The sequence below is a fragment of the Pseudomonas sp. FG86 genome (assembly GCF_057808775.1).
Genome location: NZ_JBMDIS010000009.1, coordinates 1 through 54,974, shown reverse-complemented (window position 1 = coordinate 54,974; position 54,974 = coordinate 1). Strand labels below are relative to the sequence as shown.

The following is a 54,974-nucleotide window of genomic DNA, read 5'->3' as shown; positions in this document are numbered from 1 at the left end:
GAGCCCAAGGTCAGCCTGTGGACGGCCCTCGACGAGTTCTGCAGTTGGTGGAAAGCCCAGGACCCTGGCTTGAAGTAAGCTCATAACCAGCAACACATCGGGAACCGAATTCCGGGTTCCGGGTCGATCAGTGCAGCGGGACTGCGGTTTATACTCCCGTCGCTCGGCGTTCCAGGTAGCTCCCTCACCGATTCAAGGTTGATTCATGCGTAACGATGCTAATGACGATTTTGACAATGTTCCCAGCCTGCGGGCCGACATCGGGGATGACGATGATTTCGTGCCGACTGCCGCCACGTCCGTGCGCTCGCGCAGTACCCCCGTGGTCAAGGTCAAGAGCGCCAGCACCGGGCCATTGTGGGCGCTGGTCGGTGCGCTGCTGATCGCCTTTGCCGGCCTGGCCTGGTGGAGCTTCCAGCAGATTTCCCTGATGGGCCAGCAATTGGTCGCCACCCAGGAAAGCTTTGCGCGCATCAGTGAAGAAGCGGCGGGGCGCCTGCAGGATATTTCCGGCAAGGTGGTGGCCAGCGAGGCCAGCGTGAACAACGGCAGCGAAGCGCTGAAACTGCAGATCAAGCAGTTGGAAACCCAGTTGCTGGAGCAGAGCAAGCAGCAAGTGGGCGTGGCCGGCCAGGCCACCGAGTTGGACAAGCGCCTGGCGCAAATGACCGCCAGCACCACCGACCTGTCGACCGCCAACGCCAAGCTGCAAGGCCAGGTGCAGGCCCTGACCGATGCCGTGGCGACCCTCAAAGCGGCGCAGGTCGATGCCGGCAAGCGTGATACCGAGATCAGGGAGCTGGCCGCCGACGTGGCGGCCTTGAAGAAGCAGGGCAACCCAAGCGCCGCCGTCGCCCGGCTGGAACAGGACGTCATGGTCCTCAAGAGCGCCCAGGACAACCAGTCAGCCAATAGCGATGCGCCGACCAACAAAGAGTTCGACGTGTTCCGCATCCAGACCACCCGCAATATCACGACCTTACAGAGCCAGGTGCAAAACCTGAATCAGCGCCTCAATGCGCCGGCGGCTGTCACGCCACTCATCCAGTAACACTCGCTCCTGAGTGTGCCTGTGGCGAGGGCTTGCGTGTGGCGAGCGGGCTTGCCCCGCGTTGGGCTGCGCAGCAGCCCCACTCCCGAAGACCGCGTTATTTCAGGTACACCGCGGTGGTCGGTTTTGGGGCTGCTGCGCAGCCCAACGCGGGGCAAGCCCGCTCGCCACGGTTACAGTGTTTCTCCTTAACTGACAGGCATTAGGACAAGCCCGCTCCCCATAGCCAACTCAGTGGTGTGAATGTCACCATCCGGTGACATTTCCCATCCCCTTCGTTACTTGCCCTCGTCCCGCCCTTGTTTAGACTCGGGCCCATCCCATAAAAAATAAAAAGGGCTACCCATGACCACGCAACCACTGCCTGCCAGCAGTTGGCTGAACGCACCTGCCCATCACGCCTGGCTCGCCAACGAAGGCCAGCGCCTGCTGTCATTCGCCAAGGCCGCCCGCTTGCCTGAAGGCTTTGGCAACCTGGACGATCAAGGCCAGTTGCCAGCCAATGCCCAGGCCGAAACCATGAACACCGCTCGCATGACCCACAGCTTCGCCATGGCCCACGCCATGGGCGTACCGGGCTATGCCGAGCTGGTCGCACATGGGGTCGCCGCGCTCAGTGGCCCGCTGCGCGATAGCGAACATGGTGGCTGGTTCGCCGCCCCTCGCGCCTTGGATGGCAACACCGGTAAGGCCGCGTACCTGCACGCCTTTGTCGCCCTGGCCGCGAGCTCGGCGGTGGCGGTGGGTGCACCCGGTGCGCAAACCTTGCTGAACGATGCCGTCTCTATCATCGACCAGTTCTTCTGGAGCGAGGAGGAGGGCGTGATGCTCGAATCCTTTGCCCGGGACTGGAGCAGCGTCGAAGCCTATCGCGGCGCCAACAGCAACATGCACGCCACCGAAGCGTTTCTCGCCCTGGCTGATGTCACCGCCGATACCCGCTGGCTGGACCGTGCTTTGCGTATCGTCGAGCGTGTGATCCAGATCCATGCCGCCGGCAACCAATTCATGGTGATCGAGCATTTCGACGCCCAGTGGCAACCCTTGCTCGACTACAACGAAGACAACCCCGCTGACGGATTCCGCCCCTACGGCATCACCCCTGGCCACGGTTTCGAATGGGCTCGCCTGGTGCTGCACCTGGAAGCTGCACGCCTGCAAGCCGGCCTGGCCACGCCGGGCTGGCTGTTGACCGCCGCCAAAGGCCTGTTCGCCAGTGCCTGCGAGTCTGCATGGGCGGTGGATGGTGCCCCCGGCATCGTCTACACCCTGGATTGGAACCACCGCCCGGTAGTGCGCGAGCGCCTGCACTGGACCCACGCCGAAGCCAGCGCCGCCGCCCAGGCTTTGCTCAAGCGTACCGGCGAGTTGCAGTATGAAACCTGGTACCGGTGCTTCTGGGAGTTTTGTGACACCCATTTTATTGATCGAGCCCATGGCAGTTGGCACCACGAACTCAGCCCGCATAACCAGCCCAGCAGTCGGATATGGGGTGGCAAACCGGACCTGTATCACGCCTGGCAAGCGGTAGTGCTGCCTGCACTGCCCTTGTCCCCAAGCATGGCCAGCGCCTTGGCAGAGGGGTGCTATGTCACCAGATGGTGACATTTGTGCATCCCTTTGTTACCTGCGCTTGCAACATCCCTGTTTAAACTCCGTGCAGCGCAAGCTCCAGACTTGCATGCATAACAACAAAAAAAAGGTACTCAGATGAACGCGATTAATCGCCTCGCCATCGCTATTTCCGTCGCCTCGTTGTTTCCCCTCAGTGCTTTTGCCGCCGACTCGAAAGGGACGGTTGAAGTTGTGCATTGGTGGACCTCCGGTGGTGAGAAAGCGGCCGTAGATGTCCTGAAGGCCCAAGTTGAGAAAGATGGTTTCACCTGGAAAGACGGCGCCGTTGCCGGTGGCGGTGGCGCCACAGCCATGACTGTGCTGAAAAGCCGCGCGGTGGCTGGCAACCCACCAGGTGTTGCCCAGATCAAAGGCCCGGACATCCAGGAATGGGCGTCTACTGGCCTGCTCGATACCGACGTGCTCAAAGACGTCGCGAAAGAAGAAAAGTGGGACTCCCTGCTCGACAAGAAAGTCTCCGATACCGTGAAGTTCGACGGTGACTACGTCGCCGTACCGGTCAACATCCACCGCGTGAACTGGCTGTGGATCAACCCGGCCGTCTTCAAGAAAGCCGGTATCACCAAGAACCCGACCACCCTCGAAGAATTCTACGCAGCCGGCGACAAGCTCAAGGAAGCGGGCTTCATCCCGCTCGCCCACGGTGGCCAGCCTTGGCAGGACAGCACCGTGTTCGAAGCCGTCGTCTTGTCGGTGATGGGGGCCGATGGCTACAAGAAAGCCCTGGTCGACCTGGATAACGGCGCGCTGACCGGTCCGCAGATGGTCAAGGCCCTGACCGAGCTGAAGAAAGTCGCGACCTATATGGACGTCGACGGCAAAGGCCAGGACTGGAACCTCGAGGCCGGCAAGGTCATCAACGGCAAGGCCGGTATGCAGATCATGGGTGACTGGGCCAAGTCCGAATGGACCGCTGCCAAGAAAGTCGCCGGCAAGGATTACGAGTGCGTAGCCTTCCCAGGCACCGACAAGGCCTTCACCTACAACATCGACTCCCTGGCGGTGTTCAAGCAGAAAGACAAAGGCACTGCCGCTGGCCAGCAGGACATCGCCAAGGTCGTGCTGGGTGAAAACTTCCAGAAGGTGTTCAGCATCAACAAGGGGTCGATCCCGGTTCGTACCGACATGCTCAATGAAATGGACAAGCTCGGCTTCGACTCCTGCGCCCAGACCGCGGCCAAGGACTTCCTGGCCGACGCCAAGACCGGCGGCCTGCAGCCAAGCATGGCGCACAACATGGCCACCACCCTGGCCGTGCAAGGTGCGTTCTTTGATGTCGTGACCAACTACATCAACGACCCGAAAGCCGACCCGGCCGACACCGCCAAGAAACTCGGCGCTGCGATCAAGTCTGCCAAGTAACGGTTGACCTTGTGAGGGGGGCCCCTGACCCCTCACAAGGCCTGTTCCTGTAGTCCTTTTTTCCTGTATTGGATTTCCCCATGAGTTCTGTTGCTGTGTTCAGCAAAGCCTCGCCGTTCGATGCACTGCAGCGCTGGCTCCCCAAACTGGTGCTGGCGCCCAGCATGTTCATCGTGTTGGTGGGCTTCTACGGCTACATCCTGTGGACGTTTGTACTGTCGTTCACGACGTCTACGTTCCTGCCGAGCTACAAATGGGCGGGCCTTGCGCAATACGAGCGGTTGTTCGACAACGATCGCTGGTGGGTCGCGAGCAAGAACCTGGCCCTTTTCGGCGGGATGTTTATCGGTATCACCTTGGTGATTGGCGTGACACTGGCGATTTTCCTCGACCAGAAAATTCGTCGCGAAGGCTTTATCCGCACCATTTACCTGTACCCGATGGCGCTCTCGATGATCGTCACCGGTACGGCGTGGAAATGGCTGCTCAACCCAGGCATGGGCCTGGACAAACTCCTGCGTGACTGGGGCTGGGAAGGCTTCCGTCTCGACTGGCTGATCGACCCGGATCGCGTGGTCTACTGCCTGGTGATCGCCGCGGTGTGGCAAGCCTCCGGTTTTATCATGGCGATGTTCCTGGCCGGCCTGCGTGGCGTGGACCAGTCGATCATCCGTGCCGCGCAGATCGATGGCGCGAGCATGCCGCGCATCTACTGGAGCGTGGTGCTGCCAAGCCTGCGTCCGGTGTTCTTCAGTGCGGTGATGATCCTGGCACACATTGCAATCAAGAGTTTCGACCTGGTGGCAGCGATGACTGCTGGCGGCCCGGGTTACTCCTCCGACCTGCCAGCGATGTTCATGTACTCGTTCACCTTCAGTCGTGGCCAGATGGGCATGGGCTCGGCCAGTGCAATCCTGATGCTCGGTGCGATCCTCGCGATCATCGTGCCGTACCTGTATTCCGAGCTGAGGACCAAGCGTCATGACTAGTCTCGCCTCCAAACCTGCCATCAGCCTGAGTCGCATCGCGATCTATGCGGTGCTGATCCTCGCGGTACTGCTGTACCTGGTACCGCTGGTGGTGATGCTGCTCACCAGCTTCAAGACCCCGGAAGACATCAGTACCGGCAACCTGCTGAGCTGGCCAACCGTGGTCACCGGCATCGGCTGGGTCAAGGCCTGGGCCACCGTCGACGGTTACTTCTGGAACTCGATCAAGATCACCGTGCCGGCCGTGTTGATTTCTACCGCCATCGGCGCGTTGAACGGCTATGTGCTGTCGTTTTGGCGCTTCCGTGGTTCACAGTTGTTCTTCGGTTTGCTGTTGTTCGGCTGCTTCCTGCCGTTCCAGACCGTTCTGCTGCCGGCCTCGTTCACCCTCGGCAAGATGGGGCTGGCCAGCACCACCACCGGCCTGGTGTTTGTGCACGTGGTCTACGGCCTGGCGTTCACCACGCTGTTTTTCCGTAACTACTACGTCAGCATTCCCGATGCGCTGATAAAGGCGGCGCGACTGGACGGTGCAGGATTCTTCACCATCTTCCGTCTGATCATCCTGCCGATGTCGACCCCGATCATCATGGTCTGCCTGATCTGGCAGTTCACCCAGATCTGGAACGACTTCCTGTTCGGCGTGGTGTTCTCCAGCGGCGACTCCCAGCCCATCACGGTGGCGCTGAACAACCTGGTCAACACCAGCACCGGGGCCAAGGAATATAACGTGGATATGGCGGCGGCGATGATCGCCGGGCTGCCGACCCTGCTGGTCTATGTGATCGCAGGCAAGTATTTCGTGCGCGGCCTCACGGCCGGCGCGGTCAAGGGGTAATCATGGCTACGCTTGAACTTCGCAATGTAAACAAGACCTATGGCGCCGGCCTGCCCGACACCTTGAAGAACATCGAACTGTCGATCAAGGAAGGCGAATTCCTGATCCTGGTCGGTCCCTCGGGCTGTGGTAAATCCACGCTGATGAACTGCATCGCGGGCCTGGAGACCATCACCGGCGGCGCAATCATGATCGGTGACCAGGATGTCAGCGGCATGAGCCCCAAGGATCGCGACATCGCCATGGTGTTCCAGTCCTACGCGCTGTACCCGACCATGAGCGTGCGCGAGAACATCGAGTTCGGCCTGAAGATTCGCAAGATGGCCCAGTCTGACATCGACGCCGAAGTGGCCCGTGTGGCCAAGCTGCTGCAGATCGAGCACCTGCTCAACCGCAAGCCGGGCCAATTGTCCGGCGGCCAGCAACAGCGGGTGGCCATGGGCCGTGCCCTGGCGCGTCGCCCGAAGATCTACCTGTTCGACGAACCGCTGTCCAACCTCGACGCCAAGCTACGCGTCGAGATGCGCACCGAAATGAAGCTGATGCACCAGCGCCTGAAAACCACCACGGTCTACGTCACCCACGATCAGATCGAAGCGATGACACTGGGCGATAAAGTGGCGGTGATGAAGGACGGCATCATCCAACAATTTGGCACGCCGAAAGAAATTTACAACGACCCTGCTAACCTATTTGTGGCAAGCTTTATCGGTTCACCACCGATGAACTTCGTTCCTATGCGCCTAAAACGCAAGGACGGGGGGCTGGTGGCGCTGCTCGACAGCGGCCAGGCGCGTTGCGAATTGCCGCTGGGTATGAACGACGCCGGTCTGGAAGACCGTGATGTGATTCTGGGCCTGCGCCCGGAGCAGATCGTGTTGGCGGCGGGTGAGGGCAATGGTTCATCGAGCATTCGTGCCGAGGTTCAGGTCACCGAGCCGACCGGGCCGGACACACTGGTGTTTGTGCAGCTCAATGACACCAAGGTCTGCTGCCGTTTGGCGCCTGATGTGGCGCCGCAGGTGGGCGAGACCCTGACCCTGCAATTCGATCCATCCAAGGTATTGCTGTTCGACGCCAACACTGGCGAGCGCCTCGGCACTGCTTCTTCATTGCCCGCACAGGGGCATGCGGACAATGTGGCCCAATTCAAAGGTCGCTGAAGTAGATAAGTTGTTGTTTTAGATGAAAAAAAGTAACCCGCGTTAGATAAAAACAGTTTAATAACAATAAAGACGAGGATGTAGGGATGAAAAAGCAACACAACAACACTCGGCTGATCTGCCAACTGTCAGCAGCAGCAGCCCTTGTACTGTCCGCCAATGCGATGGCGGCCGATGCATTCAGCGCCGATTCCAAGTGGATGACCGGCGATTGGGGCGGTGAGCGTACCAAGCTGATCGAGCAAGGTATCGACATCAAGGCTGACTACGTAGGGGAAATGGGCGCCAACCTGCACGGCGGCTATAACGACGACAAAACCGGCCGTTACTCCGACCAGTTCGGTCTGGGCGTAGCGCTGGACCTGCAAAAGCTGTGGGGCTGGGATAACACCCAGGCCAAGATCCAGCTGACTAACCGTAATGGCCAGAACATCTCCAACGACCGCATTGGCGACCCGCGTGCCGGCACGCTGAGTTCGTCGATGGAAGTCTACGGTCGCGGCCACATGGTGCGTCTGACCCAGTTCTGGATCCAGCACCAGATGTTCGACAACAAGTTGGACGTGAAGCTGGGTTACTTCGGTGAAGGCGAAGACTTCAACACCTTCCCATGCGACTTCCAGAACCTGTCGTTCTGCGGCTCGCAAGTGGGTAACTATGTAAATACCTGGTACAACTGGCCGGTTGCCCAGGCCGCGATCCGCGTGAAGTACAACATCACGCCTGAGTTGTATGCGCAAATCGGTGCCTACAACCAGAACCCATCGCAACTGGAGCACGGCAACGGCTTCAAGCTCAGCGGCAGCGGCACCAAAGGTACCGTGATTCCGGTGGAATTGGTCTGGTCGCCGAAGGTTAACAACCTGCCGGGCGAATACCGTGTGGGTTACTACAAGAGCGCCGCTGATGCTGCCGACGTACGTGAAGACGTCAACGGCAACGACGCTGCTACCACTGGCGCCGCCTTCCGTACCCGCAGCAGCAAGAAAGGCTACTGGTTCGTTGCCCAACAGCAACTCACCACCCATAACGGCGACGCTTCCCGTGGCTTGAACATCGCAGCCAACGCGACCTTCCACGACAAGGAAACCAACCTCGTCGATAACTACCAGTCGTTGATGCTGGTGTACAAAGGCCCATTTGACGCGCGTCCAAAAGATGACGTCGGCATTGGCGCTGCGCGTCTGCACGTCAACAATGACGTGAAGAAAAACGCCGAACTGCTTAACGTCGCCAATGGTGTGAGTGATTACGACAATCCGCTGTACACGCCTATTCGCGAAACCGAGTACAACTTCGAAATCAACTACGGCTTCCACGTCACCAACTGGCTGACCGTGCGTCCCAACCTGCAATACGTTGTCCAACCGGGCGGCGTGGATAAAGTCGACAACGCGCTGGTGGCTGGCCTGAAAATTCAGTCTACGTTCTAACGCTGTTGCGATAAGCTCCTTCTCTCTGTGCGCATTTTGCGGGTAGCCATGGCTATCCGCTTTTTTTTGGGTGGCACTGTGACGATATTCAGGACCGTGGCACATGCATGAGCATCCGTTGCAACGCTTTTTCAAATCCCTGCGCGAGCGTCCGGTGTTTGCCTGGGAACGCTTCCAGATGCGCGATGTGTTGGTGATCGACCATCCCCTGTGTCAGGCGGTGTTCAGTCGTCAGGGCGCGCAATTGCTGCATTTCCAACCCCGCGGCCAGAAACCCTGGCTGTGGTGCGCGGCCAAGTGGCCGCAAGTCGGCGCCATCCGTGGTGGTGTGCCCGTGTGCTGGCCGTGGTATGGACGCCACCCGAGCGAGAACGCCTGGCCCTCCCATGGCTGGGCGCGGCTGATCGACTGGAAGCTGCTCGACAGCGCCAGCGACGACGACGGCGTACGCCTGCATTGGCAGTTGCAGCTGTGCGACTGGCAGGTCGACCTGCACGCGCACCTGGGCGAGGCCCTGGAACTGCGCCTCAGCACCGAGCACCAGGACGAACTGCCGTGCCAACTGAGCCATGCGTTGCATGCCTATTGGCGTATCGGCAACGTCGGTGAGATAGCGCTGTCTGGACTCGATGGGGCCCAAGGCTATGACCAGCTCAATCGCCAGGTTTGCCAGCAGGAAGGTGAGCTACGGGTCGATGGCGGGTGCCAGCGGGTGTTCCAGCATGAGGGCGAATTGCACCTCAAGGATCACGCCTGGCAGCGCGAGTTGTGCATCGACACTGGTGACAGCGCCGACACCGTCGTATGGCATCCCGGCAGCCGGCCGCTATTGGGCGTCAGTTTCAACGAGGCGTCGGGGTTTGTCTGTGTGGAGTCGGCGATGGCCGGGGCGAGCCTGGCGCCGGGGGAGAGGGCGCATTTGAGTTTGCAGGCCAGGGCTGGCGTTTAGCGGTGTTGCGGGTGGCCTTATCGGGGGCAAGCCCCCTCCCACATTCGACTGCATTCCCCTGTTGAAACCCGGTCAATTGTGGGAGGGGGCTTGCCCCCGATAAGGCCAGTACAGCCAACACAAAGGCAGGCCTAGTTGAACTCATCCCCCACCGGATACCGGCTGTCGTTCAAGCTCTCTTTGATCTTGCGCAAATGCGGCTGGAAATCCACGCCACGGCGCAAGGTCATGCCGGTCGCCAGCACATCCAGTACCGTCAGTTGGATGATCCGCGAGGTCATCGGCATATAGATGTCGGTGTCTTCCGGCAGCGGAATGTTCAGGCTTACCGTACTGGCCTTGGCCAGCGGCGAGTTTTCGGCGGTCACACCCAGCACCGACGCGCCATTTCCCCGGGCGATGCGCGCTACTTCCACCAATTCGCGGGTGCGCCCGGTGTAGGAGATGATCACAAACAGCTCGCCCGTATGCGCCACTGAAGCGATCATGCGCTGCATCAGCACGTCGGCGTGGGCGGTCACCGCCAGGTTGAAGCGGAAGAACTTGTGCAGCGCATCCATGGCCACCGGCGCCGACGCGCCGAGGCCGAAGAAGTGGATCTGCCGGGCCTGGATCAGCAAATCCACGGCCTTGCTGATCAAGGCCGGGTCCAGGGCCTGGCAGGCGGCGTCCAGCGAGGCAATCGCGCTGCCAAAGATCTTCTGTGTATAGGCCTCAGGGTTATCATCGGCCTCCACGGCGCGGCTGACGTACGCTGCGCCACTGGCCAGGCTTTGCGCCAACTGCAATTTAAGTTCAGGGTAACCGCTGACGCCGAACGAACGGCAGAAACGGTTGACCGTCGGTTCACTGACCGAGGCGGCTTGGGCGAGGGCTGCGATCGAGAAGCGGGTCGCCTGCTGCGGGTTGAGCAGGATGACCTCGGCGACTTTTTTCTCAGCCTTGTTCAGTTCTTCGAGGCGGTTCCGGATCTGTTCCAGAAGATTTCGCACGCGGTCCATTCAGTCTTTCCTTCGGGCGACGATGCAAATAAAGGGCGGCAACTCACCGACGAGTAGCCCTTTGCGGTGGCCTATCCTACTGAGGGTAGCTGAACACCACCACTCGGAATGCGTATTTCGGGAAAATGTTGTGGTTATTACTACATTTTTCCTTGAGTGATGCCTTGAAAAAAGGTATTTGTAGCTTAACTTGATAAAAGAACAAACATCATGCCTTCGATAACCGTAGAACCCTGCACCTTTGCCCTGTTTGGCGCCTTGGGTGATCTGGCGCTGCGCAAGTTATTTCCTGCCCTCTATCAACTCGATGGCGCCGGGCTGCTGCACGACAACACGCGCATCCTGGCCCTGGCCCGTGAAGCCGGTTCCGAGCAACAGCACCTGGCCCATATCGAAAAAGAACTGCGCAAGTACGTCGGCAAGGAACTGGACGAGAGCGTCGCCCAGCGTTTCCTCGCGCGGTTGACCTATGTTCACGTCGACTTCATGAAAGCCGACGATTACGTGGCCCTGGCTGAAATCGCCGGCACCGAGCAACGCCTGATTGCCTACTTTGCCACGCCGGCTGCGGTGTACGGCGCGATTTGCGAGAACCTGTCCAAGGTCGGCCTGGCGGAAAATACCCGGGTGGTGCTGGAAAAACCCATCGGTTCGGACCTGGAATCCTCGCGTAAGGTCAACGACGCCGTGGCGCAGTTTTTCCCGGAAAACCGCACCTACCGTATCGATCACTACCTGGGCAAGGAAACTGTCCAGAACCTGATCGCCCTGCGTTTCGCCAACAGCCTGTTCGAAACCCAGTGGAACCAGAACTACATTTCCCACGTGGAAATCACCGTGGCCGAGCAGGTCGGGATCGAAGGCCGTTGGGGTTACTTCGACAAGGCCGGCCAACTGCGCGACATGATCCAGAACCACCTGTTGCAGCTGCTGTGCCTGATTGCCATGGACCCGCCCGCCGACCTGTCCGCCGACAGTATCCGCGACGAGAAGGTCAAGGTGCTCAAGGCGTTGGCACCGATCAGCCCGGATGGCCTGACTACCCAGGTGGTCCGCGGCCAGTACATCGCTGGCTACAGCGCTGGCAAGCCGGTGCCGGGTTACCTGGAAGAAGAGAACTCCAACACCCAGAGCGACACCGAGACCTTCGTTGCCCTGCGCGCCGATATCCGTAACTGGCGGTGGGCCGGGGTGCCGTTCTACCTGCGTACCGGCAAGCGCATGCCGCAAAAGCTGTCGCAGATCGTGATCCACTTCAAGGAACCGTCCCACTATATCTTCGCCCCTGAGCAGCGCCTGCAGATCAGCAACAAGCTGATCATTCGCCTGCAACCGGACGAGGGTATCTCCTTGCGGGTGATGACCAAGGAGCAGGGCCTGGACAAGGGCATGCAACTGCGCAGCGGTCCGCTGCAACTGAATTTTTCCGACACTTACCGCAGCGCCCGTATCCCGGATGCCTACGAGCGGTTGTTACTGGAAGTGATGCGCGGCAATCAGAACCTGTTTGTTCGCAAAGATGAAATCGAAGCCGCGTGGAAGTGGTGTGACCAGTTGATCGCCGGGTGGAAGAAGTCCGGCGATGCGCCCAAGCCGTACGCGGCGGGGTCCTGGGGGCCGATGAGCTCGATTGCACTGATCACGCGGGATGGGAGGTCATGGTATGGCGATATCTGAATTGAAACTGCCTCAGGGCGTCACTGCCCATGAGTACCGTACGCCCGCGCTGCTGGCGGACGGCCTGGCCAATGACGTGGCCGAACAACTGCGCGCGGCCATCAGTGCCCGTGGCGAAGCGACCCTGGTGGTGTCCGGTGGCCGTAGCCCCGTGGCGTTTTTCCAGAACCTGGCCAAGCAGGGCCTGGACTGGTCCAAGGTCACCATCACCCTGGCCGACGAGCGTTGGGTGCCGGTGGAACATGCCGACAGCAATGCCGGTTTGTTGAAGCAGTACCTGTTGCAAGGCCCGGCAGCCAAGGCCAAGTTCCTCAGCTTGTACAGCGCCGCCGCCAACCTTGAAGACGCTGCCCGGCAGGCCGATCGCCTGCTGGCCGAACTGCCAGCCATTGATGTGCTGGTATTGGGCATGGGTGATGACGGCCACACCGCATCGCTGTTTCCCAACAGCCCGAACCTGAGCGAAGCCCTGCAGGCCGACGGTACCCGCCGTTGCTGGCCGATGCTGGCGCCGACCGTGCCGCACCAGCGCCTGACCATGAGTCGCGCGCTGCTGGCCACGGCCAACTACACCGTGCTGTCGATCTCCGGCAGTTCGAAATTGACCACCTTGAGCGCCGCGCTGGCCAGTGACGACGTTGCTGCCATGCCGATTCGCGCGTTTTTGCAACCTACTTTAGAGATTTACTGGTGCCCATGAGCCAAGGATCAGCCGCTATGAAAAGCCCTCAACCGACCGTGTCCATGGCGGATAAAGTTGCCCTGATCGACAGCCTCTGCGCCAAGGCGCGGATCCTGCCCGTGATTACCATTGCCCGTGAACAGGACATCCTGCCCCTGGCCGATGCCCTGGCCGCCGGTGGTTTGACCGCATTGGAAGTGACCCTGCGTTCGGAGTTCGGCCTCAAGGCCATCCAGGTCCTGCGCGAGCAGCGCCCTGAGCTGTGCACCGGCGCCGGCACCGTACTCGACCGCCACATGCTTGAAGCGGCCGAAGTGGCAGGCTCGCAGTTTATCGTCACCCCTGGCATTACCCGCGACCTGCTGGAAGCCTCGGTGCACAGCCCGATTCCGCTGCTGCCCGGCATCAGCAATGCCTCGGGCATCATGGAAGGCTATGGCCTGGGCTATCGTCGCTTCAAGCTGTTCCCGGCCGAAGTCAGTGGCGGTGTAGCGGCCATCAAGGCCCTGGGCGGCCCGTTCGGCGAAGTGAAATTCTGCCCGACCGGCGGGGTTGGCCCGGCCAACATCAAGAACTACATGGCGTTGAAAAACGTGATGTGCGTGGGCGGTAGCTGGATGCTTGACCCGGAGTGGGTCAAGAACGGCGACTGGGCGCGTATCCAGGAAGTCACCGCCGAGGCGCTGGCGCTGCTGGACTGATCTGATTTACCGAATCGTTGTTGCTGTGCTTGACGGCATTTTTGCGGTGCACTTGGTCGGTGTACCGCTTTTTTTTGCCTGCAAAAAACTGAGCCCTCTCCCACGTTTAATCGCTGCGTAGCTCGGTAATGGCGTTGACCAGCACATCGATGTCCGCCGCTGAGGTGAGCAACCCTGGCGTCACCCGAATGCAGGTACCGAACGACGCTCCGACACGCGTAGTGGTAAACAGGTTGAAGTCCTTGAGCAACCGGTCCGCCATTACCTGCTGATCCCGGCCAACAAACTTGAATGCCGTAATCCCGCAATACAGCCGTGGATCGTCCGGCGTCAGTACCTCGATGCCCGGCAACGGCCGTACCCGGCTCACCCACAAATCCCTCAGGTAATTGACCCGGGCGCCCTTGGCTTTCGCGCCGCCCATTGCGCGATGCTCTTCAAACACCAGGGGCAAGGTCATCAGTGCCGGAAAGTTTGGCGTGCTGTACGACGTACGTGCACGAACGTCGGTGGCGGGGTAGTGGAACTCGCCCATGTCCGGATCTATGTCAGCCAGGCGTTCGGGGGCGATATAGAGAAACCCCAGGGTCAGCGGCGCGCCGATCCATTTGTGCAGGTTGAAGCCGGCGAACTGAATGCCCAGCTCGGCGAGGTTGAACTCGATCTGGCCCAGTGCATGAGCGCCGTCGAGGATCACGTCGATGTCATGCTCACGTGCAGCCCTGGCGATGGCCTCGACAGGCATCACCAGGCCGGTGCGATGGGTCACGTGGGTCAGCGCCATCAGCTTGAGGCGCGGGTAGCGCTCGAACGCATCACGATAGGTCTGCACCAAGCTGTCGAAACTGGCCGGATGAGCGTGGGACATTTCGATCACCTCCACCCCTCTGTAGCCGGCCAGCCAGCGCATGGCGCCTTTCACTGTGTCGTACTCCAGATCGCTGATCAGCACCTGATCGCCCGGTTGCAGGCGGTTGTAGTTGCGGATCAACGACTGCAACGCTTCGGTGGCATTGCGGGTGAATGTGACGGCTTCGGGGGCGGCATCGATCAGCTCGGCCAGTTGGCGGCGGATCGTCTCGTTCTCGCCCTGCTCGAAACGCTGGCGCACATGCACCGCGTTACTGCGGTTGATAAACGCCACGTGCTCCAGGTACTGCGCTTGCACCGCGTGGCTCATGCGCCCGAAGTAGCCGTTTTCCAGGTTGATCGGGCCTGGCTCCAGGGCATAGCGCTGGGCGATGGCCAGCCAGTGGGTTTCGTTATCTGCATTCCATGGCATGGCATAGGTTCCTAATGACGAGGGGCGGGTTTGCCGTGTTTGGCGCGCAGCGGTTCCAGCAGTTCGGACAAGCCGTTGTGGTCGATCTCCTGCATCAGGGCCAGCAGGCCGCCGAGTTCGCCGTGGGGGAAACCTTCACGGGCAAACCAGTTCAGGTAAGGGCCAGGCAGGTCCGCGATGATGCGTCCCTTGTACTTGCCGAAGGGCATTTCGCGGGTGATCAGCAGTTCGAGTTTTTCGGGATTCATGAAGGCTCAGGCGTTTGCGTCGAGACCTTGGAAAATACAGGCATTCTGCATGAAGGCCAAATGACAGATCATGCAAATAACGTACATACAGATGGTTCAAATATTTTTAAGTTGTTGAAAATAAACATAAAAGCATTTTTTAAAAAACTGGCACGGGCGCTGCAATCATTAAGGCAACCCTTCTTCACCTGCCTAAGGAATTGAAAAATGACCGACATCAACAAAGAATCCATCTCCGTACTCAACGACCTGATCGAGACCAGCATCGACGGCCAGAAAGGCTTCAAGGAATGCGCTGAAGATATCAAGCACCCAGAACTCAAGGCTCTGTTTGCCAAGCGCTCCGCTGACTGCGCCACTGCCGCCGCCGAACTGAAAACCGCCGTGCGTGCCCTGGGCGGTGACCCAGAAGATTCCGGCAGCGTTGCCGGTGCCCTGCACCGTGGCTGGGTCGACGTGAAGTCGATGGTGACCGGTAAAGATGAAGAGGCTGTGCTGAACGAAGCCGAGCGCGGTGAAGACCACGCATTGAAGGCTTACAAAGAAGCCATCGAGAAGATCAACAAGCACAACTTGCTGGGCATTCGTGACTTGGTTGAACGTCAGTTCCACGGCGTGCAACGTAACCACGACCAGGTGAAAGCCCTGCGTAACCAGGCTCGCGCTCAGTCGTAAGCCCTGCGCTGTAACAATTGTGGGAGGGGGCTTGCCCCCGATAGCGGAAGATCAGTCGATATTTCAATGACTGATCCTCCACTATCGGGGGCAAGCCCTCTCCCACATTTGCATTGTGCTGACTCTGAAATGGCTATCAGCCGATGCTGATCGGCGGCAGTTCGGTCAAGGTGACTACCTGCTGCTTGCGCGGTGCGAGGATTTCGGCTTCGCCATCCACCACCAGCTCATCACGCTGGTTGAACACACGGGTGGCAATGCGTACGCGGAACTTAGGCAGCTTCTCGAGGATTTCCAGACGCACGGTCAGGGTATCGCCGATTTTCACCGGCTTCTGGAAGGTCATCTGCTGGCCGATATAGATCGTGCCCGGCCCAGGCAGCTCGCAGGCCACCGCCGCACTGATCAGCGCTCCGCTGAACATGCCGTGAGCGATACGCTCCTTGAACATGGTCGCCTTGGCGTATTCGGCATCCAGGTGCACCGGGTTGTGGTCGCCCGACATCGCGGCGAACAGTTGGATGTCGCGCTCTTCGACGGTCTTGCTGTAGCTGGCGGTCTGGCCAACTTCGAGGGCTTCGTACGGGGTGTTGGTTACCTGGGTCATCTAAAGGTGCATCCTGTGGCTAATCGATAATTTAAACGGATGATTTTAAAGGAAAAATTATTCGCAGCGGGCTGGCCTGCGCAAACTCAAGGCCTGGTCGAGCCACGTCAGCACATCCGCTGTGACTTCGTCGCGATTGGTTTCGTTGAACACTTCGTGACGCGCCTGTGGGTAGATAGTCAGTTGCAGGTTCCGGCAGCCGGCCTCGCGCAATGCGTTGGCCAGGCTTTTGAGACGCTTGCCTTCACTCACCGGATCACATTCGCCGCCCATCACCAGGATCGGCAGGCCGGGATCGATCTGCGCGAGATTGGACGCTTTGCTGATTTGCTGCAAGCCACCCAGCAGGTCGATCCACAGCTGGTTGGTGCAGCGGAAACCACAGAGTGGGTCATGGATGTACTTGTCGACCTCAACCGGGTCGCGACTGAGCCAGTCGAAACCGGTGCGATTGGGTTTGAACGCCTTGTTGAACGATCCGAATGACAGGAATTCAATCAATGTACTGCGCCCGCGCGGGCCCTGGCGCAGGCGTTCGGCGCGGGCGATGATTCGCGCTGCGCGATACAGCGCCACCGGCTGGAAATTCGAACCGCTGAGGATCGCACCGTCCAGGCTGGCGCTGTGGTGCAGCAGGTAGGCCTGGGCGATGTAGCTGCCCATGCTGTGCCCCAGCAAAATGATCGGAAGGCCCGGCTGCTGCTGGCCGATATGCTGATTGAGACTGGCCAGGTCACCCACCACCTTGTTCCAGCCGTCCTGCTCGGCGAACAACCCTAGCGTACCTTCGTCAGCGGTGCGGCCATGGCCGCGCTGGTCCAGCGCATACAGGCCGTAGCCGGCGCCGCACAAGGCCTGGGCCAGGCGCGCGTAGCGACCACTGTGCTCGGCCATGCCATGGGACAGCATCACCAGGGCCTTGGGCGTGCCGTCGGGCAGCCACTGGTTGACGTACAGGCGGCTGCGGTCATTCGCGGTCAGCCAGAAGGTGGTGTGGTTCATGGCGGTTCCTTTGCTCAGGGTCGTTGCAGTGTATAGCTCATCCCGAGGGTTGCGGCTGATCTGTGCAAGCCCTTGTAGGAAGATTCACGCAATTAATGAAGCTCAGTTCTGTATTTGCCTGTTTGGCCATTACTGCTAACGTCCCCAAAGCTCCGCTTTCTATAGCAGCACGCTTTTTATAGCTGCAGCGGCCGGACACACTCAGGTAAGAGGACAAGAATAATGCAACCTGATTTCTGGAATGACAAACGCGCGGCGGGTGTCCCCAATGACATCGACCTCACCAGCTACAAGTCGGTGATCGAAGTCTTCGAGCGTTCCTGCAAGGCTTTTGCCGACCGTCCGGCGTTCAGCAACATGGGGATCACGCTGACCTACGCCGAACTTGAACGCCAGAGCGCGGCGTTCGCCGGCTACCTGCAACAGCACACAGACCTCAAGCCCGGTGATCGCATCGCGGTGCAGATGCCCAACGTGCTGCACTACCCGGTTGCGGTGTTCGGTGCGCTGCGCGCCGGGCTGATTGTGGTCAACACCAACCCGTTGTACACCCCGCGCGAGATGCGCCACCAGTTCAAGGACGCCGGCATTCGTGCCCTGGTCTACCTTAACCTGTTCGGGGCGCGGGTGCAGGAGGTCTGCACCGATACCGAGATCGACTACCTGATCGAAGCCAGGATGGGCGACTTCATGCCCGCCGCCAAGGGCTGGTTGGTCAACACCGTAGTCGACAAAGTGAAGAAGATGGTGCCGGCCTATCACCTGCCGCGTGCGGTGTCGTTCAAGCGCGCGTTGCGCATGGGCGCGGGGCAGGGTCTGATCCGCCATCCGGTGAGCCTCGACGATATCGCCGTGCTGCAATACACCGGCGGCACCACCGGCCTGGCCAAGGGCGCGATGCTCACCCATGGCAACCTGGTGGCCAATATGCAGCAGGTGCGCGCGTGCATGTCGCAGATTGGCGAAGATGGCCATCCGCTGATCAAGGAAGGGCAGGAGGTGATGATCGCGCCGCTGCCGCTGTACCACATCTATGCGTTCACCGCGAATTGCATGTGCATGATGGTCTCCGGCAACCACAACGTGCTGATCACCAACCCGCGCGACATCGGCGGCTTTATCAAGGAGCTGAAGAACTGGCGCTTTACCGGGTTGCTCGGGCTCAACACGCTGTTCGTGGCACTGATGGACCATCCGGACTTCAAGAGCCTGGATTTCTCCCACCTCAAGCTCACCAACTCCGGCGGTACCGCGCTGATCAAGGCCACGGCCGAACGCTGGCAGCAGATCACGGGCTGTACAATCGGCGAGGGCTATGGCCTGACTGAAACCTCCCCCGTTGCCAGTACCAACCCCTATGGCAAGCAGTCTCGTCTGGGCACCGTAGGTATCCCGGTGCCGGCCACAGCGATGAAGGTCATTGATGAAGAGGGCGTCGAGTTGCCCCTGGGCGAGCGCGGCGAGCTATGTATCAAAGGTCCGCAAGTGATGAAGGGCTACTGGCAGCAACCGGTCGCCACCGCCGAGACCCTGGACGCCGAGGGTTGGCTCAAGACCGGCGACATTGCGGTGATCGACGCCGATGGTTTCATCCGCATTGTGGATCGCAAGAAGGACCTGATCATTGTCTCGGGTTTCAACGTGTATCCGAACGAAATCGAAGACGTGGTGATGGCCCACCCGGCGGTGGCCAACTGCGCGGTGATCGGCGTGCCGGACGATCGCACCGGGGAGGCGGTGAAACTGTTCGTGGTGGCGCGGGCCGAGGGCGTGAGCCTTGAAGAGTTGAAGAGCTACTGCAAGACCAACTTCACGGGGTACAAGGTGCCCAAGCATATTGTGCTGCGCGAGTCGTTGCCGATGACACCGGTGGGCAAGATTTTGCGGCGTGAGTTGCGCGATATCGCCTGATTGGAATTGGGCTCGACAATGTGGGAGGGGGCTTGCCCCCGATGGCGATGTATCAGTCACCAAATGTGTTGGCTGAACCATTGCTATCGGGGGCAAGCCCCCTCCCACATTGCTGTCTATCGCCTTGAAGGGCCTATTCCAGAGCCTTTTTCTGGGTGATTTCACCCTTGTTTAGAGTGTGACCAAATATTGTAGGACAGTCATGATTATGACTGTAGGGCCCTCTTTTGGATCTAGTCGGCCCTTGGCAAAGCTGCTACTCTCGGCGCGCTTTGTGACCTCTCGGCCTGCTTGAACGCGCCAGACTCACCTAAAAAAACATACACCAATAATAATCGCATCAAATGCGATGATGAATTCGCGTCGCTGAGGAGTGGGCTTCCATGAACGTAGACTTTTGGAAGGATAAGTACCCCGCCGGGATTGCTGCAGACATCAATCCAGACGAGTATCCAAATATTCAGGCGGTACTGAAACAGTCCTGCCAGCGCTTCGCCAACAAACCGGCTTTCAGCAACCTGGGCAAGACAATCACCTACGGTGAATTGTACGAATTGTCCGGCGCGTTCGCCGCGTACCTGCAACAGCATACCGACTTGAAGCCCGGCGATCGTATCGCCGTGCAACTGCCCAACGTCCTGCAATACCCGGTCGCCGTATTCGGCGCTATCCGTGCCGGCCTGATCGTGGTCAACACCAACCCGCTGTACACCGCGCGGGAAATGGAACACCAATTCAACGATTCCGGCGCCAAGGCCCTGGTGTGCCTGGCCAATATGGCTCACCTGGCGGAAAAGGTCGTGCCCAAGACCGCCGTCAAGCATGTGATCGTCACCGAGGTTGCCGACCTGTTGTCGCCGTTCAAGCGCCTGCTGATCAACAGCGTCATCAAGTACGTGAAGAAAATGGTCCCGGCCTATCACTTGCCCAAGGCGATCAAGTTCAACGAGGTGCTCGCCAAGGGCCACGGCCAGCCGGTCAACGATGCCAGCCCGGCCAGCAGCGATGTGGCCGTGCTGCAATACACTGGCGGTACCACCGGCGTGGCCAAGGGCGCGATGCTTACCCACCGCAACCTGGTGGCCAACATGCTGCAGTGCAAGGCGCTGATGGGGTCGAACCTCAACGAAGGGTGCGAGATTCTCATCACCCCGCTGCCGCTGTACCACATCTACGCGTTCACCTTTCATTGCATGGCGATGATGCTGATCGGCAACCACAACATCCTGATCAGCAACCCGCGCGACCTGCCGGCGATGGTCAAGGAACTGTCGAAGTGGAAGTTCAGCGGCTTTGTCGGCTTGAACACGTTGTTCGTGGCACTGTGCAACAACGAAGGTTTCCGCAAGCTGGACTTCTCTGCACTGAAAGTCACCCTGTCGGGTGGCATGGCCCTGCAGCTGGCGGCGGCCGAGCGTTGGAAGGCCGTGACCGGTTGCAACATCTGCGAAGGCTACGGCATGACCGAGACCAGCCCGGTGGCGACGGTCAACCCGATCCAGAACATCCAGATTGGCACTATCGGCATTCCGGTGCCGTCGACCCTGTGCAAAGTCATCACCGATGACGGCGTCGAGTTGGCCCTCGGTGAAGTCGGCGAACTGTGCGTCAAGGGCCCGCAGGTGATGAAGGGCTACTGGCAGCGCGAAGACGCTACCGCAGAGATTCTCGACAGCGAAGGCTGGCTGAAGACCGGTGACATCGCGATCATCCAGCCGGACGGCTACATGCGCATTGTCGACCGCAAGAAGGACATGATTCTGGTCTCCGGTTTCAACGTCTACCCCAATGAACTCGAAGACGTGCTGGCGACCCTGCCGGGCGTGCTGCAATGCGCGGCCATCGGCGTGCCGGACGAAAAATCCGGGGAGCACATCAAGATCTTCATCGTGGTCAAGCCGGGGGCGACCCTGACCAAGGACCAGGTGATGGAGCACATGCGCGCCAATGTCACCGGCTACAAGGTGCCCAAGGCCGTGGAGTTCCGCGATGCGTTGCCGACCACCAACGTGGGCAAGATCCTGCGTCGTGAGTTGCGCGATGAAGAGCTGAAGAAACTCGGTCTTAAAAAGTAACGTAACCCAAATGTGGGAGGGGGCTTGCCCCCGATGGCGGTGTGAAGTCAACCGATTCAGTGACTGACACTCTGCTATCGCGGGCAAGCCCCCTCCCACATTTTTTTTGCCGCGTTCCTACAGGGCGAACTGCGCGAAGTTGACACCGGCACCCGCCGGACGCACATCCTTCAGGAACGAATCCTTGTCCGCGCTCAGCTCCAGGGTAATCTCCGGCTTGCGCTTGCCCGCATTGCGCACCACCAGCCCTTCGAGCTTTTCACGCAGGAATACCGTCGGCACCTTCAGGTGCAGCAACTGGTCGGTCTCGGCGTTGTGCATCAACAGGTGAATCCACTCGTACTGGCCCACGGCAATCCGCGCCACCGGCAAGTCGAACCACCAGATATTGCGTTTGCGGTCCAGGTCGGTGAAATGGCAGTTGTTGACGCCGAGAACGGCACCGCCCAGTTCCTGGTTTCTGCGGGCGATGGCCTGTGCTTTATTGAGTTTCATAACCTTCCTACGGGATCTGTTATTCAGCGTTATAGCCTGAATGTGCCGCGCATTCTCGTGGGTTGGCCGCAAAACATAAAGCCAAACCTGCGCATGGCGATGAAATGCCCACCGAAAAATAATTGAAACTCTGCCGAACAGCCCCGGGTCAATCTTTAGGTAATGACCAAAACCCTTGATTGTTCTTTCGGAGGCATACCATGAGCAGCACATCGGATAAGGTAAAAGGCGTCGCGAACGAAGCTGTCGGCAACATCAAGCAAGGCGTCGGCAAAGTGACCGGCAACGATAAGTTGCGTGCTGAAGGTGTCATTCAGGAAAAGAAAGGCGAAGTGCAGAAAGCCGTCGGCGACACCAAGGACGCCGTGAAAAAAGCGACCCGGTAAACCTGAATCGCTGGCTGTGTTCCTTCAGCCCAACGGCCATCCACGGATGGCCGTTTTTATGTGCGGCGGTGCAACTAAATTCTTGAAATTGTTTCAAAGTCGCCAGATAGGCTACTTTGATGTAGAAAACGGCCCCTGAGTCGCCCCTGAACTCAACCTTTTTGCGGCGAAAGGAGACGCTATGATTTTTCCGGTACTCGATGGCCTCAAGCTGCACACAGTGCTGGTGCGCACGGTCAAGGAATTCGTCAACGACGAGATGTCGACTTACGCCTCGGCACTGGCCTACCAGATGCTGTTTTCCTTGTTTCCGTTCCTGCTGTTCCTCATTGCCTTGATCGGTTTCCTGCACCTGCCGGACTTTTTCACCTGGCTGCGCCTGCAGTCGGAACTGGTGTTGCCGCCCCAGGCCCTGGAGCAGGTCAACCCGGTGATCGACCAGTTGCAGCAGTCCAAGGGTGGCCTGCTGTCGGTGGGTATCGTGATTGCACTATGGACCGCCTCGGCCGGCGTGCGCTTGATGATGAGCGCGATGAACGCCGCCTACGACGTGGTCGAAGGGCGGCCGATCTGGAAGCGGTTTCCGTTGTCGATTTTCTACACCGTGGGCATCGCCGGCATGCTGCTGGCCGCCGCCGCGCTGATGGTGCTCGGGCCGCAGGTGATGGAGTGGCTGGCGGGGCAAATCGGTATGCAGGAATTCGTGGTCACCTTGTGGACCATCCTGCGCTGGCCGCTGATCGTGGTCCTGCTGATGTTCGCTGTGGCCCTGATGTACTACGTGATGCCCGATGTCGAGCAGAAATTCCGCTTTATTACCCCAGGTTCCGTGCTGGCGGTGGTGGTGTGGATCGTCGCCTCCCTGGGCTTTGGCTACTACGTCAAGACCTTCGCCGACTACAACGCCATGTATGGCAGTATCGGTGCAATCATTGTCCTGCTCCTGTACTTCTATATTTCTGCTGCCGTGTTGTTGCTCGGTGCGGAGATGAATGCCGTGATCGAGCACATGTCCGCCGAAGGCAAGGACCCCGGCGAAAAGGCATTCGATACACACACCCACGTGAGTGAGAAACAGCACGTCTCTGGCCTCGGCCGAGACCATTCCAAGCCCACCCCTGACGAAGTCTGATCGATGATCCGTGAAATCCTGAAAATGGGCGACGAACGCCTGCTGCGTATCGCGCCACCGGTCCCGCCGGAAATGTTCGACAGCCCCGAGCTGTGGCAATTGATTGACGACATGTTCCAGACCATGGAGCACGTCGGCGGCGTCGGCCTGGCCGCACCGCAGATTGGCGTCGACCTGCAACTGGTGATCTTTGGTTTCGAGAGCAGTGAACGCTACCCGGACGCTCCGGCCGTACCACAGACGATCCTGATCAACCCGCTGATCACACCGCTGAGCCCGATACTGGAAGAGGGCTACGAAGGTTGCCTTTCCGTACCCGGCCTGCGTGGCGCGGTAGACCGTTACCAGCAGATTCGCTACGAAGGTTTCGACCCCAAGGGCGAGCCGATCGTACGTATCGCCGAAGGCTTCCACGCGCGCGTGGTGCAGCATGAATGCGACCACCTGATCGGCCGGCTGTACCCGTCGCGGATCACCGACTTCAGCAAGTTCGGGTTTATCGAAGTGATGTTCCCGGACATGGATCCGACGGCCGACGAATAACCTCGCCGATACCCACAAATCCCTGTGGAAGGGGCTGGTTTGCCCCCTGCCACAGGGGGGCGGCGGTGAGTCAGATCATTTGGCTGGTTTGACGAACCGCAACGTCATCCGGTCCGATTCGCCAATCGCCACATACCTGGCCTTATCCTGCTCGCCCAGCTTCAACGTCGGCGGCAAGGTCCAGACGCCGCCGGCATAGTCCTTGGTGTCCTTCGGGTTGGCGTTGACCTCACTCTGCCCGGCCAGTTTGAACCCGGCATCGGTCGCCAGCTTCACCACCTGCGCCGTGGTCAGGTAACCACTGTCCTTGATGGCGTCAAGGTTTGCGCCGTCCTTGGCGCGATGGTCTTCCACCCCCAGCACGCCACCCGGTTTCAACACGTTGTAGAACCCGCTGAAAGTGGCCTCGGCGGTATCGGCCAACACCCAGTTATGCACATTGCGGAACGTCAGCACGGCATCCGCCGAAGCGGGTTTGCCGAACACCGGGGCCTTGGGATCGAACTCGACCACTTCAGCATTGGCATAGCGCGCCGGGTCGGCGGCGAATTTCTTTTTCAGGTTTTCTTCCGACGTGCGCGCGTAGGCACTCACACTGGGGGCCTGCACGGCGGCGATGTAGTGCCCGTGGTCCTTGAGCAGCGGTGCGAGAATCTCGCTGTACCAGCCGCCACCTGGGGTGATTTCGATCACCCTCTGCTGGGCGCCCAGGCCAAAGAACTCAAGTGTCTGCTGTGGATGGCGATAGACGTCACGCGCGCTGTTGGCCGGGTCGCGCCAACTGCCGGCCAGCACACTGGCGTATTGCTTGGCGGTAATCGGCGCGTCGGCGGCCTGGCTGAAGGTTGGCGCGAGGAGGGCGGTGAGGGACAGAGCTGCAAGCGTCGTTTTCATGATCATCCTGTAGAGGGCTTCTGTGCCGTCGAGGCTAGCATGGGCCCAGTGTCGGCCGATCACACATTATCCGAGGTCGACCTCACCAAAGGTTCTAAGCCCATCGCAATCATCGGCTTGTTACGCTTGTAGCGCACCAGTCGTTCGCTGAGGGATTGCGGCAACAGCGTGTCCTGGGTAAAGCCCATGCGCTGATAAACGCCTTCCAGCTCCGGATGACAGAGCAGCCACACTGTGCCTTCCACATCTGCCACCGCCGCACCGATCAAGCGGGCTGCCAGACCCTGGCCGCGATACGCCGGGTCGACAAACACGCCCGTCAACCATTGCCCGCCAACCACGGGCGTGAGGCACAGGCCGGCGACAATCTCGCGGCTGCGCGCCACCCACAGACGTCCGCCCTTGAGCGCCTTCATCGACGACTGGTGGCTGCGATAAAACTTGTTCAGCAGCGGCCACAGGGGCTCTGCCAGCAGATCGATGGTCAACTCGGGCATGGTCTTCAGGCAGCGTAATCACGGGCCGGGGATTATAAGCGCCTTCTGTAGGGCAATAGGTGGTATACCCAGTGTTACATCCCCTGTAAGTGGAGCACGCATCATGGCCAAAGGTATGGATTCAAAGAAAGCCGCGAAGAAGAAACCGGCAAAAACCGCCGACGAAAAACGCGCCGACAAGAAAGCCAAGAAAACCGACACAGGTCTGTTTGGTCACTGAGTGACAAGCTTATAACCCAATGATCTGCCAGATTTTCCCGCCTCATTGCACAGAGCAGGAAACACCTGCTCTGTGCCGCATGCAGCCCCCCGTCATTGCAGGCGAGCCGGTGCCACACTGGCGTCTATTTCAGATCATGAATTTTCGGCGGCCAGCGCGGCGATGACCGTTGGCCGTTCGCCCACCCGCTGTTGAAACGCCGCCAGCGCCGGCCACTTGCCCAGATCAATGGCGTGAAACCCCGCCCAGCGCAGCACCACGAACAGGTAGGCATCCGCTACCGAATAGTGCGCGCCTAACAGGTAATCCTGGTGCTCCAGGGTCTGCACCAGCACCGCGAAGCGCTTGAACAGCGTGGCCTGGAACGAGGCTTTGACCTCGCCCTGAATCGCATTGTTGAAAAACACTGCCAACCCACCATGAATTTCAGTCGCAATAAAATTCAGCCACTCCTGCAAGCGCACGCGCTCCCAGCTGCCATTGGCCGGGGCCAGGCCCGCGTCGGGTTTGAGGTCGGCCAGGTATTGCAGGATCGCGCTGGCTTCGGTCAACACCTGGCCGTTGTCCAGTTGCAGCGCTGCCACATAGCCCTTGGGGTTGATCTGCAGGAAGTCCTGGCCATCGGCAGTGGTTTTGGCCTGGTTATCCACGCGCACCAGGTCGAACGGAAGCGCCAATTCGCGCAGCACGATATGGGGGGCGAGGGAACAGGCATTGGGGAAGAAATACAGTTTCATCTGTGACAGCTCCGTTGAATTTGCGCCAGTCTCACCGCCGTGGCACCTTGCGTAAAATTAAACCTCCAGACCCCTGCCATAAGGACAGCGACTGTCATGATGAACCTGATGCACTGGCGCCTGCTGGTGGCGGTGGCCGATCACGGCAGCATCACCGCCGCCGCCGGACATGTCGGCATGACCCAGTCCGCCGCCAGCCAGGCCATGGCTGGCATGGAGGCGACGCTGGGTGCGCAGTTGTTTACCCGCGAGCCGCGCAAGACCTTGCCCACCGCCCTGGGGCTGAGTGTGATCGAGCAGGCGCGGGTGATGCTCGGGGCCTTGCAGGCGATTCGCAGTACTGTGGATGAAGCCAGGCCCATGCTGCGGGGGACGATTCGCATCGCTAGTTTCCCCATGGTGCTCGCGACCTTTCTGACGCCGTTTTTGCAACGTTTCCGCCAGTTATATCCCGGTATCGACGTCACCACCCTGGATGTTACCGATAACGAGGTGCTGACCCTGCTCGAGGCCGACCTGATCGACCTGGGCGTGGTGCTCAACCCCAAGCCCGAGCGCCAGGCCACCGTATTGGGCCGTGACTGCTGGATGGCAGTGCTGCCGACGAACCATCCACTGGCACAACGCCCGGCCGATGCAAGCGTAAGTCTTGAGGAACTGTTCGAACAAGCCTTCGTGCTTGCCACCGGTGGTTGCAGCGCCAATGCCCGCAGCCTGGGCGCCGCGGTAGGGCTGACCCTGCGCGATATCCGCGTGGAAGTCCGCGAATGGAGCAGCGCCTTCAGCCTGGTACGCGAAGGCGTTGGCGTGACGCTGGTGCCGGAGATGGCCCTGCCGGTCGAGCGCCAGGGTTTACGCGTGATGCCGCTGACAGCGCCGCGGTACCGCGAGTTTGCCCTGGTCGGTTCACCCAACCGCCCACCTTCGGCCGCCGCCGCCGCGTTGTTGAAGATGCTGGCTGAACGTTGATGCGCTCGAATCCACCAGGGGGCGATGGATCAGTCGCCCAAGGTTGAGACTGACACTCAGCGATCGGGAACCGGCCCGCTCGCCATCAGGGGGCCGGTTTGCTGTACGACAGCGCCAAGTCGCAGACAGGGTTTGCCTTGCGCGGTTGCTTAGATCGCCGCGAGGGTGTCTTTCACCGACTGCGCCTGGGGCGCCGCGGTCTTCGCCGCTACCTGCTGCTCTTGTTGTACTTTCACGCGCTCAGCCACCTGCTTGGCGATCGCATCCTGTTTTTCCTGGGGCATGGCCTGCACTTGTTCCTCGGTCAACCCTTGCTCCTTGAGCAACTGCTCGCGAATACGTTCGGCCGGGGTTTTGCTCATGTAATCGGTGAAGTCTGCGCGTGCGCTGCTGGTGGTGGAACCGGCGGCGGGTACATCCGTGGTCGCCGGAGTGGCTGCCGTGCTCGCTTGCAACTGCACACGGGTCTTGGCGAAGGCTTCGTCGATGCGATCGTTGGCCTTGTCCAGTGCCTTCTGTACAACTGGCACGGTCACGCTTTGCTGCGCCGCTTGCAGGGCACCGCTGTATAGCGTGCTGGCGGCGGCGTTGGCGGGGTCCATATCGGGGCGCTTGAGCTGTTGGACGGTCGATACGGCTTGAGTGTTGTTGTTAACCAGCATGATGGTTCACCTGGGGAAATGTACGGTGCCTCATGAGGAGCAATTAGCGTGCCGGGCAGCATCACCCCGGTTTTACTGGGGGGCGCGCGGCCGTCGCGGCAATAGTTGTCCCGTCGACGGCCAATCGTTGCCGTCAGTGGGCGATATTTTCCAACGCCAGATTGCGCGTACGCGGCCCGAACCAACTGATGGTGATCATCACGATCAACATGCTGCTGGCGATAAACGCCAACACGCCTGGGGTGCCCAGGTGTTCGAGGATAAAACCGATCAACAGGCTGCTGAACACCGTGGACAAGCGGCTGAACGAATAACAGAACCCCACCGCCCGCGCGCGGATATTGGTCGGGAACAGTTCGCTCTGGTACGAGTGATAACTGAAGCTCAACCAGGCATTGCAGAAGGTGATCATCACCCCGCAGATCACCAACCCTACCGCCGTGGTCTGCAGGGCGAACAGGCTACCGAAGATCATCGCGCCCATGGCCGAGCCGACAATCTGCCATTTGTTTTCAAAGCGGTTGGCCACCTTCACGAACAACAACGGCCCCAAAGGGTAGGCGAGCGTGATGATAAAGGCGTACAGCAAGCTGTGGGTCACGCTGACACCCTGGCCCGAGAGCAACGCCGGCAGCCAGTTGCCAAAGCCGAAAAAACCGATGGCCTGGAACACATGGAACACGATCAGCATCAACGCACGGCGGCGGTACGGGGGTTGCCAGATATCGGCAAAGCGGCCGCTGCCTTGCACGCTGACGGTTTCCGGTTCGGGCTCATCCAGCGGCTGGCCGTAATCCTTCTGACAGCGGGCTTCGAGGTTGTCCATGATCGCACTGGCTTCGCCGAAACGACCTTTCTGCGCCAGCCAGCGCGGTGATTCCGGCAGGCGCTTGCGCAGTTGCCAGATAAATAGCGCAAACACTGCACTCGACAGCACTACCCAGCGCCAGCCGGCGACGCCGAACGGCGCCTGGGGCACCAGCCACCACGACATCAAGGCCACCGCCGGCACCGACAGGAACTGGATGAAAAACGCAAAGGCGAACGCCGAGCTACGCATGCGCTTGGGCACCAGTTCCGACAGGTAAGCGTCGATGGTGACCAGCTCGATGCCCAGGCCGATGCCCACCAGGAAGCGCATGCAGATGATGCCCAGGGCGGACGTCTGGATGCCCATCAACACCGTGGCGACGGTGTACCAGATCAACGCGAAGGTGAAGATCGCCCGGCGCCCGAAGCGGTCGGCGATGGGGCTGAGCAGGCTGGCCCCGAGGAACAGGCCAAGAAAGGTCGCCGAGGCGAACGCGGCCTGGTCGGAGAAGCCGAATACACCGCCGCTGCCGGTGGCAAAGATGCCGTCCTTGATCAGCCCTGGGCTGATGTAGGCGGTCTGGAACAGGTCATACAGCTCGAAAAAACCGCCAATCGACAGCAGCGCCACCAGGCGCCAGATACTGGCGACAGCCGGCAGGCGGTCGATGCGCGCGCTGATATGGGCGGCACGGACCGGGTCGATGCCGTCCGTGGCAGAGGCAGTGAGTGTCGACATGGGGCGGATTCCAGGGGCAGTAAAGTGGAATCTTAGCCTGCTAACGGAAATCGCCGCTTGTGAAGTTGCCCGCGATGGCACGCCGATTCGCTGATTTATTGCGCGTCGGCGTGGTGTTTCAAGGTTTTATGGCGTGTGCTCAGAAGGTGATCGGAATTTCAAAGGTCTGGAACGCGTCATCCACCGGTTGATAGCCCAGCACGCGCGTGGTTTCGCTTAAATCCAGGCGCTTGAAGCGGTTATTGGAGATGCCATGGGCGATCAGGTGTTTGACGCCGGCTGTTTCCACTGCACGTTGCAGCAATTGCACCGCGTCACGGGGGCTAAGCCAGGCGCTGAGGTCGCGGGCGTTGCGCAGGTCATGGGCCTCGGGGAATTCGAAGGCGCCGATGCGCAGGGCGATGGTCGATAGCGGGGTTTTCGCTGCGTAATAACCGCATAACGCCTCGCCGTAGCATTTGCTCACGCCATACAGGTTGGCAGGCAGCACGGGCATGCCGGGGGTGATCTGGCGGTCTACCGGGTAGCCTTCGATGGTCTGGGCGCTGCTGGCAAATACCAGGCGCTGCACGCCTGCGGCCACGGCGGCTTCGAACAGGTAGGTGGTGGCGAGGATATTGTTGGGCAGCAACTCCTCGAACGACGCGCTGGCGTGGGGGATGCCCGACAGGTGCACGATCACGTCGATGCCTTCGAGCAGGGCGCTGAGGGTGGAGCGGTCGCTAAGGTCGGCGTGTACGAAGCGGTGGTCACCCAGGTCGAAATCCGGCGCGACGCGGTCAGTGAGGATGAAACGGTAGCGCTCTTTCGAAGCCTCGAAAAATGTCTTGCCGATTCTGCCGCAAGCGCCGGTGAGCAGTACGTTGAATCCTTTCACGTGCTTGTCCTTGTGCTTAATTGTGACCGTCGAGGGCGAAGGTCTTGAAGCCGGCGTGCTGGCTGAGCCGCTGGTAGTACGCCGCAATGGCGGGGTAGGGCGGCCGCTGCATGGGCGTCATCTGCCAGCGATGCACCGAGAGGCCGATCAGGATGTCGGCGAGGGTGAAATCATCGCCGGCCACGTAGGCGCCGGTTTTAGCCAACTGTTGTTCCAGCAGCCCCATCTTGTCGTTCCAGGCCTGCACGCCGGCTGCGATGCGTTGCGGGTCCTGATGGTCGGGGCTATTGCGCACCAGCGCCTGGAAGGCATAGCCCCAGGACGGGTTGAGTTCGGTCGCCTGCCAGTCCATCCACTGCTCGACCCGCGCGCGCGGTGCGGGTTCGATGGGCAGCAGGTCGTGGCGTTGGTAGAGGTTCACCAAATAGCGGCAGATGGTGTTGGATTCCCACAGCACGCCGTGGTCATCGATCAGTACCGGAATTTGGGCATTGGGGTTCAGGGCCAGGAATTCGGCGGATTGGGTGGGTTTGAAACCGATGCCCCAGTCTTCGCGCACATAGTCTATGCCCAGTTCCTGGCAGGTCCACAGGACTTTGCGCACGTTGATCGACGAGGTACGGCCCAAGATTTTCAGTGAGTGTCCCATGGTGCTTTCCTGGCGGTGGAGAGTGGTTAATCTAGCAGGGGCCAAGTAGGCGCGGTTAAAAAATGTGGGAGGGGGCTTGCCCCCGATATGCAGTGGGTCAGCTACAGATAGGCTGACTGATTCACCGCTATCGGGGGCAAGCCCCCTCCCACATTTTTATCCAGTAGGGCCTTAGCAGCGTGGTGCGTGCTGGTCCATGGCTTTGCCCACCAGCAACACGCTTAGTTCGCTCAATTGGTGAATGGCCAGGGCAACATCACGGTGTTTGCCGGTAAGGTCATCAGACAGGTCGAGCAGCAAGGTGCTGACGGAGCACACGGTTTCGTAGCTGTTGATCAGCAGGGTTTCGGTGGGGACATCGGGGATGAGCGTGAACAGCGTAGTCGGGGGATTGACGCTTTGCATGGTTGAAGTACCTGGCTGTGCCAACACCCTAATCGCTACTAAACGAATGGGTGGCAGCTGTACGCAGGTTAGTAGACCGGTAATCCCACACAAACCCGGCGCACCCGAAGGCGCCCTACGCACAGCCACCATGGTTGGCTTATGCATATGTGTGGAGAGCTTCAGGCTACTAAACCCGATCACCGAGAAATTCAGCGACCGGCAAACCTTAAAGATCACCCCTCAAGCGCACAAGCCGGCGGATTCTGACGTAAGCGTAGGCAACCGGGCAAGGCGCTTACCGCAATGTCAGCCTCATCCTACAGGCGTCCTACGTGCTTTCCCGCACCTGCAATTCAAACCCCATATCCACTACCGGCTTGGCGATCCTATTGCCCGCCATGATCGTCAACAAATGCTCCGCCGCACGTCGACCGATCGCTTCCCTGGGGGTGCTGATGCTGCTCAAGCGCGGCACCATGAAAGACGACGCTGGCAGGTCGTTAAAGCCCAGCACCGCCACGCGCTCCGGCACGTTGATGCCATGGCGCAGGGCTTCCAGCAGCGCACCTTGCGCCAGGTCGTCGTTGCCGAAGAAGATTGCGTCCACATCCGGGTGCGCCGCGAGCAATTGCAGGAACAGCTCGCCACCCAGGCCGACCGAGGAAGGGCGCGGTGTCAGCAGTTCCAGCGCCGGGTCGTACATTCCCGCTTGTTGCAACGCCCGGCGGAAACCCTCGCCTCGCAGCAGGGTACGTTGGTCCAGTTGCGCGCCGATATAGGCCAGGCGCTTGCGCCCACGGGAGAGCAAATGCGCCGCTGCCGTTTCACCTGCGGCCAACTGTGAGAAACCCACGCAGTTCACGCCCGCATTAGGGTCCAGATCCATCATGTACACACAGGGCACATTGCTGGCCTCGACCATCCGTCGCGCGCTTTCGGTGCGATCGAACCCGGTCAGCAGCAACCCCCGTGGCTGGTAGGCCATGTAGTTGCGCAGCAGGTTTTCTTCTTCATCGCGCGAGTAATGGGAGTTGCCGATCAGTACTTCGAACCCCTTGGGCCGCAGTACCTGATGGATGGCTTCGAGGGTTTCGATAAACAGCAGGTTGGACAACGACGGCACCAACACCACCACCGAATGGCTCTGGGCCGAAGCCAGGGCGCGGGCGGCGGGGTTGACCACATAGTTGAGTTCGGCGGCGGCTCGCTGCACTTTTTCCACCAGTTCGGTGGCCACGGTGCTGATGCCGCGCAGCGCGCGCGAGGCGGTAATCGGGCTGACGCCGGCCAGGCGGGCGACTTCATTGAGGGTAGGGCGACCGGTGGTGCGGGTATTTTTATCGTTCTTAGAGGTCATCAGGCGGCTTGCCAAACAAAAATCGAGGCACTAAGGTAGCGCTGTCTCCAAAAGGCTGCAAATTATTGAACTTTGGGTTGCCTGATCCGGTTCAAATGATTGGAGCGGATGCACGCGTCACTCCATAAAAATGACAAGACGGCGCGGGAAAAGCCTGTTTTTGCACTCGCCTTACAGCGTGCAAAGGTAGCGCTATCTGCGTCCTGAGGTGTTCCATGAGTCAACCTGTTACCGCCCTGGTCATCATGGGTGTTGCCGGCTGTGGCAAGACCAGCGTCAGCGAGGCCCTGTGCCGCCTGAACGGTGCCACGGCCATTGAAGGCGACAGCTTTCACCCCGCCGCGAACATCGAAAAGATGAGCGCCGGCCACCCCCTCAACGACGACGACCGCGCCGGCTGGCTAGACATCCTGTGCGATGAACTGCGCCGCTCGCTCAAAGCCGGTGAACACCCGGTACTCACCTGCTCCGCGCTGAAAAAGAAATACCGCGACCACCTGCGCGAAGCCGCGCCTGGCCTGGGCTTTGTATTCCTGGAACTGACCCGTGAAGTCGCCGCCGACCGCGTGTCCCATCGCCCCGGCCATTTCATGCCGGCCAGCCTCATAGACAGCCAGTTCGCCACCCTTGAATCGCCCAAGGGCGAGCCCCTGACCCTGGCTCTAAACGCCAGCGAAGACAGCGTCGAGGCGCTGGCCGAGCAGACCAACGCCTGGTGGCTGCAACACGGTTTTGAACCAACCCGATAATTTTTTGCCGGACAAGATAGCGCTATCCCCGGCAGGAAATTCAACACCCGTTTTAATAACAACAACAAACAGGAGAGACCCCCCATGTTTGGCATATCCCACGAGTCGTACCTGCTGTTAGATGCAGTCGTTACCATCATCGGGCTGATCGTATTGATTACCCGGTTCAAGGTTCACCCGTTCATTGCGCTGATCATCGCGGCCGGCTTCCTCGGCCTGACCTCGGGTATGCCCGTGGACAAGATCATCAAGGCATTCCAGGACGGTTTCGGCGGGGTGCTTGGCTTTGTCGGCATCATCCTCGCGCTGGGTACGATGCTCGGCAAGATGATGGCTGAATCCGGCGGTGCCGATCAGATCGCCCAGACCTTGATCCGCGCCTTCGGCAAGGAAAAGGTCCAGTGGGCCATGATGTTCGCCGCGTTCCTGGTGGGCATTCCGCTGTTCTTCGAGATCGGCTTTGTGCTGTTGATCCCGTTGGTGTTTATCGTTGCGCGCCGTACCGGCGTGTCGCTGATCAAGATCGGTATCCCGTTGCTGGCCGGCCTGTCGGCGGTGCACGGCCTGGTGCCACCGCACCCGGGTCCACTGCTGGCCATCGGCGTGTTTGGCGCGGATATCGGCAAGACCATCCTGTATGGCCTGATCGTCGCACTGCCGACCGCCATCATTGCCGGCCCGATCTTCGGTACGTTCATTGCCAAGTACATTCCCGGCAACCCGTCCCAGGAGTTGGTCGACCAATTGGCCCGCGAGTCGGAGCACAAGACGTTGCCGAGCTTCAGCATCACCCTGATCACCGTGCTGCTGCCGGTGTTCCTGATGCTGCTGAAAACCTTCGCCGACATCGCCCTGGCCGAAGGCCACGTGGTGCGCAACTGGATGGACATGATCGGTCACCCGATCAGCGCCTTGCTGCTGGCCTTGCTGCTGTCGCTGTACACCTTTGGCCATCGCCAGGGTATCCACTCCAAACAAATCCTCAAGCTGCTCGACGCCAGCCTGGCGCCGACCGCCGCGATCATCCTGATCATCGGTGCCGGTGGTGGCTTCAAGCAGATGCTGGTGACCAGCGGTGTGGGTGACGTGATCGGCCATATGGCGGTCAACGCGCAGATCAACCCGATTTTGCTGGCGTGGCTGGTGGCGGCGGTGATTCGTGTGGCGACGGGTTCGGCGACCGTAGCGACCATTACGGGTGCTGGCATTGTGGTGCCGGTGGTGGGGATGATCCCAGGGGTCAACCGCGAGCTGCTGGTACTGGCGACCGGGGCGGGCTCGTTGATCCTGTCTCACGTTAACGATGCAGGCTTCTGGCTGGTCAAGCAGTACTTCAACATGACCGTGGCCGAGACATTCAAGACCTGGACGGCGATGGAAACCATCCTGTCGGTGGTGGCGCTGATCTTTATCATGTTGCTGTCGTTGGTGGTCTAACAGACACACCACAAGGCCAGGGTGAAAACCCAATCAAATGTGGGAGGGGGCTTGCCCCCGATATAGGGGGTCAATCACTGCATCTGGTGACTGACCCACCGCTATCGGGGGCAAGCCCCCTCCCACATGTTGACCGAGTCAGGCGCCGGTTTTCGGTACTAACCCATCCGCCCGGAACATCCCGCGAATCCCCCGCACCGCCTGGCGAATCCGGTCCTGGTTCTCGATCAGTGCAAAGCGCACATGGTCATCGCCATACTCACCAAAGCCGATCCCCGGCGACACACACACCTTGGCTTCCTGCAGCAGTTTCTTGGCAAATTCCAGCGAGCCCATGGCGGCATAGGCTTCGGGAATCTTCGCCCAGACGTACATCGACGCCTTCGGGTTCTCGACCATCCAGCCCAGTTCATGCAGGCCCTTGACCAGCACATTGCGGCGCTGGCGGTACTGCTCGGCGATGTCCTTGACGCACTGTTGGTCGCCTTCCAGCGCCGCAATCGCGGCGACTTGCAGCGGGGTAAAGGTGCCGTAGTCGTGGTAGCTCTTGATCCGTGCCAGCGCGTTGACCAGTTCCGGGTTACCCACCATGAAACCAATACGCCAGCCGGCCATGTTGTAGCTCTTGGACAGGGTGAAAAACTCCACCGCAATATCCTTTGCCCCAGGCACCTGCATGATCGAGGGGGCTTTCCAGCCGTCGTAGACAATGTCCGCGTACGCCAGGTCATGCACCACCAGTACGTCGTACTGTTTGGCCAGCGCAATCACCCGTTCGAAGAAATCCAACTCCACACACTGCGCGGTGGGGTTGGACGGGAAGCCCAGGATCATCATCTTCGGCTTGGGGATCGAGCCGCGAATCGCCCGTTCCAGCTCGGCGAAGAAGTCCACGCCGGGTACCAGCGGCACCGAACGCACCTGGGCGCCGGCAATCACGGCACCGTAGATATGAATCGGGTAGCTCGGGTTGGGCACCAGTACGGTGTCGCCCTGGTCCAGGGTGGCCAGCATCAAGTGCGCCAGGCCTTCCTTGGAACCGATGGTGACGATGGCTTCCGACTCGGGGTCGATGTCCACGTCGTAGCGGTCTTTGTACCAGCGTGAAATCGCCCGGCGCAGACGTGGAATGCCTTTGGAGGTGGAGTAGCCGTGGGTATCTTCACGCTGGGCGACGGTGACCATTTTCTCCACGATATGGGGAGGCGTGGCGCCGTCGGGGTTACCCATGCTCAAGTCGATGATGTCTTCGCCGCGCCGACGCGCAGCCATCTTCAGCTCGGCAGTGATATTGAACACGTAAGGGGGGAGTCGATCGATGCGCGCAAAGCGGCGCGGCGAACCTTGGTCGGCCATTGTTGCCTCGGAGTACGTAAGCGCCCGGAACCGTCCGAGCGACGTTGGCCACTGCGGTGGCCTGCGGGGCAGACAATACGGTCGATGATGGCCAGTTGTCCAGATGCGTAGGAAAATTTTCTGCATGGAGTACAGCGCGGATATACCCCTATACTCGATATGGGTTTGTTCCCTCATAAGAAGGAGACTGTTCAGATGGATCAGCAGATAACACAACCGTTAGAGCCGCGCATGAAAGACGGCAAAGCCCTGGTAATCGCGGGGGTGCAAGGGCGTTATTCGAAGGCCACGGCGGGCGATATCCCCAAGCTGTGGGGCGTGTTTGACGACAGCGTAAAACACATCAAGAAACGCGTCGACGGTGTGTCCTATGGCGTTTGCCATAACCCCAGCCACGGTGAATTCGATTACATGGCGGGGGTGGAAGTGCCGTCCAAAGGCGATGTGCCGAGCAACTTCGAGTTCGTCGAACTGCCTGCGCACCACTACGCCGTGTTCCCGCACTATGGCCCGGTGCAGGCGCTGGAGCAGACCTACGAGCGCATCATGTTCGAGTGGTTGCCGCACTCGGGCTACAAGGTGGCGGGGGCGGATTTCGAGCGCTACAGCGCGGATTTCGATGTACGCAAGGGCACGGGGACGGTGGAGATCTGGTTGCCCGTGGAACCCCGGTAACCGGCAGGCTGAACACGTCCCTCTGTGGCGAGCGGGCTCGCCCTGCGTTGGGCTGCGCAGCGGCCCCAAAACCTACCGCTGCGGTTCACCCGGAAGAATGCGGCAGCGCTGAATAGGGCTGCCGCGCAGCCCCTCGGCAGAACCATGGTTAAGACGCATGGCGCGAACTTGGCTGTCGGGTTGCTGAGCGATAACTGAAGTATTCATGTCGCATATTCATTACTTTTTATCGGGTGAGTTATCTATACGTGACATTTAAAGCAGGCCAACACCGTATCGACCAAACACCCACCTCAACCTCCGCTCATACCCAACCCGCCCCTGATACGCCTCCCCGCTGTCCACCCATCCGGCGCCCAGATACAGCCCCATCGCCGCCACATTGTCCGTGTCCACCGACAACTCCAGCGCCTTGATCTGCGGCCACGCCTGTATCGCCGCCGCCGGCAGCGCCTGCAAACACGCCTTGCCAAAGCCCCGGCCCTGCTGCTGCCGATCCACCTGTAGCGCATGCAGCGTGGCGCTGTGTTCATCCGCCCAGTGCGGCAGGCAGGGCGGGCGCTTGAGCAGGAGGAACGCCACCGGACGCTCGTCGGCCAGCAGCGCAAAGCCTTTGACGCCTGGGCTTGGGTTGACCAGCAGGGTGTTGAGTGCGCAATACATGTCGCCGCAAAACGGCAACTGCTCAGGATGAACTTCGAGGGCGCCGACTTGCTGTTGTTGCACAGCATTCAGCGCCTCGTAGGCGACAAGGCGGGTTTGCATCGGGGCGTCCGAACGGCTGCAAAGAAGGGCGCAGTCTAGCGGTTTTGCGCTGGACGACATTATTTTTCAACGGGCTGTCGATTTGCCCGGAGGCCGTTCGACTAAGGGTGTCTTCCTTGATTTTCCAACCCGAAGGAGTATCGCCATGAGTACCGCAATCAACACCCTGATCGAAGAATGGAAGCAAGCCGTACTTTCCCGGAATATCGATAAGATTGTCAGCTATTACGCCGACGATGTCGTCTCGTTCGATGCCGTGAGCGCCCTGCAGTTCAAAGGCAAGGCGGCCTACCGTGCGCACTGGGAAGCGTGCATGGAACACTGCCCCGGCCCCGGCATTTTCGAGTTCCACGAACTGCGTATCGTCGAGTCCCAGGACAGCGCATTCGCCCACTGGCTGGCCCACTGCGGCGGCGCCGGGCCGGACGGTGAAGTGAAGGCCTGCTGGATGCGGGTGACGGCCGGCTATCAACGTTTTAACGGCGACTGGAAGGTGGTGCATGAGCATTGGTCGGCGCCGTTCGACATGGCAAGCGGCACGGCACTGTTCGACCTGAAACCTTGAGCGCCGCGAACTATAGTCAGTCGTTGCTAAAACGGAGAACGCCATGAAATACCTGTGCCTGATCTACAGCAATGAACAGCTGTTGCACACTTCGCCAGACAGCCCCAAAGACCCGGAGTGTCTCGCCTACGCCCAGTCGATACAGGCCAGCGGGCGCATGCTCGCCGCCGAGCCGCTGGAGTCGGTGAGCACGGCCACCACCGTGCGCATGCGCAATGGCAAGCTGTCGATTACCGACGGGCCCTTTGCCGAAACCAAGGAGCAACTCGCCGGGTTCTACCTGATCGAGGCGCGGGACTTGAATGAAGCGATCCAGGTGGCCGGTGGCATTCCGGCCGCTCGGGTCGGCAGTGTGGAAGTGCGCCCCGTGCGCGAATTGAATCTCTGACGACAACAACCCTAATACTCAGGAGGTTTATCCCATGCCCAAGCAACCTGCCGAATTTGAGCTGTCCATCAGCCGCGTGATCGATGCGCCGCGCAGCCGTGTGTTCCGCGCCTGGACCGAACCTGCCCTGTTGCAACAATGGTGGGGGCCCCACGGCATGACCACCCCCGAGTGTGAAATGAACCTGTGGGTTGGTGGCCTGTTCCGCACCCTGATGCGCGCACCGGATGGCAGCGAGTACCCGACCCAGGGCGTGTTCCTGGAGATCGACGCGCCCAACCGCCTGGTGTTCACCGATGCCTTCGTGCCGGGCTGGATACCTTCGGGCAAGCCGTTCATGAGCGCTGAAGTCACCTTTGAGGAGCAAGACGGCAAGACCCTCTACACCGCTCGCGCCATGCACTGGAGCGCTGAAGACAAACAGGCCCACGAAGCCATGGGCTTTCACGACGGCTGGGGCCAGAGCCTGGACCGCCTGGTGACGCTGGTGACCCAGGGCATGCGCGATTGACGCCTCCCATCGAGGCGATCTACCGCAGTGAGTCCCGGCGCGTCCTCGCCACGCTGATCCGTTTGCTGGGGGATTTCGACCTCGCCGAAGAAGCCTTGCACGAGGCGTTCTTCGTCGCGGTCGAGCGCTGGCCGCAAGACGGTGTGCCGAGCAACCCACGCGCCTGGCTGGTATCGACCGGACGCTTCAAGGCCATCGATCGTCTGCGCCGCCAGGCCCGGTTTACCCCGTTGTTGCAGGCGCAGGCCGACGCACTGGAAGCCGCTGACTGGAGTGAGGAAGACGTGGAAGACGACCGTCTGCGCCTGATCTTCACCTGCTGCCACCCTGCGTTGGCGGCCGACGCCCAGACGGCGCTGACCTTGCGTGAGGTCTGCGACCTCACCACCGAAGAAATCGCCCGCGCCTTCCTGGCCACGCCCACCACCATCGCCCAACGCATCGTGCGGGCCAAGGGCAAGATCCGCGAGGCGAAGATTCCCTATCAGGTGCCGTCCCTGGCCGAATTACCCGAACGCCTGGACAGTGTGCTGCGCGTGATTTACCTGGTGTTCAACGAAGGCTACTCGGCGTCCATGGGCGCGGACCTGACCCGCGAAGACCTGACCCGTGAGGCCATCCGCCTCGGTCGCTTGTTGACCCAATTGCTGCCCGAACCGGAAGTCCTGGGCTTGCTGGCGTTGATGCTGCTCCACGAATCCCGCCGCGCCGCGCGCACCTCGGCCAGCGGCGAACTGGTGCTGTTGGATGAACAGGACCGTTCGTTGTGGGATACGTCCTTGATGGCTGAAGGTTGCGCGCTGGTGGAACAGGCACTGACCCAGCGGGGTTTTGGCCCGTATTGCCTGCAAGCGGCGATTGCGGCGGTGCATGCCGAGGCACGTAGCGCCGGGGAAACGGATTGGCCGCAGATTATTGGGCTCTACGATGTATTGCTCAGGGCGGTGCCTTCGCCAGTCATTGAATTGAACCGCGCCGTGGCGGTGGCTATGCGCGATGGACCGTTGGCGGGCTTGCAGCAGGTGGAGGCGATTCTGGCGCGCGGCGAGTTGCAGGATTACCACTTGGCGCATTCGGCGCGGGGCGAGTTTTGCCGGCAGTTGGGACGGGTGGAAGAGGCCCGCAGGGCCTATGAAACAGCCCTGTCACTGACCCAGCAGATCCCTGAAAAACACTTCCTCGAACACCGCCTGGCCGAACTCGATTCCCCCAAGCAATGAAGATCCAAATGTGGGAGGGGGCTTGCCCCCGATAACAGGGTGTCAGTCACTGTATTAGGTGACTGACCCACCGCTATCGCGGGCAAGCCCCCTCCCACATTTGATTTTCATTGTCTGGGAGGTATCACTCCAACATCTTCCCCAACAACCAACTCCCCGCCGGCCCCGGAGGATGGTGACGGGACCACAGTGCATCCACGGCCACCGAACGCGGCCAGCCGCGTGCCTTGAGTTCGACCAGTTGCCCGCCACCAAAGCGTTCCACCAGCCAGCGGGGAATCGGTGCCCAGCCGAAACCCAACTGGGCCATCTCCAGCAGCATCAGGTAACTGGGGGCCGACCAGACGCGGCCGTTGGCGCGGGTTTCGTTCGGGTTGATGATACTTGCCAGGCGCAATTCGCGGTGCTGTTGCAGGGCGTGCGCCGTGAGGGTATCGAGGCCCGCCAGCGGATGCTTCGGTGACACGAACAGGGCAATCTCGGTGCGCTCGTCCACCGGCGCGCGGGTCAGGTCCGGCGGATACACGTCCTGTTGTTCAATAAACGCGATCTGCGCCCGCCCGCTTTGGACCAGGGCGATCAGGTCTTCGCATTCGGCGATCAGGCATTCCAGCTCAAGGTCCGGGTAGCGTTGTTCAAACGCGCTGAGGGCGACCTCGAAACGGTCGGACTGGTAGGTATCGGACATGGCGATACTCAGCTTCGGCTCCAACCCCTGGGCCAACTGACTCGCCGCCAACTCCAGCCGGCTGCTGGCCTCCAGCACCTGCTCGGCGCGTTGCAACAACACATGGCCTGCGGGCGTCAGTGTCGGCTTGCGGCTGCTGCGGTCAAACAGCACCACATCCAAATCAATCTCCAGGCTCGCCACCGCTGCGCTGACGGTGGACTGGCTCTTGCCGAGCTTGCGCGCCGCCGCCGAGAACGAACCTTGGGTCGCCGCCTGGACAAATGCCTGCAGCACTTCGTTAGAGGCCATGACTATCGCCTTGATCGATGGTTATTGGTTATGAAGTATCGAGCCAAGGGGTAATGATGGCAACCATCGTCACTCACGGAGCCGGGTTATGAACCCTACCAAGTCGATTACTGAACGTGTGTGCCAGGCCATTGGTTTCGAGGCCCTGGCGTTGTTGATTTGCACGCCGTTGCTGGCGTGGATCATGGATAAACCGGCCCTGGAAATGGGCATGGTCACCCTGGCGATCAGCCTGTTGGCGCTGACCTGGAACGTGATTTTCAATGGCCTGTTCGACCGCCTCAAGGCGCGCTGGCACCTGGCCAACAACGCCTGGACCCGGGGGCTGCATGCCTTGATGTTTGAAGGGGGCTTGATTCTGGTGTGTGTGCCGCTGATTGCCGCCTGGCTGAATATCAGCCTGGTGCAGGCGTTTATCCTCGACATAGGTGTACTGCTGTTTTTCCTGCCGTACACCTATGTGTATCACTGGGGCTATGACGTGCTGCGCGAGAAGCTCCTACAGAAACATGCCGCCCGACGCCTCGATGCGCTGGCCGGTGATCCAGTGGCTGCCGTCGGCCAGCAGGCTGGCAATCGCCCCACCGATATCATTCGGTAAGCCCGCACGGCCCAGGGCGGTGTTGTTGGCGACCATCGCATTGAGGCTGGCGTTGTCACGCACGGCGCCGCCGCCGAAGTCGGTCTCGATGGCGCCGGGGGCCAGGATGTTGACGCTGATGCCGCGTGCGCCCAGCTCCTTGGCCTGGTAGCGGGTCAGCACTTCCATCGCGCCTTTCATGGCCGCGTAGGCGGCGTAGCCCGGCAGACTGAAGCGCGTCAGGCCGCTGGACACATTGAGGATGCGGCCGCCGTCGCGGATTAACGGTAACAGCTGCTGGGTCAGGAAAAACGGGCCCTTGAATTGGATCGCCACCAGTTGGTCGAACTGGGCTTCGGTGGTCTCGGCAAAGCTGGCGTGAATGCCAATCCCCGCGTTATTGATCAGAAAATCGAAGCGCTCCTGTGCGAACACATCCTTGAGCACGCCAGCCACTTCGCCAACAAACTGACTGAAGCTCGCGCTCTGGCTGACATCCAGTTGCAGCATGGCCGCGCGGCCACCCAATTGTTCGATCTGCGCGACCAAAGCCTGCGCTTCCTCCGCTTTGCTGTGGTAAGTGCCGATGATGTCGACGCCTTGCGCCGCCAGGTGCAGCGCGGCGTTTTTACCCAGGCCGCGGCTGGCGCCGGTGATCAATGCGATTTTGCGGGTCATGATGAATGCCTCTGGATGGGATGGTGGCGCACAGTGTATTTGTGCGCCTATAACGTGATAAACAGCAGTGAATCGGAATCACTGGTCGGATCAGGCGAACAATCCCATGAACAAACTCGAACTATTGCGCACCTTCGTACGCGTCACCGAACTGTCGAGTTTCACCGGCGCTGGCGAGAGCCTGGGCTTGCCGCGTTCGACGGTGTCCGAGCATGTGCAGGCGCTGGAAGAACTGCTCGGCGCGCGGTTGCTGCAACGCACCACGCGCACGGTGCAAGCCACGCAGGACGGGCGTGTGCTGTATGAGCGCAGCAAGGATCTGCTCGCGCACATGGAGGAACTGGAAGGGCTGTTTCGCCAGGAGGAAGCGCAACTGGCCGGGCGTATTCGGCTGGACCTGCCCAACGTGATGGCGCGTGACCTGATCCTGCCGCGCCTGCCGCCCTTCATGGCCGCGCACCCGTTGATCGAGCTGGAAATCAGCTGCACCGACCGTCAGGTCGACCTGCTCGCCGAGGGCTTCGATTGCGTGCTGCGCGTGGGCGCGCAGCCGGACCAGTCCGTGGTGGCGCGGCGGTTGTGCAGCCTGCCGATGATCAACTGTGCGAGCGCCACCTACCTGCAACGCTACGGCGTGCCGAAGACCTTGGCCGACCTGGCCGATCACCACCTGGTGCATTACGTGCGCCCGCTGGGTTCGCGCTCGATGGGGTTTGAATACCAGCAGGGCAACAAGGTGCACCGCCTGCCCATGGCCGGGCGGGTCACGGTCAACAGCACCGATGCCTACACGTCGGCGTGCCTGGGCGGCTTCGGGATCATCCAGGTGCCGGCCCTGGGCATGGCGCAGGCGTTGGCCAGTGGTGAGTTGGTGGCGGTGTTACCGGACTATCCGGCGCCGCCGTTGGACGTGTCTCTGCTCTATGCCGGGCAGCGCCATTTACCGCTGCGGGTACGGGTGTTCATGGACTGGCTGGCCGCGACCCTGCAAGACCAACTCTAACGCCGTGCCGACAACTGCTGCGGCGTCAGGAACGCGTCGTGGAAGTAATCGCGGAACGCCTGCATCGCTGGGGTAAACGCCCGTTCGCGGTGCCAGGCCAGGCCGACGCTCATGGGCGTTACCGGGTCGGTCACGGTCAGGGTTTCGATGCGCTTGCCTTCCAGGGACCAGGGCCGATGCACCAGGTCCGACAGGATCGCCACGCCGCTGCCGTTGGCGACCATGCTGCGCACCGCCTCCACCGAGCTGGTGCGCAGCCGCACCTGGGGCGTTTGCCCGGCCTGTTCCCAGTAGCGCATGGCGCTGTGTTCGGCCTCGTCGACGGTGAGCAGGATGTACGGCTCGCGGGCCACATCTGCCAGGCTCACGGCGCCACGTTCGCACAATGGGTGATGGCTGGGCAGCCACAGGCGGCGTTCCGAATTGAAGAGAATTTCCGAGACGATATCCGGGTGGGTGAGGTTGGCGGTCAGGACGACGGCCATATCAAACCGGCCGTTGAGCAGCCCCTGCTCAATGGCCTGGCGCTCTTGTTCGAACACCTCGATGGTCACATCCGGATGCCAGTGCTCCATGCGTTGCAAGTGGTGCGGCAGGAAATACCCCAGCACGGTGTAGCTGGCCGCCACCCGCAATACGCCGCTGGCGCGGTAGTCGGGCAGGGGGCTGTTCAGTGCGTCGTCGACACTGCGCACAATCACATAGGCACGGTTGAGAAAATGCCGCCCGGCGTCAGTGAGGCTCATGCCCTGGGCCGAGCGTACGAACAACTGCACGCCGAGCAGGGCTTCGAGCTCCTTGATCGCCGTGGTCACGGCAGACTGGGAGATGTTCAAGTGAATCGCCGCCTGGGAAATCTGGCCGATTTCGGCGGTGGCGACGAAATAGCGAATTTGGCGCAAGGTCAGGGACATAGCTTTATCTGATTTTCAGAAGATAGATCATCTGATAATAGATCTTCCCAAGGGGTCAAGCCGCAGCCTACTTTCGAGCATCACCTTTTGGCGGAGCGACCTCGATGCAGGCAGTGGATTTCAATTCAGACATGGGCGAAGGCTTCGGCCCCTGGACCATTGGCGACGGCGTTGACGCGGAACTGATGGCCTACATCAGCTCGGCCAATATCGCCACCGGCTTCCATGCCGGCGACCCCGGCACCATGCGTCGCACCGTCGCGCGCGCCAAGCAACTGGGGGTGGCTATTGGTGCGCACCCCGGCTTTCGTGACCTGGTGGGCTTCGGCCGTCGGCATATCCAGGCGCCGGCCCAGGAGCTGGTCGACGACATGCTCTACCAGCTAGGTGCCCTGCGTGAAATCGCCCGTGCCCAGGGTGTGACGCTGCAACATATCAAGCCGCACGGCGCGCTCTACATGCACCTGGCCCGCGACGAAGAAGCCGCGCGGCTGCTGGTACAAAACCTGCAAATCATCGAGCCGACATTGCTGCTGTATTGCATGCCCAATTCGGTGATCTGGCGCGTGGCCAAGGAGCTGGGGCAGCCGGTGGTGCGCGAGTTTTATGCCGACCGTGAATACGACCTCACGGGCTCCATTGTGTTTACCCGCCACGTACGTGCGCTGGACCCGGCCACTGTCGCAGCCCGCGTCCTGCGTGCGTGTCAGACGGGGCTGGTGCGGACCGTAGAAGGCGAAGACCTGTTTATTGAGTTCGACTCCATCTGCCTGCACAGCGACACCCCCGGCGCCCTGGAACTGGTGGAAGCCACCCGTGAAGCGTTGGACCAGGCTGGCATAGCGGTAGTGAACGGGCTTGCTGTGGTGAACAGGCTTGAGGTGTGAGCAGGCTGGGTGTGGCAGTTGGCTTGGTGTGTGAACGGGCTTGATGTGGCGAGCGGGCTTGCCCCGCGTTGGGGCGCGTAGCGGCCCTGAGATCAGACGGCCGAGTTTTACCTGACACTGCACAGTGTCTTTGGATTGGGGCCGCTACGCAGCCCAACGCGGGGCAAGCCCGCTCGCCACAACTGACTCGCTCACACACCAAGCCCGCTCGCCACAGATCATTTTTTGCCTGCCTTTCTACAATGATTCCAAGAGGAACAGACATGGCTGAAACATCCCCAATCCGCTACAGCTTCGGCGCGGATGAACACCTGTTTGCCGAGGTCAGCGACAGCATGTCCCTGGAGGCTTTTTTCAAGGGTATGGCCGTGACCCGCGCCGTGGAGCGCCTGGCCCTGGATGGCGTGCTGGATGTATGCCTGGCCAATGCCTCGTTCCAGATTCGCTTCGACCCCGACCGCATCGCGCCCCATGTGCTGCTCGACGCGGTGCAAAGCGCCGAAGCCCAGGCGGTGGCCGAACGCACCTTGCACACGCGCATCATCGAAATCCCGGTGCTGTACAACGACCCCTGGACCCATGAAACCCTGATGCGTTTTCGCGATCGCCACCAGGACCCCAGCGGCACCGACCTGGAGTACGCCGCGCGCATCAATGGCCTGGCGGATGTCGACGCATTTATCGCCGCCCACAGTGGCGCGCCGTGGTTTGTGTCGATGGTCGGCTTTGTCGCGGGCTTGCCGTTCATGTTCCAGATGGTCGAGCGCGCGCGGCAATTGCAGGTGCCCAAGTACCTGCGCCCGCGTACCGACACGCCAAAGCTGACCCTTGGCCACGGTGGCTGTTTCGGTTGCATTTACTCGGTGCGCGGCGCCGGCGGTTATCAGATGTTCGGCGTAACCCCGGCACCGATCTACGACCCGGCGCAGCAGTTGGCTTACCTCCAGGAACACATGGTGTTCTTCCGCCCTGGCGATATCGTGCAGTTCAAACCCATCGACCGCACGGCCTACGACCTGGCCGTCGCCGAGGTGGACGCTGGACGTTTCGACCTGCGCATCCGCCCGGTGGAGTTTTCCCTCGATGCGTTTCTCGCCGACCCCATCGGCTACCCGAAAACCCTGCAGGAGGCGTTGGCATGATCAAGGTCCTCAAACCCGGGCTGGCCACCTCCGTACAGGACCTGGGCCGTGAAGGTTATTACCACCTGGGCATCCCGCCGTCGGGCGCGCTGGACCAGTACGCGTTGAGCGCGGCCAACCACTTGGTGGGCAATCCGGTCGGCGCGGCCGGGCTGGAATGCACGTTGATCGGCCCCGAACTGGCGTTTCAACAGGACGCGTTGGTGGCCCTCAGCGGTGCACTGATGTCGCCACGCCTGGACGGCGAAGTGGTGCACCAGGACACCGCCTTCCTTGTACGCGCGGGGCAGGTGTTGCGCTTTGAGTTTCCGAAGGCGGGCGCGCGGGCCTATCTGGCGGTCGCCGGGGGGATCGACGTGCCGGTGGTGCTCGGCAGTCGTTCCACTTACACCCTCGGCGCGCTGGGTGGGTTTCACGGGCGGCGCTTGCAGGCAGGTGATGAATTGCCCATCGGCCCAGCCAGCGGACAGGGGCGGGCGGGCAACAGTTTGCCGATGGCGTTGCGTCGTTCGGTCGGTGGCGATGTGACCTTGCGCGTGGTGCCGGGGCTGTATTACGAACGCCTCAGCGATGGGGCAAAAAGCAGCTTTTTTGCCGAACCGTGGACGGTGGGTTCCGAAGCGGACCGCATCGGCTATCGCTTCAGGGGCGGCAGTGCCTTGAGCTTCCAGCCACGGGAGCAGCCGTTTGGGGCCGGGTCTGACCCGTCGAATATCGTCGACAGTTGCTACCCCATCGGCTCGATCCAGGTACCGGCCGGTCTGGAGCCGATTGTGCTGCACCGCGACGCGGTATCCGGCGGTGGTTACGCGATGATCGGCACGGTGATCAGTGCCGACCTGGACCTGATCGGGCAGATGCAGCCGAACCAGCGGGCGGGGTTTGTGGCGGTGACCTTGGAAGAGGCGCTGGAGGCGCGGCGGGTATACAAGAAACGGCTGAAGGCGATGGCCGGGCTCTTCAACAGCTGACACAGCACACGTCAAAATGTGGGAGGGAGCACGTCGAATCGTCGCACCGCCCCTCCCACATTGTGCATCGATGGTGTGTCAGAAGAGTTTGGTGAACAGCCAGTACAGGCTACCGGATAGCACAATCGCCGCGGGCAACGTCAACACCCAGGCCATCAGCAAATTGCGGATGGTCTTCATCTGCAAACCGCCGCCATTGGCCACCATGGTCCCCGCCACACCGGACGACAACACATGGGTGGTCGACACCGGCAACCCGAACATATCCGCCGCGCCGATGGTCAGCATCGCCACGGTCTCGGCCGAGGCGCCCTGGGCGTACGTCAGGTGGGTCTTGCCGATTTTCTCGCCCACGGTCACCACGATGCGCTTCCAGCCGACCATGGTCCCAAGCCCCAGGGCGATGGCCACGGCGATCTTCACCCACAGCGGAATAAACCGGGTGGAATTGTCGATCTGTTGCTTGAACAGTTGCAGCTTGCCCTGGGTATCGGCGTCGAAATGGCCGACCTTGTCCTTGTCCATCAAGCGAATGGTTTCACTGCTCAGGTACATGTCGTTACGCACGTTGCCGACGGCTTCGGCGGGGACTTTGGCCAGGGAGCCGTAGCCTTTGACTTCATCACCGATCTGGCCGGCGAGGGCGGCGAGGGCCGGGATCAGCTCGGGCGTGGCCTCCTTGGTACGCACATAGGTCGACAGGATCGGCCGCGGGTCGCCGGGTAGCCCCTGCGGCGCGCTTTTCATCAGCGCCACTTGGGTCACTTCGGCCACCGCCGCAAACTGCAACGACTGTTCGGCGGGCATGGTGCGGTTCAGCGCATAGGCCATCGGCAAGGTGCCAACCAGGATCAGCATGATCAGGCCCATGCCTTTTTGCCCATCGTTGGAGCCGTGGGCGAACGACACACCGGTGCAGGTGACGATCAGCATGCTGCGAATCCACCAGGGCGGCGGGGTGTCGCCTTTGGGCGCCTTGTACAGTGCACGGTTTTTCACGAAGACACGCAGGGCCAGCAGCAAGAGTGCGGCAAAGACGAAGCCGATCAACGGCGAGAGCAGCAGGGCATAACCGATCTTGATCGCCTGGCTCCAATCCACGCCGCTGGTGCCGTCACGCCCGTGCATCAGGGCGTTGGCCACGCCGACACCGATGATCGAGCCGATCAGGGTGTGGGATGAAGACGCCGGCAACCCCAGCCACCAGGTGCCGAGGTTCCACAGGATCGCCGCGATCAGCAGGGCGAAGATCATCGCGAAACCGGCCGAGGAGCCCACCTGCAAAATCAGCTCGACCGGCAGCAGGGCAATGATGCCGAACGCCACCGCGCCGCTGGAGAGCAGCACGCCGAGGAAGTTGAAAAAGCCCGACCACACCACCGCAAATTGCGGCGGCAGCGAGTTGGTGTAGATCACCGTCGCCACGGCGTTGGCGGTGTCGTGGAAACCGTTGACGAACTCGAAACCCAGGGCGATCAACAGTGCCACGCCCAACAGCAGAAACGGGGTCCAGGTGGTGACGACGGTGCCCAGTTCGTGCATGTCGCGCATCAGGCTGTAGGCGGTAAACAACAGGCCCATGGCGAGCACGGCAAAGAAGATGATCACCGTCAGCAGGCCGGGTTTCTTGTCGAGCCGGGGTTGGGTATCAATCGATGACGTATGCGTGGAGGCAGTCAGGGAAGGGGTGGCCATGCCGGAGCATCCAGTGTTGTGAGGATGTCGTGCATGTTCGTTGCAGAATGTTACAGCGATGCTGCCGCAGGTCATTGTTTAGGTAATCGGGTGTGCCGCTGGTCTATAAAACGCAGGGGAGCCAATGTGGGAGGGATGGGGACCTACGCACCTTTTCAGCCCCTGACAAATCGCCCTGTGGCGAGCGGGCTTGCCCCGCGTTGGGCTGCGAAGCAGCCCCAAAACCAGCCGCCACGGAGTGGCTGATACACCGCGTTCTTCTTGACTGTGGCAGCTACGCAGCCCAACGCGGGACAAGCCCTAATGCCGTTCAGTTAAGGCTTTTTTGTAGGAGCGAGCTTGCTCGCGAAGAACTCACAGGCGCCGCGTTCACTCAGGAAACACGCGTTATCGTTGACGTTTTTCGCGAGCAAGAACTAGGCGTCCCCCTCGCTCCTACAGAAGGCGATGTACGCTTAACTGAACGGCATTAGGGCAAGCCTGCTCGCCACAGCAGCCCTAGATGCCGGGCGTTCAGCGTGATTGATAGCATTTCAGTTTGAAAATTTGCGGAACGCCCAGCGCCCGGCGATCAGCGTGAAGGTCGCGACCAGCGCCACCAGGATCCAGAAGCCCTCCGGGTCCTGGGAAAGCGGCACGCCGCCGACGTTCATGCCGAAAAAACCGGCAATGATATTGATCGGTAACGCCAGCACCGTCACCACGGTCAGCGTGAACAGCGTGCGGTTGCTTTGTTCGTTGAGGTTGGCGGCGATCTCTTCCTGCAACAGCTTGATCCGCTCACCCAGGGCCGTCAGGTCGTTGATGATCAGCGCGAACTCCTCGGTGGACTTGCGCAGCTCCTTCACGTCTTCCTTTTGCAGCCACTGCGGTGGTCGGTTGAGCAGGCGCAATAACGAGCCGGGCTCCAGCGCCAGCAAGCGTTGCAGGCGCACCAGCACCCGGCGTGCGGCCCCCAGTTCGGCGCGGTTGGTGGACAGGCGCGAGGACAGTAGCTGATCTTCGATATGGTCGACGCTGATGCTGGTCTTGCGCACGATCTGCGTCAGCACTTCGCCCTGGTCGCGCAGCAGGTGTACCAGCAGCTCCGAGGGCGAGCGAAAGCGTTCGCCGGCCTTCACCGAAGAACGCAGTTTATCCACCGAGTGCAGGGGTTGCAGACGTGCGCTGATCAACAGCCGGCTGCGGGCGCACACCCACAGTGTGGAAATATCCGACGAGACCATGCTGCTGAAGTTGAACACCACGTCGTTGACCACCGCCAGCAAGGCCGAGTCGACGTGCTCGATACGGGTGGAGCGCGAGCCTTCGTGCAAGGCTTCGAAGAACTCTTCCGGTAAATCCAGATGCGCCTGCATCCAGCGCTCGCACGCGGCGTGGGCCAGGTTCAGGTGCAGCCAGAGGAATTCTTCCGGGTCGCCCGGTTGCTGTAATGCTTGCAAGGCCGTGGCTGAATCAATCTGCTCACCCTTTTCACCGGGGCGAAAACGAAAACCGTAAAGCAAGCCAAACAGATCAGGATCCTGGTGGCTGTGGTCGATGCTGTGGTTCATGGCGGCTCGCAAAGAAAGCGCCTGTAGGACGTTTCACAGGTTCGCGTGGGCGAATCATTGCAAGGATATTTGACAGTTTTGTGACCGTTTGAAGGGGGCGAGCATAATTAAGACACTTTTTTGACCATCGGTCCGATAGGCTCAAGAAGCGTCTAGGACAGCCGATCCAGCACATAAGCACCCTACGCCCAGGCGTGCCTTTTATGACAGGGAAGTTGAGGCGTGCATGCACCCTATTTTCTTTGTATCGAGAATTCCCCCCAATGAATCTTTTGCGAACTTCCTTGAGAGCACAAATCCTGTCGTTGCTCGGTGGCAGCCTGTTGGCGATGCTTTTGATTGCCCTGGCCTGTTTCAACTTCCTCTCCAGCGGGGTACAGAGCTATCGCAGTTTGCTTGAAGGGCCGTTGCTGACCTCACAGTTGATCGATGAAGCCAACCTGCAATTCAAGGTGCAGGTGCAGGAATGGAAAAACGTGCTGTTGCGCGGCAAGCAGCCTCAGGAGTTGGAGAAGTACTGGAGCCAATTCCAGGACCGGCAGCGCGATGTCCAAGGCATTCTGACGCGGCTGGTGACCCAGACCAACAGCGACCCGGCCCTTAGCCGGCGTATTGAAACCCTGCGTCAGGAACACCAGCAACTCGGCGTCGCCTATCAGAAGGGCCGTGATGCCTATGTGGCCGCGGGTGCCGACCCGGCCGCCGGTGATACGGCGGTCAAAGGCGTGGACCGCTCCGCCAGTGAGCAGATGAGCGCCCTGGTCAGCGACCTGCGGGCCCAAGGCACCCAGCAATCCCAGGCCATCAGCGCCTATGCCGAACGCACGGTACTGATGGGCCTGGCGATCATGCTGCTGTCCGGGGTACTGATCGGTTTGTTCAGCCTGTGGTTGATCAACCGCAACCTGATCCTGCCGATCCGTGGCCTGATCGACTACGTGACCCAACTGAGCCATGGTCGCTTTGCCGAGCGCGTCGCCAGCCGCCGTCAAGACGAACTGGGGCACCTGGCCGCTGCTGCGAATACCTTGCGCGACTTTTTGGCCGAAACCTTCAGCCGCCTGCAACGCAGCGCCACCGATCTGGTCAACGCCAGCGGCGAGTTGAACTCGATCGCCGGGCAGATGGCGACCGGCACCCATGAACAATTCAATCGCACCGACCAGGTGGCCACGGCCATGACCGAAATGTCGGCCACCGCGCAGGAAGTGGCGCGCCACGCCGCCAGTGCTTCGCGCGCGGCCGATGAGGCCGACCATTCAGCCCGCGAGGGCGGCGAAGTGATGAAAGTCACCATCGCCACCATCGGCCAGATGCGCGATGAAATCCTCAACACCGGTACGATCATTCGCCGCCTGGAAACCGACAGTGTGCGCATCGGCAAAGTGCTGGAAGTGATTCGCGGGATCGCCGAGCAGACCAACCTGCTGGCGCTTAACGCGGCGATTGAAGCGGCACGGGCGGGCGAGGCGGGGCGTGGGTTTGCGGTGGTGGCTGATGAAGTGCGCAGCCTGGCGCAACGCACGGCGGCGTCGATCATCGAGATCAACCAGATTATCCAGGCCGTGCAAACCGGTGCGGTGGATGCGGCCGAGGCGATTGTCACGGGCCAGTCGTGCAGTGATGACAGCGTGGAAAAAGTCACCCAGGCCGGTGCGATGCTCGCTCACATCACCCAGGCGGTGGAAGCGATTCGCGACATGAACCGTCAGATTGCCACGGCGGCCGAGGAACAGACGTCGGTGGCCGAAGACATTTCGCGCAATATCACCCAGATCACCACCGTGGCCACGACCAACCTCGACAACGTGAAGCGCACCGAAGCGGCGAGCCACAACTTGCGCGGCTTGTCCGGCGAGTTGAACGAGGTGACGGCGCGCCTGAGCGCCTGATCAGGCTGAAACGGCCTTGCGCCCTCTGCGCGCTGAGCGGCTCCGGGCCGTCATGGTTGCCGCGATGAAGGGCAGTGACCAGCAGGTAGATGGATGAACGCCCATAAAAAAACCGCGCCACCCAAAGGTGGCGCGGTTTTTTCAAGGGTTGACTCAAGTGTCGAGTTTGTCTTCCAACACGGCGCCGGTCTTGGCGTCGAGTTTCACTTCGAACTTCTTGCCGGCGGTGTCGGTCAGGTCGACTTCGTAGACCAGTACACCGCTTTTGTTGTGGTCCAGCTCGGTGTCGGTGATGCTGGCACCTGCGTGCTTGGCCAGCGCGGCGGCATTGAGTTGCTCGAAAGGCTTCACGGCACCGGACTTGAGCAGGCCTTCAATGTGATCCGGGCGAACATCCGCCTGGGCCAGGCCGGCGGTCAGGGTCAGGGCAGTGGCGGCAAACAGGGCAGTCAGGGTTTTCATCGTGTGTGTCCTTCTTCGTTGAGCTGTTTAAGTGGCGCCAGATTAACCAGCGCAACTTAACTCATCCTTAATGGCAAACTGACTCACTCAGTACTTATAGTCGTTCAGCAGGTCCTGCACGCTGGACGACGGCCAGCGCTTGTAGAACTTCAGCAGTTCGGCTGCGCGGTTGGTGAAGATGCCATCGACACCGGCTTTCATCACTTTCTCGAAGTCCACGGGCTCATCCACGGTGTAGACGTGCACCAGCAGGCCCTTGTCGTGGGTCAGCTTGTTCATTTCAGGCTTGACCAGGTCGGTGTAACTCTGGTCGCCGTGGGCCGTCAGTTCGGCCGAAGGGCCCGTGCCGATGGCGCCCAGGCTCTTGGCTTCGTCGACCCACTTTTCGAACTCGGCAAAGTCTTTCGGCTCTTGCTTGGCGTAGTAGGCCGCCTTGGTCGGTTCGCCGGATTCGGCGAAGGTGACTTTGGACTTAGGCTCGATGCTGCCTTCACCCACCCACAACAGCAGGATCTTCGGGGTGTTCGGCATTTCTTTCTGCAGCTCTTTGAGGCTGGCGGTCTCGAACGTTTGCAACACCACGCGGCCCTTGCCTTGGCCGACGCCGGTGTTGCTCTTGCCCAGCTTGGAGCCGGCGGAGCTCAGCCAGCCTTTGTCCAGCAGCTTGTTCTTCAGGTCGGCTTCGATACCGGGGAATTGCTTGGGCTCCTTGGTCTCGATGTACAGGCCGGGTTTGTGCTGCGGGTTGCCTTCGGCGATCTTGATGATGTCGTCCAGGCTCTGGATTTTCAGGCCGACGAAGCCGGGACGGGCGCGATCCGGGTAGGCGGCATTGAACCAGCTGCCGGCGTCGAGGGTTTGCAGTTCTTTCCAGGTGAACTCGTTGGCCGGGGCGTCCTTGCGCTCGGGAAACTTGGTGGCCACGTCGGTGGTGCGTTGCAGGTTGTTGTCGTGCAAGGCGAACAGCACGCCGTCCTTGCTGCGCTGCAGGTCCATTTCCAGGTAGTCGGCGCCCAGGTCTCGCGCCACCTTGTAGGCCGCGGCGGTGGATTCAGGGGCGTCGTAGGAGGCGCCACGGTGGGCGATCACGGCAGGGTGGGGAATGCCTTCGTTAGTTGCCAATTCAGCCGGGCTGATCGGGTCGGCAGCCTGTACAGGGGCCACGCCGAGCATCAGGGCGAGCAGCACGCCCCCTAGGGTGGCGGGCGCCGGGCCGTTGGTAAACGTGACAGGCATATGCGAAATCCTTTCGTGGAGGTAGCTTTGAGAAGGCCTCCTTTTTAACAATTGATTGCGAACGGCGCTATCACCAAACCGACATTAACGTGCGCACGCGCCAATTTTCTCGGTTTTTTTGCGATACATTGCAGTACTCTTGTTGCGAACTGCCCCGTTAGAGGGCAGTCCTTTCTGCCACGCGTGTAAACCATCTTTCCAGTCCCTGTGGGACTTTTCAGTGAGGTTTACCATGCGCATCACCTCCGAGCTTATCTGCCAGGCTGCCGATCAACTCCGCGGATTTGTCGGCCTGAACCGCAAGACCGGCCAATACATCGTACGTTTCAGCGAAGACTCCTTCGGCATGGACGTGGCCGATGACGGCATCATTCCTACCGCGGAATTCGTCTGGTTGCCGGCCCCTGAGCAGACCATGACGCTGTCGCGCGAACGTATCCAGTTGCTGTTGGACCAGAATATCGACGACCGCATCAACATCAGCGAACCGCTGCGTGTGTATATGCGGCGCGTGGAGATTCCGCAGATCAGCGCATTACGCAGCCTGGTGAGCTAGACGGCATAAGCGGTAAGCGAGCTTTTTGTGGCAGTGGGCTTGTTGTGGTGGGCAGGCTTTCTCTGGTGAGCGGGCTTGTTGTGGCGAGCGGGCTTGCCCCGCGTTGGGCTGCACAGCAGCCCCAA

The 54,974-nt window shown here is 60.6% G+C and carries 57 protein-coding genes (1 of these 57 running past the window's edge); 33 read left to right on the top strand and 24 right to left on the bottom strand.

Annotated elements, in window-relative coordinates; all coding sequences use genetic code 11:
* From ACODSV_RS08780 to ACODSV_RS08740, 9 genes are all read left to right on the top strand, one after another.
* Positions 1-78, top strand: the end of a protein-coding gene (locus ACODSV_RS08780; RefSeq protein WP_150053884.1) for an NAD-dependent epimerase/dehydratase family protein. The gene continues 921 nt to the left of window position 1, outside the view; 78 of the gene's 999 nt are visible here — the last part of the coding sequence; the start codon falls outside the window, past its left edge; it ends in the stop codon at positions 76-78.
* A 127-nt stretch (positions 79-205) separates the two neighbouring features.
* The gene (locus ACODSV_RS08775) at positions 206-1,051 is read left to right on the top strand and encodes an ATPase (protein ID WP_150053885.1); all 846 of its coding nucleotides are present in this window, start codon (positions 206-208) and stop codon (positions 1,049-1,051) included.
* 345 nt (positions 1,052-1,396) lie between these two features.
* Positions 1,397-2,656, top strand: coding sequence for a D-mannose isomerase (locus ACODSV_RS08770; protein ID WP_150056095.1), 1,260 nt, complete (start codon positions 1,397-1,399; stop codon positions 2,654-2,656).
* A 105-nt stretch (positions 2,657-2,761) separates the two neighbouring features.
* On the top strand, positions 2,762-4,048 hold the full coding sequence (locus tag ACODSV_RS08765; protein ID WP_150056094.1) for an ABC transporter substrate-binding protein: 1,287 nt from the start codon (positions 2,762-2,764) through the stop codon (positions 4,046-4,048).
* Positions 4,049-4,128: 80 nt separating this feature from the next.
* Positions 4,129-5,037 (top strand): carbohydrate ABC transporter permease, encoded by a 909-nt coding sequence (locus ACODSV_RS08760; RefSeq protein WP_024077090.1) that lies wholly within the window; start codon positions 4,129-4,131, stop codon positions 5,035-5,037.
* The gene (locus tag ACODSV_RS08755) at positions 5,030-5,875 is read left to right on the top strand and encodes a carbohydrate ABC transporter permease (protein ID WP_024077089.1); all 846 of its coding nucleotides are present in this window, start codon (positions 5,030-5,032) and stop codon (positions 5,873-5,875) included. The genes ACODSV_RS08760 and ACODSV_RS08755 overlap by 8 nt, the downstream gene beginning before the upstream one ends.
* 2 nt (positions 5,876-5,877) lie before the next feature.
* Positions 5,878-7,038: an ABC transporter ATP-binding protein gene (locus tag ACODSV_RS08750; RefSeq protein ID WP_024077088.1), complete on the top strand. Its 1,161-nt coding sequence runs from the start codon at positions 5,878-5,880 to the stop codon at positions 7,036-7,038.
* Between the two features lie 86 nt (positions 7,039-7,124).
* Positions 7,125-8,471: a carbohydrate porin gene (locus ACODSV_RS08745; RefSeq protein ID WP_024077087.1), complete on the top strand. Its 1,347-nt coding sequence runs from the start codon at positions 7,125-7,127 to the stop codon at positions 8,469-8,471.
* A 103-nt stretch (positions 8,472-8,574) separates the two neighbouring features.
* Positions 8,575-9,420 carry a D-hexose-6-phosphate mutarotase gene (locus ACODSV_RS08740; RefSeq protein WP_024077086.1) on the top strand — a complete coding sequence of 282 codons (846 nt, stop codon included), beginning with the start codon at positions 8,575-8,577 and terminating at the stop codon, positions 9,418-9,420.
* Positions 9,421-9,551: 131 nt separating this feature from the next.
* Here ACODSV_RS08740 and ACODSV_RS08735 read toward each other — a convergent pair whose 3' ends face one another.
* Positions 9,552-10,412: a MurR/RpiR family transcriptional regulator gene (locus ACODSV_RS08735; protein WP_172831385.1), complete on the bottom strand. Its 861-nt coding sequence runs from the start codon at positions 10,410-10,412 to the stop codon at positions 9,552-9,554.
* Positions 10,413-10,631: 219 nt separating this feature from the next.
* On the opposite strand from ACODSV_RS08735, the gene zwf reads away from it, so the two are divergent.
* Genes zwf through ACODSV_RS08720 form a run of 3 tightly spaced genes read left to right on the top strand, consistent with a single transcriptional unit; the run spans position 10,632 to position 13,481 of the window.
* Positions 10,632-12,098 carry a glucose-6-phosphate dehydrogenase gene (zwf, locus tag ACODSV_RS08730; protein WP_024077084.1) on the top strand — a complete coding sequence of 489 codons (1,467 nt, stop codon included), beginning with the start codon at positions 10,632-10,634 and terminating at the stop codon, positions 12,096-12,098.
* A complete protein-coding gene (gene pgl / locus ACODSV_RS08725) occupies positions 12,085-12,798 on the top strand; it encodes a 6-phosphogluconolactonase (protein ID WP_041161006.1) in 714 nt (237 codons plus the stop codon). Before zwf ends, pgl begins: the two co-directional genes overlap by 14 nt.
* A 17-nt stretch (positions 12,799-12,815) precedes the next feature.
* On the top strand, positions 12,816-13,481 hold the full coding sequence (locus ACODSV_RS08720) for a bifunctional 4-hydroxy-2-oxoglutarate aldolase/2-dehydro-3-deoxy-phosphogluconate aldolase (RefSeq protein WP_025858441.1): 666 nt from the start codon (positions 12,816-12,818) through the stop codon (positions 13,479-13,481).
* 106 nt (positions 13,482-13,587) lie between these two features.
* Here the strand turns inward: ACODSV_RS08720 and ACODSV_RS08715 are convergent, their stop codons facing one another.
* Together ACODSV_RS08715 and ACODSV_RS08710 are read right to left on the bottom strand one after the other, a co-directional pair.
* Positions 13,588-14,763, bottom strand: a complete 1,176-nt coding sequence (locus ACODSV_RS08715; RefSeq protein ID WP_150056118.1) for an aminotransferase class V-fold PLP-dependent enzyme — start codon at positions 14,761-14,763, stop codon at positions 13,588-13,590.
* 11 nt (positions 14,764-14,774) lie between these two features.
* On the bottom strand, positions 14,775-15,011 hold the full coding sequence (locus tag ACODSV_RS08710; RefSeq protein ID WP_003213031.1) for a DUF3820 family protein: 237 nt from the start codon (positions 15,009-15,011) through the stop codon (positions 14,775-14,777).
* A gap of 207 nt (positions 15,012-15,218) precedes the next feature.
* Here ACODSV_RS08710 and ACODSV_RS08705 point away from each other — a divergent pair, with 207 nt between their 5' ends.
* Positions 15,219-15,686: a ferritin-like domain-containing protein gene (locus tag ACODSV_RS08705; protein WP_024077081.1), complete on the top strand. Its 468-nt coding sequence runs from the start codon at positions 15,219-15,221 to the stop codon at positions 15,684-15,686.
* Positions 15,687-15,822: 136 nt separating this feature from the next.
* Here ACODSV_RS08705 and ACODSV_RS08700 read toward each other — a convergent pair whose 3' ends face one another.
* Both ACODSV_RS08700 and ACODSV_RS08695 read right to left on the bottom strand, forming a co-directional pair.
* The gene (locus ACODSV_RS08700) at positions 15,823-16,293 is read right to left on the bottom strand and encodes a MaoC family dehydratase (RefSeq protein WP_024077080.1); all 471 of its coding nucleotides are present in this window, start codon (positions 16,291-16,293) and stop codon (positions 15,823-15,825) included.
* 57 nt (positions 16,294-16,350) lie between these two features.
* On the bottom strand, positions 16,351-17,295 hold the full coding sequence (locus ACODSV_RS08695) for an alpha/beta hydrolase (RefSeq protein WP_150056538.1): 945 nt from the start codon (positions 17,293-17,295) through the stop codon (positions 16,351-16,353).
* 222 nt (positions 17,296-17,517) lie between these two features.
* Between ACODSV_RS08695 and fadD2 the strand changes: the two genes are divergently transcribed.
* Positions 17,518-19,206 (top strand): long-chain-fatty-acid--CoA ligase FadD2, encoded by a 1,689-nt coding sequence (gene fadD2, locus ACODSV_RS08690; RefSeq protein ID WP_024077078.1) that lies wholly within the window; start codon positions 17,518-17,520, stop codon positions 19,204-19,206.
* Positions 19,207-19,589: 383 nt separating this feature from the next.
* On the top strand, positions 19,590-21,281 hold the full coding sequence (gene fadD1 / locus ACODSV_RS08685; protein ID WP_024077076.1) for a long-chain-fatty-acid--CoA ligase FadD1: 1,692 nt from the start codon (positions 19,590-19,592) through the stop codon (positions 21,279-21,281).
* Between the two features lie 117 nt (positions 21,282-21,398).
* Here fadD1 and ACODSV_RS08680 read toward each other — a convergent pair whose 3' ends face one another.
* Positions 21,399-21,776: a hypothetical protein gene (locus ACODSV_RS08680; protein WP_024077075.1), complete on the bottom strand. Its 378-nt coding sequence runs from the start codon at positions 21,774-21,776 to the stop codon at positions 21,399-21,401.
* Positions 21,777-21,976: 200 nt separating this feature from the next.
* Between ACODSV_RS08680 and ACODSV_RS08675 the strand changes: the two genes are divergently transcribed.
* The 3 genes from ACODSV_RS08675 (at position 21,977) to def (ending at position 23,837) form a co-directional block, all read left to right on the top strand.
* The gene (locus ACODSV_RS08675) at positions 21,977-22,162 is read left to right on the top strand and encodes a CsbD family protein (RefSeq protein ID WP_150056018.1); all 186 of its coding nucleotides are present in this window, start codon (positions 21,977-21,979) and stop codon (positions 22,160-22,162) included.
* A 181-nt stretch (positions 22,163-22,343) separates the two neighbouring features.
* Entirely contained in the window at positions 22,344-23,294 is a 951-nt protein-coding gene (locus ACODSV_RS08670) for a YihY/virulence factor BrkB family protein (RefSeq protein WP_150056019.1), read from the top strand.
* Positions 23,295-23,297: 3 nt separating this feature from the next.
* Positions 23,298-23,837, top strand: a complete 540-nt coding sequence (gene def, locus ACODSV_RS08665) for a peptide deformylase (protein WP_024077072.1) — start codon at positions 23,298-23,300, stop codon at positions 23,835-23,837.
* Between the two features lie 75 nt (positions 23,838-23,912).
* Here def and ACODSV_RS08660 read toward each other — a convergent pair whose 3' ends face one another.
* The 3 genes from ACODSV_RS08660 to gstA all read right to left on the bottom strand — a co-directional run bounded on the left by ACODSV_RS08660 (position 23,913) and on the right by gstA (position 26,185).
* Complete coding sequence (locus ACODSV_RS08660) at positions 23,913-24,731, bottom strand: class I SAM-dependent methyltransferase (RefSeq protein WP_150056020.1); 819 nt, start codon at positions 24,729-24,731, stop codon at positions 23,913-23,915.
* Positions 24,732-24,790: 59 nt separating this feature from the next.
* Positions 24,791-25,228, bottom strand: coding sequence for a GNAT family N-acetyltransferase (locus ACODSV_RS08655; protein WP_150056021.1), 438 nt, complete (start codon positions 25,226-25,228; stop codon positions 24,791-24,793).
* Positions 25,229-25,582: 354 nt separating this feature from the next.
* Positions 25,583-26,185 carry a glutathione transferase GstA gene (gene gstA / locus ACODSV_RS08650; protein ID WP_024077068.1) on the bottom strand — a complete coding sequence of 201 codons (603 nt, stop codon included), beginning with the start codon at positions 26,183-26,185 and terminating at the stop codon, positions 25,583-25,585.
* Positions 26,186-26,281: 96 nt separating this feature from the next.
* On the opposite strand from gstA, the gene ACODSV_RS08645 reads away from it, so the two are divergent.
* Positions 26,282-27,154, top strand: a complete 873-nt coding sequence (locus tag ACODSV_RS08645; RefSeq protein WP_150056022.1) for a LysR family transcriptional regulator — start codon at positions 26,282-26,284, stop codon at positions 27,152-27,154.
* Positions 27,155-27,303: 149 nt separating this feature from the next.
* On the opposite strand, the gene ACODSV_RS08640 is transcribed toward ACODSV_RS08645, so the two are convergent.
* The 6 genes from ACODSV_RS08640 to gntR form a co-directional block, all read right to left on the bottom strand.
* Positions 27,304-27,816, bottom strand: coding sequence for a hypothetical protein (locus ACODSV_RS08640; protein ID WP_024077066.1), 513 nt, complete (start codon positions 27,814-27,816; stop codon positions 27,304-27,306).
* Positions 27,817-27,949: 133 nt separating this feature from the next.
* Complete coding sequence (locus ACODSV_RS08635; RefSeq protein ID WP_102625304.1) at positions 27,950-29,365, bottom strand: MFS transporter; 1,416 nt, start codon at positions 29,363-29,365, stop codon at positions 27,950-27,952.
* A gap of 139 nt (positions 29,366-29,504) precedes the next feature.
* Positions 29,505-30,242 carry an NAD-dependent epimerase/dehydratase family protein gene (locus tag ACODSV_RS08630; protein ID WP_150056023.1) on the bottom strand — a complete coding sequence of 246 codons (738 nt, stop codon included), beginning with the start codon at positions 30,240-30,242 and terminating at the stop codon, positions 29,505-29,507.
* A gap of 16 nt (positions 30,243-30,258) precedes the next feature.
* Positions 30,259-30,891, bottom strand: a complete 633-nt coding sequence (locus ACODSV_RS08625; protein ID WP_024077063.1) for a glutathione S-transferase family protein — start codon at positions 30,889-30,891, stop codon at positions 30,259-30,261.
* 171 nt (positions 30,892-31,062) lie between these two features.
* Positions 31,063-31,296, bottom strand: a complete 234-nt coding sequence (locus ACODSV_RS08620; protein ID WP_024077062.1) for a DUF6124 family protein — start codon at positions 31,294-31,296, stop codon at positions 31,063-31,065.
* A 310-nt stretch (positions 31,297-31,606) separates the two neighbouring features.
* Positions 31,607-32,638: an HTH-type transcriptional regulator GntR gene (gntR, locus tag ACODSV_RS08615; RefSeq protein WP_168233484.1), complete on the bottom strand. Its 1,032-nt coding sequence runs from the start codon at positions 32,636-32,638 to the stop codon at positions 31,607-31,609.
* 212 nt (positions 32,639-32,850) lie between these two features.
* Here gntR and ACODSV_RS08610 point away from each other — a divergent pair, with 212 nt between their 5' ends.
* Positions 32,851-33,384, top strand: a complete 534-nt coding sequence (locus ACODSV_RS08610) for a gluconokinase (protein WP_024077060.1) — start codon at positions 32,851-32,853, stop codon at positions 33,382-33,384.
* A gap of 84 nt (positions 33,385-33,468) precedes the next feature.
* The gene (locus tag ACODSV_RS08605; protein WP_150095323.1) at positions 33,469-34,821 is read left to right on the top strand and encodes a GntP family permease; all 1,353 of its coding nucleotides are present in this window, start codon (positions 33,469-33,471) and stop codon (positions 34,819-34,821) included.
* A gap of 138 nt (positions 34,822-34,959) precedes the next feature.
* Here the strand turns inward: ACODSV_RS08605 and alaC are convergent, their stop codons facing one another.
* Complete coding sequence (alaC, locus tag ACODSV_RS08600) at positions 34,960-36,177, bottom strand: alanine transaminase (protein WP_102625299.1); 1,218 nt, start codon at positions 36,175-36,177, stop codon at positions 34,960-34,962.
* A 195-nt stretch (positions 36,178-36,372) separates the two neighbouring features.
* On the opposite strand from alaC, the gene ACODSV_RS08595 reads away from it, so the two are divergent.
* On the top strand, positions 36,373-36,852 hold the full coding sequence (locus ACODSV_RS08595) for a GyrI-like domain-containing protein (RefSeq protein WP_150055822.1): 480 nt from the start codon (positions 36,373-36,375) through the stop codon (positions 36,850-36,852).
* 255 nt (positions 36,853-37,107) lie between these two features.
* On the opposite strand, the gene ACODSV_RS08590 is transcribed toward ACODSV_RS08595, so the two are convergent.
* The gene (locus tag ACODSV_RS08590) at positions 37,108-37,617 is read right to left on the bottom strand and encodes a GNAT family N-acetyltransferase (RefSeq protein ID WP_069076892.1); all 510 of its coding nucleotides are present in this window, start codon (positions 37,615-37,617) and stop codon (positions 37,108-37,110) included.
* A gap of 145 nt (positions 37,618-37,762) precedes the next feature.
* Between ACODSV_RS08590 and ACODSV_RS08585 the strand changes: the two genes are divergently transcribed.
* From ACODSV_RS08585 to ACODSV_RS08570, 4 genes are read left to right on the top strand one after another with little or no spacing between them, the layout of a single operon-like run.
* Positions 37,763-38,182: a YybH family protein gene (locus ACODSV_RS08585; RefSeq protein ID WP_150055821.1), complete on the top strand. Its 420-nt coding sequence runs from the start codon at positions 37,763-37,765 to the stop codon at positions 38,180-38,182.
* Between the two features lie 43 nt (positions 38,183-38,225).
* On the top strand, positions 38,226-38,570 hold the full coding sequence (locus tag ACODSV_RS08580) for a YciI family protein (RefSeq protein WP_024077054.1): 345 nt from the start codon (positions 38,226-38,228) through the stop codon (positions 38,568-38,570).
* A 34-nt stretch (positions 38,571-38,604) separates the two neighbouring features.
* The gene (locus ACODSV_RS08575) at positions 38,605-39,081 is read left to right on the top strand and encodes an SRPBCC family protein (protein ID WP_150055820.1); all 477 of its coding nucleotides are present in this window, start codon (positions 38,605-38,607) and stop codon (positions 39,079-39,081) included.
* Positions 39,078-40,301 carry an RNA polymerase sigma factor gene (locus ACODSV_RS08570; RefSeq protein WP_150055819.1) on the top strand — a complete coding sequence of 408 codons (1,224 nt, stop codon included), beginning with the start codon at positions 39,078-39,080 and terminating at the stop codon, positions 40,299-40,301. The genes ACODSV_RS08575 and ACODSV_RS08570 overlap by 4 nt, the downstream gene beginning before the upstream one ends.
* A gap of 124 nt (positions 40,302-40,425) precedes the next feature.
* Here the strand turns inward: ACODSV_RS08570 and ACODSV_RS08565 are convergent, their stop codons facing one another.
* Positions 40,426-41,280 (bottom strand): LysR family transcriptional regulator, encoded by an 855-nt coding sequence (locus ACODSV_RS08565; protein WP_069076895.1) that lies wholly within the window; start codon positions 41,278-41,280, stop codon positions 40,426-40,428.
* An 88-nt stretch (positions 41,281-41,368) separates the two neighbouring features.
* Between ACODSV_RS08565 and ACODSV_RS08560 the strand changes: the two genes are divergently transcribed.
* Positions 41,369-41,881: a multidrug/biocide efflux PACE transporter gene (locus ACODSV_RS08560; protein WP_150054479.1), complete on the top strand. Its 513-nt coding sequence runs from the start codon at positions 41,369-41,371 to the stop codon at positions 41,879-41,881.
* On the opposite strand, the gene ACODSV_RS08555 is transcribed toward ACODSV_RS08560, so the two are convergent.
* Entirely contained in the window at positions 41,780-42,538 is a 759-nt protein-coding gene (locus tag ACODSV_RS08555; protein ID WP_150054478.1) for an SDR family NAD(P)-dependent oxidoreductase, read from the bottom strand. The genes ACODSV_RS08560 and ACODSV_RS08555 overlap by 102 nt on opposite strands.
* Before the next feature lie 106 nt (positions 42,539-42,644).
* Here ACODSV_RS08555 and ACODSV_RS08550 point away from each other — a divergent pair, with 106 nt between their 5' ends.
* On the top strand, positions 42,645-43,541 hold the full coding sequence (locus ACODSV_RS08550; protein ID WP_150054477.1) for a LysR family transcriptional regulator: 897 nt from the start codon (positions 42,645-42,647) through the stop codon (positions 43,539-43,541).
* Here the strand turns inward: ACODSV_RS08550 and ACODSV_RS08545 are convergent.
* Complete coding sequence (locus ACODSV_RS08545; RefSeq protein WP_150054476.1) at positions 43,538-44,455, bottom strand: LysR family transcriptional regulator; 918 nt, start codon at positions 44,453-44,455, stop codon at positions 43,538-43,540. The two genes, ACODSV_RS08550 and ACODSV_RS08545, sit on opposite strands and share 4 nt — an antisense overlap.
* 104 nt (positions 44,456-44,559) lie before the next feature.
* On the opposite strand from ACODSV_RS08545, the gene ACODSV_RS08540 reads away from it, so the two are divergent.
* The 3 genes from ACODSV_RS08540 to ACODSV_RS08530 all read left to right on the top strand — a co-directional run bounded on the left by ACODSV_RS08540 (position 44,560) and on the right by ACODSV_RS08530 (position 47,455).
* Positions 44,560-45,342, top strand: a complete 783-nt coding sequence (locus tag ACODSV_RS08540) for a 5-oxoprolinase subunit PxpA (protein WP_024077046.1) — start codon at positions 44,560-44,562, stop codon at positions 45,340-45,342.
* A 263-nt stretch (positions 45,343-45,605) separates the two neighbouring features.
* Positions 45,606-46,484: a 5-oxoprolinase subunit B family protein gene (locus tag ACODSV_RS08535; protein ID WP_024077045.1), complete on the top strand. Its 879-nt coding sequence runs from the start codon at positions 45,606-45,608 to the stop codon at positions 46,482-46,484.
* Entirely contained in the window at positions 46,481-47,455 is a 975-nt protein-coding gene (locus ACODSV_RS08530) for a 5-oxoprolinase subunit C family protein (protein WP_150056366.1), read from the top strand. The genes ACODSV_RS08535 and ACODSV_RS08530 overlap by 4 nt, the downstream gene beginning before the upstream one ends.
* 78 nt (positions 47,456-47,533) lie before the next feature.
* Here ACODSV_RS08530 and ACODSV_RS08525 read toward each other — a convergent pair whose 3' ends face one another.
* Together ACODSV_RS08525 and ACODSV_RS08520 are read right to left on the bottom strand one after the other, a co-directional pair.
* Entirely contained in the window at positions 47,534-49,150 is a 1,617-nt protein-coding gene (locus ACODSV_RS08525) for an inorganic phosphate transporter (RefSeq protein ID WP_150055917.1), read from the bottom strand.
* 533 nt (positions 49,151-49,683) lie between these two features.
* Positions 49,684-50,703 (bottom strand): transporter, encoded by a 1,020-nt coding sequence (locus tag ACODSV_RS08520; protein WP_024077042.1) that lies wholly within the window; start codon positions 50,701-50,703, stop codon positions 49,684-49,686.
* Between the two features lie 263 nt (positions 50,704-50,966).
* On the opposite strand from ACODSV_RS08520, the gene ACODSV_RS08515 reads away from it, so the two are divergent.
* Positions 50,967-52,595, top strand: coding sequence for a methyl-accepting chemotaxis protein (locus ACODSV_RS08515; protein ID WP_150056158.1), 1,629 nt, complete (start codon positions 50,967-50,969; stop codon positions 52,593-52,595).
* Between the two features lie 153 nt (positions 52,596-52,748).
* Here ACODSV_RS08515 and ACODSV_RS08510 read toward each other — a convergent pair whose 3' ends face one another.
* Both ACODSV_RS08510 and ACODSV_RS08505 read right to left on the bottom strand, forming a co-directional pair.
* A complete protein-coding gene (locus tag ACODSV_RS08510; RefSeq protein ID WP_024077040.1) occupies positions 52,749-53,057 on the bottom strand; it encodes a PepSY domain-containing protein in 309 nt (102 codons plus the stop codon).
* A gap of 87 nt (positions 53,058-53,144) precedes the next feature.
* Entirely contained in the window at positions 53,145-54,293 is a 1,149-nt protein-coding gene (locus ACODSV_RS08505; protein WP_150056157.1) for a glycerophosphodiester phosphodiesterase family protein, read from the bottom strand.
* Positions 54,294-54,525: 232 nt separating this feature from the next.
* On the opposite strand from ACODSV_RS08505, the gene ACODSV_RS08500 reads away from it, so the two are divergent.
* A complete protein-coding gene (locus ACODSV_RS08500) occupies positions 54,526-54,849 on the top strand; it encodes a DUF2025 family protein (RefSeq protein WP_024077038.1) in 324 nt (107 codons plus the stop codon).
* Positions 54,850-54,974: the final 125 nt, after the last annotated feature.

Excerpts from the sequence above, each read along its gene's own strand:
- ACODSV_RS08775 (WP_150053885.1), top strand. The coding sequence starts at position 206 with ATGCGTAACGATGCTAATGACGATTTTGACAATGTTCCCAGCCTGCGG.
- ACODSV_RS08770 (WP_150056095.1), top strand. The coding sequence starts at position 1,397 with ATGACCACGCAACCACTGCCTGCCAGCAGTTGGCTGAACGCACCTGCC.
- ACODSV_RS08765 (WP_150056094.1), top strand. The coding sequence starts at position 2,762 with ATGAACGCGATTAATCGCCTCGCCATCGCTATTTCCGTCGCCTCGTTG.
- ACODSV_RS08760 (WP_024077090.1), top strand. The coding sequence starts at position 4,129 with ATGAGTTCTGTTGCTGTGTTCAGCAAAGCCTCGCCGTTCGATGCACTG.
- ACODSV_RS08755 (WP_024077089.1), top strand. The coding sequence starts at position 5,030 with ATGACTAGTCTCGCCTCCAAACCTGCCATCAGCCTGAGTCGCATCGCG.
- ACODSV_RS08750 (WP_024077088.1), top strand. The coding sequence starts at position 5,878 with ATGGCTACGCTTGAACTTCGCAATGTAAACAAGACCTATGGCGCCGGC.
- ACODSV_RS08745 (WP_024077087.1), top strand. The coding sequence starts at position 7,125 with ATGAAAAAGCAACACAACAACACTCGGCTGATCTGCCAACTGTCAGCA.
- ACODSV_RS08740 (WP_024077086.1), top strand. The coding sequence starts at position 8,575 with ATGCATGAGCATCCGTTGCAACGCTTTTTCAAATCCCTGCGCGAGCGT.
- zwf (WP_024077084.1), top strand. The coding sequence starts at position 10,632 with ATGCCTTCGATAACCGTAGAACCCTGCACCTTTGCCCTGTTTGGCGCC.
- pgl (WP_041161006.1), top strand. The coding sequence starts at position 12,085 with ATGGCGATATCTGAATTGAAACTGCCTCAGGGCGTCACTGCCCATGAG.
- ACODSV_RS08720 (WP_025858441.1), top strand. The coding sequence starts at position 12,816 with ATGAAAAGCCCTCAACCGACCGTGTCCATGGCGGATAAAGTTGCCCTG.
- ACODSV_RS08715 (WP_150056118.1), bottom strand. The coding sequence starts at position 14,763 with ATGCCATGGAATGCAGATAACGAAACCCACTGGCTGGCCATCGCCCAG.
- ACODSV_RS08710 (WP_003213031.1), bottom strand. The coding sequence starts at position 15,011 with ATGAATCCCGAAAAACTCGAACTGCTGATCACCCGCGAAATGCCCTTC.
- ACODSV_RS08705 (WP_024077081.1), top strand. The coding sequence starts at position 15,219 with ATGACCGACATCAACAAAGAATCCATCTCCGTACTCAACGACCTGATC.
- ACODSV_RS08700 (WP_024077080.1), bottom strand. The coding sequence starts at position 16,293 with ATGACCCAGGTAACCAACACCCCGTACGAAGCCCTCGAAGTTGGCCAG.
- ACODSV_RS08695 (WP_150056538.1), bottom strand. The coding sequence starts at position 17,295 with ATGAACCACACCACCTTCTGGCTGACCGCGAATGACCGCAGCCGCCTG.
- fadD2 (WP_024077078.1), top strand. The coding sequence starts at position 17,518 with ATGCAACCTGATTTCTGGAATGACAAACGCGCGGCGGGTGTCCCCAAT.
- fadD1 (WP_024077076.1), top strand. The coding sequence starts at position 19,590 with ATGAACGTAGACTTTTGGAAGGATAAGTACCCCGCCGGGATTGCTGCA.
- ACODSV_RS08680 (WP_024077075.1), bottom strand. The coding sequence starts at position 21,776 with ATGAAACTCAATAAAGCACAGGCCATCGCCCGCAGAAACCAGGAACTG.
- ACODSV_RS08675 (WP_150056018.1), top strand. The coding sequence starts at position 21,977 with ATGAGCAGCACATCGGATAAGGTAAAAGGCGTCGCGAACGAAGCTGTC.
- ACODSV_RS08670 (WP_150056019.1), top strand. The coding sequence starts at position 22,344 with ATGATTTTTCCGGTACTCGATGGCCTCAAGCTGCACACAGTGCTGGTG.
- def (WP_024077072.1), top strand. The coding sequence starts at position 23,298 with ATGATCCGTGAAATCCTGAAAATGGGCGACGAACGCCTGCTGCGTATC.
- ACODSV_RS08660 (WP_150056020.1), bottom strand. The coding sequence starts at position 24,731 with ATGAAAACGACGCTTGCAGCTCTGTCCCTCACCGCCCTCCTCGCGCCA.
- ACODSV_RS08655 (WP_150056021.1), bottom strand. The coding sequence starts at position 25,228 with ATGCCCGAGTTGACCATCGATCTGCTGGCAGAGCCCCTGTGGCCGCTG.
- gstA (WP_024077068.1), bottom strand. The coding sequence starts at position 26,185 with ATGAAACTGTATTTCTTCCCCAATGCCTGTTCCCTCGCCCCCCATATC.
- ACODSV_RS08645 (WP_150056022.1), top strand. The coding sequence starts at position 26,282 with ATGATGAACCTGATGCACTGGCGCCTGCTGGTGGCGGTGGCCGATCAC.
- ACODSV_RS08640 (WP_024077066.1), bottom strand. The coding sequence starts at position 27,816 with ATGCTGGTTAACAACAACACTCAAGCCGTATCGACCGTCCAACAGCTC.
- ACODSV_RS08635 (WP_102625304.1), bottom strand. The coding sequence starts at position 29,365 with ATGTCGACACTCACTGCCTCTGCCACGGACGGCATCGACCCGGTCCGT.
- ACODSV_RS08625 (WP_024077063.1), bottom strand. The coding sequence starts at position 30,891 with ATGGGACACTCACTGAAAATCTTGGGCCGTACCTCGTCGATCAACGTG.
- ACODSV_RS08620 (WP_024077062.1), bottom strand. The coding sequence starts at position 31,296 with ATGCAAAGCGTCAATCCCCCGACTACGCTGTTCACGCTCATCCCCGAT.
- ACODSV_RS08610 (WP_024077060.1), top strand. The coding sequence starts at position 32,851 with ATGAGTCAACCTGTTACCGCCCTGGTCATCATGGGTGTTGCCGGCTGT.
- ACODSV_RS08605 (WP_150095323.1), top strand. The coding sequence starts at position 33,469 with ATGTTTGGCATATCCCACGAGTCGTACCTGCTGTTAGATGCAGTCGTT.
- alaC (WP_102625299.1), bottom strand. The coding sequence starts at position 36,177 with ATGGCCGACCAAGGTTCGCCGCGCCGCTTTGCGCGCATCGATCGACTC.
- ACODSV_RS08595 (WP_150055822.1), top strand. The coding sequence starts at position 36,373 with ATGGATCAGCAGATAACACAACCGTTAGAGCCGCGCATGAAAGACGGC.
- ACODSV_RS08590 (WP_069076892.1), bottom strand. The coding sequence starts at position 37,617 with ATGCAAACCCGCCTTGTCGCCTACGAGGCGCTGAATGCTGTGCAACAA.
- ACODSV_RS08585 (WP_150055821.1), top strand. The coding sequence starts at position 37,763 with ATGAGTACCGCAATCAACACCCTGATCGAAGAATGGAAGCAAGCCGTA.
- ACODSV_RS08580 (WP_024077054.1), top strand. The coding sequence starts at position 38,226 with ATGAAATACCTGTGCCTGATCTACAGCAATGAACAGCTGTTGCACACT.
- ACODSV_RS08575 (WP_150055820.1), top strand. The coding sequence starts at position 38,605 with ATGCCCAAGCAACCTGCCGAATTTGAGCTGTCCATCAGCCGCGTGATC.
- ACODSV_RS08565 (WP_069076895.1), bottom strand. The coding sequence starts at position 41,280 with ATGGCCTCTAACGAAGTGCTGCAGGCATTTGTCCAGGCGGCGACCCAA.
- ACODSV_RS08560 (WP_150054479.1), top strand. The coding sequence starts at position 41,369 with ATGAACCCTACCAAGTCGATTACTGAACGTGTGTGCCAGGCCATTGGT.
- ACODSV_RS08555 (WP_150054478.1), bottom strand. The coding sequence starts at position 42,538 with ATGACCCGCAAAATCGCATTGATCACCGGCGCCAGCCGCGGCCTGGGT.
- ACODSV_RS08550 (WP_150054477.1), top strand. The coding sequence starts at position 42,645 with ATGAACAAACTCGAACTATTGCGCACCTTCGTACGCGTCACCGAACTG.
- ACODSV_RS08545 (WP_150054476.1), bottom strand. The coding sequence starts at position 44,455 with ATGTCCCTGACCTTGCGCCAAATTCGCTATTTCGTCGCCACCGCCGAA.
- ACODSV_RS08540 (WP_024077046.1), top strand. The coding sequence starts at position 44,560 with ATGCAGGCAGTGGATTTCAATTCAGACATGGGCGAAGGCTTCGGCCCC.
- ACODSV_RS08535 (WP_024077045.1), top strand. The coding sequence starts at position 45,606 with ATGGCTGAAACATCCCCAATCCGCTACAGCTTCGGCGCGGATGAACAC.
- ACODSV_RS08530 (WP_150056366.1), top strand. The coding sequence starts at position 46,481 with ATGATCAAGGTCCTCAAACCCGGGCTGGCCACCTCCGTACAGGACCTG.
- ACODSV_RS08525 (WP_150055917.1), bottom strand. The coding sequence starts at position 49,150 with ATGGCCACCCCTTCCCTGACTGCCTCCACGCATACGTCATCGATTGAT.
- ACODSV_RS08520 (WP_024077042.1), bottom strand. The coding sequence starts at position 50,703 with ATGAACCACAGCATCGACCACAGCCACCAGGATCCTGATCTGTTTGGC.
- ACODSV_RS08515 (WP_150056158.1), top strand. The coding sequence starts at position 50,967 with ATGAATCTTTTGCGAACTTCCTTGAGAGCACAAATCCTGTCGTTGCTC.
- ACODSV_RS08510 (WP_024077040.1), bottom strand. The coding sequence starts at position 53,057 with ATGAAAACCCTGACTGCCCTGTTTGCCGCCACTGCCCTGACCCTGACC.
- ACODSV_RS08505 (WP_150056157.1), bottom strand. The coding sequence starts at position 54,293 with ATGCCTGTCACGTTTACCAACGGCCCGGCGCCCGCCACCCTAGGGGGC.
- ACODSV_RS08500 (WP_024077038.1), top strand. The coding sequence starts at position 54,526 with ATGCGCATCACCTCCGAGCTTATCTGCCAGGCTGCCGATCAACTCCGC.